The sequence below is a fragment of the Comamonas testosteroni genome, assembly GCF_000761245.1.
Lineage (GTDB): Bacteria > Pseudomonadota > Gammaproteobacteria > Burkholderiales > Burkholderiaceae_C > Comamonas > Comamonas testosteroni_C.
Genome location: NZ_AWOR01000026.1, coordinates 57,672 through 113,717, shown reverse-complemented (window position 1 = coordinate 113,717; position 56,046 = coordinate 57,672). Strand labels below are relative to the sequence as shown.

The following is a 56,046-nucleotide window of genomic DNA, read 5'->3' as shown; positions in this document are numbered from 1 at the left end:
TGCCGGATGTCGTGGCCTTGCAGCCCGAGATCCTGTCGCTGCTGCAATCGCCGGGCGACGAAAGACTGCAGTCTCGCGCCAATCTCTATCTGGAGGAGCTGAGCCGTCGTGCGGGCACCCTCAGCGTCTACATGCTCGATCACGACGGTCATGTGCTGGCTGCCAGCAATTGGCGCCGCGCCGACAGTTTTATGGGCGAGAATCTCGGTTTCAGGCCCTATGTCCAGCAGGCATTGCGAGAAGGGCGCGGGCGCTACTTCGGCGTGGGCACCACGCGCGGCGAGCCCGGCTATTACCTGACCACTACCTTGGGGCAGGGCGAGATGCATGGCGTGGTGGTGGTCAAGGTCGGGCTGGCGCAGCTCGAACAATCCTGGGCCAGTGCGGAGTCTCCGGTGCTGGTCAGCGATGAAAATACCGTGGTCATTCTCAGCAACATGCCCGCCTGGCGCTTTGCCACCTTGCTGCCGCTGGATGAGGCAAGGCGTGCCGAGCTGGAAGCTTCGCAGAAATACAACCGTCTGAACCTGCGGCCTCTGGGCTGGCGTGGCATGAGCAGCGTCACGGGCGTCAGGCAGGTGAGCATTCCCGATGTCAAGGACGCTGCGGCAGACCAGAGCGCTGGCCGCTTTCTGGCCCAGTCCAGACCTATGGCCGGCACGCCATGGCAGATTACCGTGCTTTCCCCCTTGAGCGTTGCATTGCAGTTGGCGGCCAGTCGCGCCTGGGTGACGGGGGCGTTGATTGCGTTGATGCTTTTGCTGGGAGCTTTGCTGTATCAGCGGCGCAAACATGTGCGTGAGCAACTGGCGGCCCAGCAAGCTCTGAAACAGGCCAACGAGGTGCTGGAAAACAAGGTGCAGCAGCGCACAGCCGATCTGCAGAGTGCCAATGTGGCGCTGCAGCAGGAGGTGATGGAGCGCATGCAGGCCGAGACCACGCTGCGCGCGGCGCAGGACGAGTTGGTACAGGCAGGCAAACTGGCCGTCATCGGTCAGCTCTCCACGGAAGTGGCCCATGAGCTGAATCAGCCCCTGGCGGCCTTGCGGGCGCTGGCCGGCAACAGTCAGCGCTTTTTGGAGCGCGGTCAGAGCGAGATGGTTCAAAGCAATCTGCAGCGCATGGCCGAGCTGACCGAGCGCATGGGGCGTATTACCGGGCAGTTGCGCAACTTTGCCCGAAAGTCCGCCGGCCAGCCCGAGCCGGTTGAACTGGCCAAGGTGGTCGATGGCGCTCTGTCCCTCATGGAGCCGCGCATTGCCCAAAGCGGCGTCATGATCGTGCGACAGCCCTCGGATCTCGAGCTGAGCGCCTGGTGCGATGCCAATCGCGTACAGCAGGTGTTGATCAATCTGTTGAGCAATGCGCTGGACGCCGTGCAGGGCGGCAATACGCGGTGCGTGGAGATTGCCTGCAACCGTTGTGGTGCCTGGGCGCAGATCACGGTGCGCGATCACGGTCCTGGACTCAGCGATCAGGCGCAAGCGCGACTGTTCGAGCCTTTTTTCACAACCAAGCCCGAGGGGCTGGGTTTGGGCCTGGGCCTGCCGCTGTCGGCCGAGATCGCCCAGGCCGAAGGCGGCAGCCTGACGGGCGGCAACCATCCGGAAGGCGGGGCCATCTTCACGCTGAGCCTGCCCTTGGTGGATACTCGGCCGCTGTCCTGATTGCCTGCAGCCCATGAACCCTTCCCTCAAAGTCCTGATCGTTGAAGACGATGCCGATGTCGCCATGGCCTGCGAGCAGACCATGCGCCTCGAGGGTCTGGACTGCATCTGCGTGAGCAGTGCCGAGCAGGCGCAAAAGCACCTGTCCCCGGATTTTGCCGGCATCGTGGTCAGCGACATCCGCTTGCCGCAGATGAGCGGCCTTGGGCTGCTGGCCTCCGTGCGCGTGCTGGACGCCGAGCTGCCCGTGATTCTCATCACCGGGCATGGCGATATCTCCATGGCCGTGCAAGCCATGAAGGATGGCGCTGCCGATTTTCTGGAAAAGCCGTTTGCGCCCGAACGCCTGGTGGATGCCGTGCGCCGTGCGCTGGAGCGCCGTCGCCTGGTGCTGGAGGTGCGCAGCCTGCGCCAGCAGCTACAAAGCCGGGATGTATTGCAGCACCAGTTGCTGGGGCGTTCGCTGCCCATGCAGCAGTTGCGCAGCACATTGCAAAGCCTGGCGGCCAGCGAGGCCGATGTGCTGATCTGGGGGGAAACGGGCACCGGCAAGGAAAGAGTCGCGCGCAGCCTGCATGAATCGAGCCGGCGCAAGAGCGGCAATTTTGTCGCCGTCAACTGCGGCGGTCTGCCGGAGACGCTGTTTGACAGCGAAATGTTCGGCAGCGAGGCCGGGGCCTTTACCGGCGCGGGCAAAAAGCGCATCGGCAAGATCGAACATGCCAGCGGCGGCACCTTGTTTCTCGACGAGATCGAAAGCATGCCCCTGGCCATGCAGGCCAAGCTGCTGCGCGTGCTGCAGGAAAGAGTGCTGGAGCGTCTGGGCTCGAACACGCTCATTGCCGTCGACTGCCGTGTGATTGCTGCAACCAAGGTCGATTTGCTGGAGCTCAGCCGTCAGGGCCTGTTTCGCTCCGATCTTTACTACCGTCTCAATGTGGTGACCGTGAACCTGCCCCCGCTGCGCGAGCGCCGCGAGGATGTTGCGCTGCTGTTCGAGCATTTCGCGTTGCAGGCCGCCGCCCGCCACCAGCGGCCCGTGGCCGAGCTGACGCCGCAGCGGCTGCAGGCGCTGCTTGCCCACGACTGGCCAGGCAATGTGCGCGAGCTGCGCAACACGGCCGAGCGCATCACGCTGGGGCTGGATGCCGGCCTGTCCCCGTCCGGTGCGGCGCCCGATGCTGCGGCTTCGCTGGCGGCAACCATGGAGTCCATAGAGCGCTCCCTGATTTCCGAAGCCCTGCGCAATAACGAAGGCAGCTTGACGCGCACGGCCCAGGCGCTGCACACCCCCAAGACCACGCTGCACGACAAGATTCGCAAGTACGGTCTGTGATCGGACTGTGATCGGACTGTGATCGGGTTGTGACAGGGCTGTGACCGAGCCAGGAACGCGGCTGAGCAGGCTCGCCGTTGCGGGGCTTGCGCTCAGGAGCGAAACCGCGTCCCGCTACACTGAGGCATGCGCGAATTGAAGGTCATGGTCGTCGGTGCTTACGGCTTCTTCGGCAGCCGGCTGGTTGCCAGGCTTGCCAGGCAACGCGGTTTGCACATCGTGGTGGCAGGGCGCTCGGCCTCTGCGGCGCAGGCGCTGGTTGAAAGTCTGGCCCCGGACGCTTGCTCAAGCCTGAGCCACGCGGTGGTGGACGTGATGGCGCCGGGTCTGGAGGACAGACTCAAGGCGCTGGAGGTGGATGCACTCATTCACACTTCGGGCCCGTTTCAGGGGCAGGACTACCGCGTGGCCCGAGCCTGTGCCCATGCCGGCGTCCACTATGTGGATCTGGCCGATGGGCGTGACTTTGTCTGCGGCATCGATGTGCTCGATCCGCAGGCCAAAGCTGCGGGCGTGTTGCTGCTCAGCGGCGCCAGCTCGGTGCCAGCTCTGTCCTCGGCGGTCGTCGATGCGCTGGCTTCGGGCATGGCTCGCGTCAGCGATATCGACATAGGCATCAGCCCGGGCAACCGTACGGATAGAGGCCTGTCCACCGTCGCTGCCATCCTCAGCTATTGTGGCAAGCCGCTGCCTGGCTCCGGGCAGCAAGCCTTGATTGGCTGGCTGCGCAGCTATGGGCACGACTATCCGGCTCCTGTTGGGCGGCGGCTGCTGTCGGCCTGCGATATACCGGATCTCGCGCTGCTACCGCTTCGCTATGAAGGGGCTCCTTCCATCAGATTCGGTGCTGGGCTTGAGCTGTCGTTCTTGCAGCGCGGGATGAATGCCATGGCCTGGCTGGCTCACAGAGGGCTGGTGCAGGACTGGTCTGCACATGCCCGCACACTCAAGCGCATGGCGGACTGGTTCAAGAACTGGGGCAGCGATGCAGGGGCCATGCATGTCACGGTCAGTGGCCTGTGGATGCAAAGGGACAAGCCTGCCAGCGCGGCTGGGTGCTTATGGCAGGTTCGGGCGACGGGCCTTATGTTCCCACGCTGGCCGCCTGTGCGCTGGTACGCAAGCTGGCTGCAGCTGCACCGCTGGAGCCGGGCGCCAGGCCTTGCATGGGGCTGCTGACGCTGCAGGACTTTGTGGCCGAAGCGCAGGGACTGGATATTCAGATCAGGGAGCTTGCTCGATGATGCACAGCGCTTCTTTGTTTCAGCAGGCCATGGGCGATGAGTTCAGCAAGCTCGATGCCGCCCTGCAGCGCTTTCACGGCCTGCAGGGAGAGCATGAACTTCAGGGCAGGGTGCAGACCGGCGCTCCCCGGACTGTGGCGGCCAAGCTGCTGGCGCTGGCTCTGGGCACGCCACGCGCCGCTAGCGAGGGGACGATTCATTTCGAACTGCAGGCAAGTCCCAAGGCGGAAACCTGGATTCGCATCTTCCCCTCGCAGCTCATGCGCTCAACCATGCAGTTGCACAATGGCCACCTGATCGAGCGCCTTGGCCTGGCGCGACTGTGCTTTGCCTTGCAGGCGGTGGATGGACGGCTTGTAATGCGACTGCAGCGCCTGTATTTTCTGGGCCTCCCATGCCCGGGCTGGCTTGCACCGCGCATCGTGGCCGAAGAAACCGGTGCCGGGGAGCATATGCAATTTCATGTCGAAGCGGCCGTCCCCCTGATTGGCGTGGTGGCCAGTTATCGTGGCTATCTTTTGCTGCCCGAGGAAAAAGCATGATTGTGGTCTTTGATGGGCAATGTCTGTTGTGCAATGGCTGGGTACAGTTCTTGCTCAAGCACGACAAGCAGGGCATTTTTCAGTTCGCCGCCATACAGGGCGAGGTCGGCGGCAAGCTGTTGGCTGATGCAGGCTTGCGCATGGAAGGTCTGCAGACCCTGCTGCTGGTGGACGGCCAGCGCTCCTGGCAGCACACGGACGCCATCCTGCGCGTGCTGCAGGCACTGGGCTGGCCCTGGCGACTGGCAGCGGTGATCAGGTTGATACCCGCTGCATTGCGCGATGCGCTCTACCGCATGATTGCCAGAAACCGCTATCACTGGTTTGGCAAAAGCGAGCAGTGCATGATGCCGGACCCTGCTGTGGCTGCCCGATTTCTGGATTGAATTTCGGATGAAAAGCGGTATCGCTCAGCAAATATGGAGATCAACGCGATTGATGGATACGCAATCAGGCATGCTCTGGCGGCATGGGCGGAATATTCAATAGGGCTTGGTACTTTTTCTGCAGATCGCCAAAGCGTTGCAGCGTCGGCAGCACAGCTTGCATATTCAACGCCTTGTGCAGCAGCGGCAGCTGCTGCATGCCGAGATTGTTCAATGACTGGCTTGCCTCGTGAAAGCAGGCTTCGCCTTTTTCATCTTCGTAGTACAACTGTTCCAGTTCGCGCCAGCCCACGTAGTAGCCGTAGTCAAAGAACTCCTGAAAGTTCTCGGCAATCACCCAGCTCAATTCGTTCACGCAGGGCAGTGTCATGACGATGGGGCTGACGCTATCGGGCAGGCGCTCATCGACCAGATAGCTGTAATGAACGCTGTCGCAGCCCGTGGTCGCAAACGTCATCACATTGCGCGGCGTGCACCAATCGATGTAACTGGGTATGGGGGGTATCTCCAGCCGCAGGCCGCAGTCCCCCAAAACGGCTTCGGGCGACAGGCCGAACTGCGGGCCTATGGCTGCAGCCGCGTCATACAAAGTCTGCAGTGGTGCGGGAATCTGAAATGAGCGAATTGCATTGCGCATTGCAGCATATTAGCAACGCCGGATAGGCGGCCCGGCGCTGACTCATTACAATACGCCCCTTATCAGTCCTTCTTGATGCTGCTGCTCGAAGGTGCGTTGCATCTCCCAGATTCGGAGATGCGCTGTTGCGTACCTGTTTTTCTCAGCATCATGCCGCACTCTTCCGGGAAGCTTTCCCGACTGCAAAAAGCTCTGTCACGTCAGGGCATCCAGGTCTCCTACCGAGACAATATCTATCAAATCCATAACGAGCAGGCAGCAGCCACCATTTTGTTGCCCGACAGCCTGCCGCTGGAGCACAAAGCCGTTAGTCAACTGCTGGACTTCGCTTCGGTTGCCGACCCGAAAGGCCATGGCGCGGTCTGCAAAGCCTGTGCCACGCCGGACTTTCACCCCGGCAGCATTGCGCCCGTAGGGGCGGTGGTGGCCACGTCGCCAGACTTCGTGATTCCTGCGGCCATCGGCACGGACATCAATTGCGGCATACGCCTGCTGAGCACGGGCCTGACGCAGGCACAGGCCGAGCTGCACAAAAACACCATCGTGCAGCGACTGACCCGCGTCATCTTGCAGAACGGACGCGACGTACCCGTGCGCAGCGCAGGCTTCAAGGCGCTGTTTGATGAGGGCCCCCAGGCCTTTATTGAACAGTTGCCTGACGTGGGTCTATGGCAAGGCGTGAACCGCGACCGCCTGCAAGCCGAACTGGCCGAGTGCGTGGGCCTGCAAGGCTTTGCGGGACAAAGTCGCTACGCGCCCGAAGCCCTGTTGCAGGCGCGCGAGCTGCTGCGCCCGCCGTCTGCCGCGGACCTGGGAAGCGGTAACCACTTTCTGGAGTTCTGCGTGGTCGAGGAAGTCTACGACCGGCATGCCGCCTATGCCGCGGGGCTCAAGAAGGGTGATGTCACGGTGATGATCCACACTGGCTCGCGCGATGTCGGCTTCTATGTCGGCCGCCGCTGGATGGAGCTGGCCAGGCAGCAATGGCCGCAAGGCATCAAGCACCCTCAGCATGGTCTGTATGGCCTGAGCGGCGCGCTGGCGCAGGATTATCTGCAAGCCATGGGCGTGGCTGCGCGCTACGCGTGGTTCAACCGCATGGCGCTGGCGGAGTTGGTGCGCAAAGAGCTGGCGGGCATTGCCGCGCCCGATGCATCACGCCTGATTGTGGATGTGCCCCATAACGTGGTGATGACCGAGGGTGAGTTCAACGTGCACCGCAAGGGCTCCACTCCCGCGCATGACGGCCAGTGGGCGCTGATTCCGGGCTCGATGGGCGACTACTCCTTCCTCGTCAAAGGTCTGGGCCATGAAGACTGGCTACGGTCCTGCAGCCACGGCGCGGGTCGCCAGGTGCGCAGACAGGACACGCGGCGCATGAAGCAGCCGCTGGTCGAGTCCGTCTGGCAATGCATCACCTTGCGTGAAGAGCGACTGATCGAAGAGGCTCCCAGCGCCTACAAACCCGTAGGGCCGGTGCTGCAGGCGCAGGAAGAGGCGGGGCTGATTCGTGCGAGTGTGCGGCTGAAGCCCTGGTTGACTTTCAAGGCTTGAGGTTGAAGTTGCTGCCAGCGCCTGATGGCCAAGTGCTGGTAGCAAGGCTGTTTGACTGTTCGGGCGTTCGAGGAAGATGGAGCGCAATCGATACCTGAAAGACAATCAGACCAATGCTTCAAGCCCGTCACGCCATGGACATGGCTGTCTCGATTTGCTGCAATTTCACATCTTGCGGCTGCATGGGTTGTGCTTGTATCGCATGCACAGCTCTGGTCGCACCCTGTAATGCCCGGTGCACCGGCTTATGGTGCTGCAACAGTGCTGGTAAAAGTGCCGGTTACGGTTACGGTGCCGCTGCCGGTAGCGAATTCGTTCATGAACCAGAGCCAGCGACCGTGTCAGATGCAGCAGTCACCTTTCGATCAATACTCGCTGCTACCGCTCGCCCATACCTGTGGCCGCATGAGCAAACCATGAATATGACCGCCAGCTTTACTCTCGCTCCCGCCGACTTCGTTCGCCTGCAGAAAATGGTTTCGCGCCGCTGGCATCAGAAGGCAGGGGTGCTTTCCTGGCCATTCCTCTTGCGGGTTGTGGTGTGGCTCTGCATTGGCTTCGCTGGTGCAGCCTACGCACGACTGATGCGTGAGTTTCCTGAGATCTCCGGCCCGCTGGGGGTGGTTGCCTGCCTTCTGGTCCTTGCTTTGATCGCTGTCGTGGCAATGCCTTACCTGTCACAGGCATCCATGCGCAAGCTCATGCTTCTGCCGGATGGAGCGTTTCTGTCGCCACAAACGGTCACGCTCTCGTCGGACGCCATCAGGGTAGCCTCGGTTCGGGGAGACACGATACTGCCGTGGTCAGGAGTGCTGGCGCTTGCCGAAGATGACGTGAACTACTATCTGTTCATCGACGCGATGCAGGCTCTGATACTGCCCAGGGCAGCCATTGTCCCCATGGCTGCAGAGTTCGAGCAGTTCACGCGCCATCTCAGGGCCTCTGCGATTTAAGTCTTTCCTCCTGCAGATGCTTGTGCAGTCATGACGGCAACCCGAGGCACAGGAGCCAGGCTTGCATGCGTCCAACACCGCCCCGTGCGGCATGCAGAGTCAGCCGCAACTGAAGTGAAGCGGCTGCCCACCTGATCTTTGTAACGGCCTGCTGCTAGTTTTCTGGTATCTGCTCTTGCTCTTGAAGCGTCAAAGCCTCGCGTCGCTGGATTTCGTCCACCAGTGCCCTGAACTGGCGTTTCAGCAACTGGCGCAGTACCGGTTTGCCGACCAGCGGCGGGATGGCGAAAGCGGGGACCAGGCGAGCGCTGTAGGCCAAGCGTACCCGGCCGTCGGCCTGGGTTTCCAGGGTATAGCTGCCGTTCATCTGCTTGAGATTGCCGCCGACCGCATGCGCGGCGATGCGCTGCTGCGGCCATTCGGTCACAGCCAGTCTGACCTCGATTGCCTGGCGAAAGAACAGAAACCCCAGATTGCCTTTTTGCTCCAGCAGCACCTGATTGCCGTCGCGTTGGAGCACGCGCGAACTTTGCATATCCGGCACAAAGTCGGCCAGATGGTCGTAGTCGGAGATCACGCTCCAGGCCGTGGCCAACCTGACTTGCATGACGGCTGAGGCATTCACCGTCAATGCCTCATTGTGCTCGGCAGTCTCTATGTGCAGCTCTTGTGCCGAGACCTGCACACCGCCGCAGAGCATGACCAGAGCTGCGCCGCAGGCTCCAACAAGCGCTGTTGTCATGACCGGGATTCCTGCTTCAGAGGCGGTCCGGCGCGAACTTCGAAGTTCAACTCGAGCCTGTCGCGGACCTGGATTGCACCGCCAAGGATGGACAAAGGCGTGATGCCAAAACTCGATTGATCGATGCTCAGCGAGCCGCTGATATGGAATTCGCCTGGCGTCCTCCTGATCAGGGCCGGTACGCTCAGGCTGCGTGTGACGCCGTGAAGAGTGAGTTCCAGGGTCAGCAATACATCGCCGTCTGCTTCGGGGGGCGCATGTGCCTGGACCAGTGCAAACGGATGGATCGAGGTTTGCAGCAGCTTGTTCAGCATATTGGCACGAGTCGCTTCAATATCGGCAGCGCTGGGCTGGGTGTCCAGAGCCGCCTTGGCGCGCAGAGCGGATTCGTCAACCGATAGTCTGTCCAGCGCCACGTAAAGATCGGCGCGGCCAAGCTGGGGGGCCACATAGCCTTGCAGTTCATGGCTGGCAATCACATGGTCGTGCCCCAGTCTGGCCAAAGCGCCAGCGCGTCGAACGGTGATTGAGACCAGAGAATGCGAGGAATCAATCTGAAGCACCGACTGGCCCCGTGCAGCAGCATCGGCATAGAAGGCCGCAGGAAAGTCCGCAGGCCTTGCCGTCGGGCCGGCAGGCTGCGCTGGCTCGATGCCTAGTTGCGAGCAGCCCGTGATCAGAGCCAACAGGACTGCAATCAGCTGTCTGCGCAATGTCATGGCAACTCGCGCAGCTGGACGCGAAATTTCACTGTCACGGCGTCTCCCACGGCATTGCTGCTCTTCCACTCTCCTGTGCCGATATCAAATATCGAGCGGCGGGTAACGAATTCACCTTCCAGGCGGCGTTCCTCGGGCTTCCAACTGAATGGCAGCACAAGCGGCTGCCTGCTGCCTTTCAGCACCAGGGTTCCGCGTGCCAGGTAACGGGTTTCGCCGGTGGTGCCGAGAATCTCGCTGGCATCAAAGACAGCCTCGGGATAACGCACAAAGTCAAACCAGTCCTTGCCGGCAATGGCCTGGTTGATGTCCGGATTGGCCATGTCGGCGCTGCTGATACGAATGCTGACATTCAGCCTGTTGCTGCCTGGCTTTTGAGGGTCGAAATCAAAGCGGACCCGGAAGTCCTTGAACACGCCGGTGACCGGCGTTTGCTCAAAAGTGGCGGTGAATTCCAGTCTGTTGTCGCCACCGGGCTTGAGCTCCCACGAGGTGGCATGAGCCGCAGTGGCGCAGAGCGTTGTGAGCAAGGCGGCGAGGCAGCAAACGGTATTGCGCATCTAGATGACCTCCGGCAAACAGCGTTTTGCCAGGTTGGCCGCTGCTCTGCGAAGGATGATGCGTCATTGCGATGCAAGTTGCATCGATTGCCCCCCGCGAGTTACTGCTTGTTGCTTCAGGCTTTTTTCTCGCGCGGCACCCGGCCCATCAGATAGAACTCTGGATTGGGCTGCATGCCCGCGAAGCTGGCCATCCGGTTGGACAGTCCGAAGAAGGCGGTAATGGCCGCAATGTCCCAGATATCCTCGTCGTCAAAACCGTGAGGGTACAAGGCTTCGTAGTCGGCATCGTCGATTTCGGCGCTGTGCAGACAGACCTTCATGGCAAAGTCCAGCATGGCCCGCTCGCGCGGGCTGATGTCGGCCTTGCGGTAATTGACCGCCACCTGGTCGGCAATCAGCGGCTTTTTCTCATAGATGCGCAAGATGGCGCCATGAGCCACCACGCAATACAGGCACTGATTGGCAGCGCTGGTGGCGGTGACGATCATTTCGCGCTCGCCCTTGCTGAGACTGCCGTCCTCCTTGAGCATCAGCGCATCGTGGTAGGCAAAGAAAGCGCGCCACTCGGCCGGCCGGCGAGCAAAGGCCAGAAAAACATTGGGAATAAAGCCCGACTTTTGCTGTACCTCGGCGATGCGTTGCCTGATGTCTTCAGGCAGGCTGTTCAGATCGGGAAAGGGGTAGCGGCTTTTCATGGTGCTTGTCTCCTTTGGTGTTTTGCTGACTGTACCAACCGTGACAAGCATGGCACGGGTGGATGTGCCAAAGCTGTCGTTTGCGTTGCAGATGCTGCTATTGCGGCCATTGGACTGGCGAGGCTTTTCATGTCAGATGCTGACATTCATCAGATTCGACGTAGCCGGTGTCCCGCTGGCGATCAGCAGCAGGCCCAGGACAAGCAGCACGCAGCCCAGACTGCAATCTACCCATGGGCGTATGGCTTGCACCTTGGGCTGGAGCACCGGGGCCGAGAAAAAACAGGCTACCAGCGCAAACCACAGCACGTGGGCCATGGCGACGAAAAGGCCGTAGGCCAACTGGGTGGGCATGGGCACGGCAGGGCCGATGATTTGCATGAACAGGCTGAGGATGAACAGCGCTGTCTTGGGGTTGAGTGCATTGGTCAGAAAGCCCAGGACGAAAAGCGAGCGGCCTAGCGCATGGCCTTTGAGTGCATTGCGCTGGCCTGGTCCGGCACTGGACCGGGACTGTGGCCGATCGCCATTTGCATGGCTGGCGCCGCGCCACAGAGAAATTCCGAGCCATACCAGATAGGCTGCGCCCGCATATTTGAGCAGATTGAAAAGCCAGGGCAGGCGTTGCAGGACCATGCCCAGTCCCAGCAGGGTGTAGGCCACATGGATCAGAACGCCACAGCCGATGCCCAGAGCCACCCAGAGACCCGCACGGCGCGATTCCATCAGGCTGGTGCGGGTGACCATGGCGAAATCGGCGCCGGGGCTGATGACGGCGAGAGAGGTAACGAGAATCACGGTGGGCCAGGCGTTCATACAGTGTATTGGGTGAGTTCAAATATCTGTTTGTGAGATGGCTCTGTTGCACGAGAATGGCAAGCAGTGCTCTACAGCTGTGAACTCTAGGGCGATCAAAGTTTTTTGAATAACGATGATTTCTCAAGAAAATAGTGATTCAGACTCACATATTTCTGCCGGCGGCCCACAACGAATGCCTTCGCTGGTCGCTTTGCGCTGTTTTGAAGCGGCAGCGCGGCTGGAGAGCTTCAGCCGCGCTGCCGATGAGCTGCACCTGACCCATGGGGCCATCAGTCGCGCGGTGCGCTCGGTGGAGGAGGAGTTGGGGGTGCAGCTGTTTGAGCGCCGCAATCGCCGTGTGTTTCTCAATGCCGCAGGCCGCTTGTTGTTCGATGGCGTCCATGCCGGGCTGACGCAGATGGCGCGCGCGGCAGAAGCGGTGCGTCGGCAGGCGGCTGGCAGGCCGTTGCTGCTGTCGTGCGAGCCCACGCTGCTGATGCGCTGGCTGATTCCGCGTTGGGGCGACTTCCAGGCGCGCTACCCGCAGCACACCGTGCATCTGGTTGCGGGCGGCGGTGCCGTGGAATGGGGGCGAGGCATCGATCTGGCCATTCGGCGCAACGACTTTGACTGGGGGCGCAATGTCCAAATGCAGCCCTTGTGCGCAGAGCGCATGGGGCCGGTCTGCCATCCGGACCGTCTGGCGCAGTTCTTTGCGTCGCAGTCCGATGGCGGTTTGGCGCTTCGTGGCGATGCAACGCTCTTGCACAGCAAGACACGACCCAAGGCCTGGGAGGATTGGTGGAAAACCCGGCCAAATCAGCCTCCCACCCAGATCCGGCAGGCGCAAGCAGGAGATGCTCTGGTGCTTGAGCATTTCTACCTGAGCTTGCAGGCGGCAGCAGCGGGCCTGGGTGTGGCCATGGGTCCGCAACTGCTGGTGCAGGACGATATCGCTGCCGGCCGGCTGGTGGCGCCGTTGGGCTTTGTACCCGATGGCTCGCAATACTGTCTGCTGTCCGTGCAGAGTTGGGGTGCGGGCTCGGTGCAGCAGCTTCTGGCCGACTGGATCGAGCAACAGATGAAGAGCTGAACGCAGGCCGACGGGGCATAGGGCTCCAGGCCCGGGCATGCCCGCTTCTTGCCTGACAATGCGGTCTGTTGAAAAGCAATGGATACGCGATGAGCAACGACGCACAAACCACCGACTGGGCCGCCTGGAGCCGTGAGGCCGTTGAAATGATGCAGGCCCGCAATGCACAATGGCCCCTGGAATTTGGCTTGCAGGGCAGCCCCAGCTACCGCTGGGATCTCGACCGCGCCCTGCTGGCGCTTGAAGCTCCGCTGCACGAGGTGATTGCTACGGTCTGCCTGGTAGGCACCAGCAGCGAGCAGGACGGCAGCTTTGTCTGGAGCTGGGCCAACGAAGCCATTCCCAAGCAGCATGGCCAGGCGCTGGAGGTCGTGCATGAGTTCGGCCGCCAAAACCAGCTGGCACTGCTGACCACGGCCCGGATTCCCGGCGGCCGTCCCGAGGCCATGGAGTGCATGTGCATTGCTGCCCGCCTGCAGCGCGCCGTAGGTACCTTCATCGACCAGCAGGGCGACGTGACCCTGTATTTCACCTTGCTGCACATGCAGGTGGCGGTCGAGCAGCAGCAGCCGGCCAATTGAGAGCCTGAGAGCCGCGAAAAGATTGTTGACAGAATGCCGGCGGGATCGCCTATAGACTGGTACCCCGGAAAATCAGAAAAGGCTCAACCCATGAAAACCATGCTTGCGCTGGCTGCGACCCTGTGGGTGCTCAGCGGCTGCGCGGTCTACGATGGCCGCGGCGGGTATTACGACGATGGCTACAAAAAGCCTCATCCCCATGGATGCCCACCGGGCCAGGCCAAAAAAGGCAATTGCTGAAATGGCCGCGAAGAAACCCGCTCAGGCGGGTTTTTTTGCGTCTTGAAGTTCGTCGGGCTTGAGCCAGCCAATGCGGCCCTGGCCGCTTTCATTGAGGGCACTGACGAACTGGGCGGCATCGGCCTCGGGCATCTGCAGCGTGAAGCGCACCAGAGAGCCGTGATCGACCTCCAGCAATACAACGCCTGCAGTATCGGCCATGCGCCGCACCAGACCTTCCAGCGGATAGGGGACCGTGCACTGCAAGGTCTGCATGCGCTGAATGGCGACTTTTTCGGCCTGCAGCAAGGCCTGTGCCACGGCGTCGGTGTAGGCGCGCACCAGTCCGCCGGCACCGAGCTTGACCCCGCCAAAGTAGCGCACCACGGTGGCCAGCACGCCTTCCAGATCCTGGTGGCGCAGCACATCCAGCATGGGGCGACCGGCCGTGCCGCTGGGCTCGCCGTCATCCACGGCAGCCGATTGACCGCCGGCCAGCAAGGCCCAGCAGACATGGGCTGCGCCCGGGTGCTCGCGCCACAGTGCATCCACCACGGCCTGCGCACTGGAGCGGTCCGTCATCGGCTGCACGCAGCCGATGAAGCGGCTTTTCTTGATGATGAGTTCACTGGAGACGGGAGCGCGAAGGGTCTGAGGCATAGCCGCGGCAGCATAACCGCAAAGTCCGGGCCGGGCAGCGTTGCGGTACATGGGCCGGGTGGGACATATCCATGACATGACGACGCGGCTTGTGGGGGTTGCTCGACAGTGTCCTTAAGCCAATTCCTACAAGTTCGGCAAGCCTCGAGCCTTAAGCTTTGCGCAAAGGAGGCCATCATGAACAATCCGCAACCACAGTCCCTGAGCGAACATACTTTTGGCCGCGAGCATTTCACGCCGCCTCCGCTGGCGCAGGAGCTGGCAGAGCCTCAGGCCCTGCACGCTGCGGCGCCCGAAGATGAATGGGAGCTGCTGCAGCGCATACGCAACGTGGGTGAGTGGTAGGGCCCAGGGCCCGAGCGCATTTGCTGCCTCAAGCCGGACCGGCCACTCCTGAAAGGGAGAGCCGGTTTTTCCTGTCCGAGGCCGCGCTGCAGCGGCGAGAATCGCAGCCCATGACTGCTTGCTCTGCGCCGTTTCCCGATTCCTCTCACTGGATGCTGCTGCCGGCTGCCGCGCAGGCAGCGCAGCTACCCGTGGCCCTGGCCGATGTGACTGCCATGATGGAAAGAGTGGGGCGCAGCAGCAGCGACGCGGTGGCCGAGCAGATCCTGCAGCTGCTGGGGCGCCATGTGCCGCTGGCCCAGTGCACGATCTTCTCCTTCCAGGGCATGGCAAGGCCGCGCGTGGTGGGCATGGGAGACAGGGCGCGCACGGGGGCGCTGCCCATGATCTCCCAGGATTACAGCGAGCGCTTCTATCCGCTGGACGGTTCGCAGCGCGTGATGCAGGCCGAGCTGGCACGTCTTGCCAGGGATCCGCATGCCAGGCCGCGCGTCTGGCTGCATCGCCAGGGCCCGCGCGATGTGCAGCATCCCGAATACCGTCATGTCTGCTATGAGCTGCCGCGCATTGCCGAGCGGCTGTCGCTGCTGATGCTGCAGGAAAACGCGCGCTGGCTTTCCGTGAACCTGTACCGCGGGGAGGAGCATGGCTGCTTCGACGCTGCAGCCATTGGCCGCATCGAGGCTTTCGCGCCCCTGGTCATGCAGGCCATGCGTCTGCATTACGCGGGGCAGACGCTGCAGGACGACCTGGTCGGTCTGGTGCTGGCGCGCCTGGCACGGCGCTTTGAGCAGCTGACGCCGCGCGACCTCGATGTGGTGCGGGCACTGGCCCAGGGCCTGGATGCCGAAGCGCTGGCGCAGCGCCTGGGCATTACCGTCAGCAGCGCGCGCACCTATGTCAAACGCGTCTGCGCCAAGCTGGGCGTGCAGGGCCAGCGTGAGCTGTTTGCTCTGCTGATGGAGCCCGCTGAAGGTGTCGATGGTCAACTTTGATAGCTGCTTGCGTCTGATTTGCATGGGCTCAAGGCTGATTCGACTTGAATCTCGGTTGCTGGTTGGTGTTGTCTCCAGTTGGTGACATTGGACGCAAGCTGCTTTTCTACACTGCATCTCAAGCCAGACCGCAAGGGGATGGAAGCGCAACGGTTTGATCACGACAGCGCCCCCAGGAGACAAGAACATGCATCAGCCATATGCCGAGCCACGCAGCTCCATCTACTACCAGTACCAGGTGCACCAGCCCTGGCTTGCCTGCCGGCATCCAGGTGAGCAACACCACCCCATCGTCATCGTCGGCACCGGCCCCGTGGGTCTGACCACGGCGCTGGAGATTGCTCGCCACGGTCAGCGCTGCGTGGTGCTCGAGTCCGAGCTGCAGGTGTCCGAAGGCAGCCGCGCCATTGTGTTCACGCGCCGCTCCATGGAAATCCTGCAGCAGGTGGGCGTGGCCCAGCGCGTGACGGAGACCGGATTGCCCTGGTGCTACGGCAACAGCATCTACCGCGGTCAGCGTGTGTTTCGCATGGAAAACGCGCGTGCCGACGACGACCGCTTCTTTCCCATGATCAATCTGCAGCAGCAGTACCTGGAGGAATACCTGGTCGATGCAGTGCAGGCCAACCCGTTGATCGAGCTGCGCTGGGGTAACCGTGTGAACAAGGTCGAGCAAAAGGGCGAGCAGGCATGGGTGGAGGTGGACACCCCTGAAGGCAGCTACGAGCTGCGGGCGGACTGGCTGGTGGCCTGCGACGGCGCGCGCTCGGGGATTCGCACGGCCATGAATCTGCTGATGGAAGGCGCTTCCTACGAAGGCCGCTTCGTGATCGCCGATATCCGCATCGACCTGCCTCTGCCCACCGAGCGTCTTGCATTCTTCGATCCCACATGGAACCCGGGCAACACCATCCTCATGCACCGCGAGCCGCATGGCATCTGGCGCGTGGACTACCAGCTGCCTGCCGGCGAAGACCCCGAGGATGCGCTCAGGCCCGAGTCGCTGAAGGCGCGCATCGATGCGCAGCTGGAGATGATCGGCTTTGGCGGCACGCCCTGGGAGATGGACTGGAGCTCCGTCTACTCGGCCCGTGCGCTGACCCTGCCCGAGTATGTGCATGGCCGTGTGATCTTTGCGGGCGATGCCGCCCATATGCTGCCCATTTTCGGGGTGCGCGGCGCCAACACCGGTTTTCAGGATGCTCAGGGTCTGGGCTGGCGTCTGGCGCTCGTCGCCAAGGGTGTGGCCAGCGCCGCGCTGCTGCAAAGCTACAGCAGCGAGCGCGTGGGCGCGGCCCGCGAGATTGTGGAGGAGGCCGGCAAGAGCACGCGTTTCATGGCACCCCCCAGCAGAGGCTTCAGGTTGCTGCGCGATGCCGTGCTGTCCCTGTCGCTGAGCCAGCCCTTTGTCGGCCCGCTCTACCACTGGCGCACCTCGCGCCCGCATGAGTACGGCAGCTCGCCGCTCAACAGCATGGGCGACGACAATCTGCTGTTCAAGGCCGGCCCCGCCCATGGCGCGCCGCCTCTCAACGTGCGCTTTGCGCCGGACAGCTATCTGCTCGACCATCTGGGTGGCGGCTTCGATCTGCTGTATTTCACGAGCGGCAAGGCGATTGCTGCCGAACTGCAGGCGGTCGTGGCCGGGGTCAGAGCCCGCGGCGTTGCAGTGCGCCTGATCGCCGTCAGCAGCCACGTTGCAGGCGCTATCGAAGGTGCCGACCTGGTACTAGATGACAGCGAAGGCCGATGCCGCGCCCGTTATGGCGTGATGGCCGATGGCGCTGCCTATCTGCTGCGCCCCGATCAGCATGTCTGCGCGCGCTGGATGGCGCTGGACGCCAATCGCCTGCAGGCGGCATTCAAGGCAGCCTTGCCTGCATGAGGAGAGATTGAAATGACCCAAACCACTCTTGATATCGCAGGTCTTGAGACCGTGTACGACCTGCTAGCTGGCGCCATTGATGCCGTGGGCGCTGAAAAGTCAGAGCTGCTGCTGGTCAAGCTGGCGCTGCTGGCGGCCAATCAGCTCGGTGATGCCCGCCAGTTTGGCGAAATGATTGCGGCGGCCCAGCAAGATCTGTAAGTAAAAGGCCAGTCCGTGGCAGTCATCCCGGCCCGCCCGGGCCTGGTTCTGGCGGGTTTTCTGCGTGCTGATTCACGGATTTCATAGCGGATAATCTTTGCCTATCAATAGTTCGGGATGGATTTTCTGCAAGTCGATATGGCTTGATATCCGACAAGGCTGCGCCACGGAATCGAGGCAGACTGGAGCCATTGCCACCGTAGGAGGATTGGTCCATGAGATTTCGTCCCAGCACCTTGGTGCTATCTGCTGCCCTGAGCCTGAGTGGATTGAGTGCGGCTCCGGTTCTGGCCAAGTCGGCTGCCGAATGGCTGGCCCTGACAGGCGCCGTGCAGGTCGGCTTGAACCAGGCCGTCGAAAGAGCCCAGGCTGTTGCTCCCGGAAAAGCGATCGATGTCGAGCTGGAAGAGGGTAAGAAAGGCGCTGCGCCTTATTACTCGGTCACCCTGATCTCCCCCGCGAATGAGGAAATCAAGCTGCGCGTGAATGCCAGCACGGGCGATGCAGCGGTGCAGGAGAACAAGGGCCGGGCCGAGGGCAAGCATGCCAAGCGTCTGGCCGATGCCCGGATCACGCTGGTGCAGGCCGTCGATGCAGCTATTGCTGCCTTGCCCGGCAAGCCGCTGGAGGCCCAGCTGGATTCGGACTGGGGCAAGACCAGCTACAAGGTCAAGATGCTGCGCGCCGATCAGACGGTCATGAAGCTCAGGCTGGACCCCGCCACTGGCGCTGTGACGAGGCAGGAAAAAGACTGAGTCGTCCCACTATCTGGATTCTGGTGCTATGAAGAAATGAGTATCTAGCGCTTGTCCTTAATAGGTTTAAGACATGTTTGATGTTGAAATCCTTTTATGGAAGGCGCTAGGTGCTATGAGTTTCAGAGTTCCAGCCATGTTTTCGCAAGACCTTGCACGTGCAAGGCTGAGGGCGGAAAAGTACACTGGCCGGTTCTTTCTCCGCATAGGCCATGAGGCCATATAAAGCCCATCCACATGAACGCCCCGGTTGATGTTTCCTTTTTCCATCGCGATGCCAAACCGCTGACCAGCTACAAGCCGTACTGGGCCAAGCGCTTCGGCCCGGCGCCGTTCCTGCCCATGAGCCGTGCGGAGATGGATCAGCTCGGCTGGGACAGTTGTGACATCATTCTGGTCACGGGCGACGCCTATGTGGATCACCCCAGCTTCGGCATGGCCGTCATCGGCCGCGTGCTGGAGGCGCAAGGCTTTCGCGTGGGCATCATCGCCCAGCCCGACTGGACCAGCGCCGAGGCCTTCAAGGCCCTGGGCAAGCCCAATCTGTTCTGGGGCGTGACGGCCGGCAACATGGACTCGATGATCAACCGTTACACGGCTGATCGCAAGATTCGCAGTGACGACGCCTATACCCCCGGCGATGTGGCCGGCAAGCGTCCCGATCGCGCGGCCATCGTCTACAGCCAGCGCTGCCGCGAGGCCTACAAGGACGTGCCCATCGTGCTGGGCGGCATCGAGGGTTCGCTGCGTCGCATTGCCCACTACGACTACTGGAGCGACAAGGTGCGCCGCTCCATCGTGGTGGACAGCAAGTGCGACATCCTGCTCTACGGCAATGCCGAACGCGCCCTGGTCGAGGTGGCGCACCGCATCGCGGCGCGCGAGCCGGTGGAGCAGATCACCGATGTGCGCGGCACTTCGTTCTTTCGCCGTGCTTCGGAGGAAGGCTGGTTCGAGGTCGATTCCACCACGGTGGACGAGCCCGGCGAGGTCGAGCCTCATATCAACCCCTATATGACGACCAGCGAGCAGGCCGAGGCCCAGGGCCAGAGCTGCTCCAAGGAAGATGCTGCGAAATCAGGCGCCGACAGCACAGCCGCGGCCTGTGGCAGCGGCGCAAACGATGCCAAATCCGTGGCGTCGGTGCAGCCGATTGCGGCCCAGCCCATCCAGTTCGTGCCCAATCTCTCGCTGCGCAGCAAGTCCAGGCTGCCTGCGCGCGAGCGCACCGTGCTGCGCCTGCCTAGCTACGAAGAGGTCAAGAGCGATCCGATTCTCTATGCCCACGCCAATCGCGTGCTGCACCTGGAAACCAATCCCGGCAATGCCCGCGCGCTGGTGCAGGCTCACGGAGAGGGGACCACGGCCCGCGATGTGTGGATGAATCCGCCGCCCATTCCTCTCACAACGGCCGAAATGGACTGGGTCTTCGGCCTGCCGTATGCTCGCAGCCCGCACCCTGCCTATGCCGACGAAAGCGGCAGCCATGAGGGCGCCACCAAGATTCCTGCCTGGGAGATGATTCGCACCTCGGTGAACATCATGCGAGGCTGTTTCGGCGGCTGCACCTTCTGCTCCATCACCGAGCACGAGGGCCGCATCATCCAGAGCCGTTCCGAAGACTCCATCATCCAGGAGCTCGAAGAGATCCGCGACAAGGTCAAGGGCTTTACCGGCACCATCTCCGACCTGGGCGGACCCACGGCCAATATGTACCGCCTGGGCTGCAAGAGCCCGCAGATCGAAGCGGCCTGCCGCAAGCCCAGCTGTGTCTTCCCCGGCATCTGCCAGAACCTGCACACCGACCACGGTCCGCTGATCAAGATCTACCGCCGCGCGCGCAAGCTGCCCGGCATCAAGAAGATTCTGATCGGCTCCGGCCTGCGCTACGACCTGGCCGTCAAGTCGCCCGAGTATGTCAAGGAGCTGGTTCAGCACCATGTGGGCGGCTATCTCAAGATCGCCCCCGAGCATACCGAGCAAGGCCCGCTGACCAAGATGATGAAGCCGGGCATCGGCAGCTATGACAAGTTCAAGCAGCTGTTCGAGAAGTTCAGCGAGGAAGCCGGCAAGAAGCAGTTTCTGATTCCCTACTTCATTGCCGCCCACCCTGGCACCAGCGATGAAGACATGATGAATCTGGCCATCTGGCTCAAGAAGAACGGCTTCCGTGCCGATCAGGTGCAGACCTTCTACCCCAGCCCCATGGCCACGGCCACTGCCATGTACCACAGTGGTCGCAACACGCTGACCAAGGTGCGCCGCCAGATGCGAGACGAGGCCGAAGAGCGCGTAGATATCGTGCGCGGTGAAAAGCGCCGCCGTCTGCACAAGGCTTTCCTGCGCTATCACGATCCGAACAACTGGCCGCTGCTGCGCGAGGCGCTCAAGACCATGGGTCGCGCCGATCTGATCGGCAACGGCAAGCAGCACCTGATCCCGACCTTCCAGCCACTGGTCGACGGCAGCTATCAAAGTGCACGAAAGAAGAACAGTACCTCGTCCACAGCGGGTGGCGGCATTGGTTACACCACCAACAAGGATGGCAAGGCCGTGGCCGTGCGACGCCGCAGCGAAGAGGCGAGCCTGGAGCCCAAGGGCGATGTGCGCTTTCGCAGCAGCCAGCCCCAACCGGGCAAGCTGCTGACCCAGCACACCGGCCTGCCGCCGCGCGCGGGTGTGACTGGCAAGGCCAAGCCAGGTTTCAAAACTGCGGCGAGGCCCGCCAAGCCAGCGGGCCAGGGTTCGCGCAAGTCCCGTTGATGCCGTCAGTCTGATTGCAGCCAAAAAAACGACGCTTGATGCGTCGTTTTTTTGTGTGGATACGCGAGCTTTTTAGCCCATGGCCAGCGAGGCGCACCACTGCGGCAACTGGTTTTCCTGCGTGGGGGCAAAGTATTCGGGGGTCATGGGTTTGGGGCGGGCGATAGCGTAGCCCTGCACATAATCCACGCCCATGGTCATGAGTTCCTCAGCGATCTCGCGGCTCTCGACGAACTCTGCAATGGTCTTTTTGCCCAGGGTCTGACCGATGCGATTGATCATCTCTACCATGGCATGGTCTCCCTTGTCCTTGAGCATGTCGCGCACAAAGCCGCCGTCGATCTTGAGATAGTCGACGGGCAACTGCTTCAGATAGGTCAGCGACGACATGCCGACGCCGAAGTCGTCCAGGGCAAAACGGCAACCCAGGGCGCGCAGCGACTGAATCAGCCGTGTGGCATTGCTGAGATTGCCAATGGCGCTGGTTTCGGTGATTTCGAAACATAGCTTTTGCGGCGCAATTGCGTGCTGCTGCAACTGCTCCTTCACAAACTCCAGCAGGCCGTCGTCGTCCAGGCTGGGACCGGAGAGATTGATGGCGCAGGTTTCCACCAGCTTGGCGTGTCCAGGCTGCTGCGCCAGTGTCTGCAGGGCCCGGGAGATCACCCAGCGGTCAAGCGATGGCATCAAACCGTAGCGCTCGGCGGCGGGTATGAAATGTCCGGGGGCCAGGATCTGGCCGTTTTCATCGCGCAGGCGCAGCAGGACTTCGAAGTGCATGCCGCTGTGGCGGCTGTTCTTGCGGGCCTGCAGCGGTGCAATGCTCTGGGCATAGAGGCAGAAGCGGTCTTCGTCCAATGCGCTACGAATGCGTGTGGCCCATTCCATCTCGCTGACATAGCGGCTGTAGATTCCGTCCTCGGCCTTGTAGAAAAAGACCTTGTTGCGCCCGCGCTCCTTGGCCTGATAGCAGGCCATATCGACCATGCGCAGCAGATCGGAGGCATTGACCGCATCACCGGGGACATGCACGGCGCCGATCGAAAAACCGGTGCGCAATACCTTCTCTCCCCAGGTGGTTTGCAGTTGCTGGGCTGCCAGGCGCAGCTTCTCGGCAATGCTTGCGACGTTGGAAGGAGGGCAGTTCTCCAGCAGCACGGCAAACTCGTCACCGCCCATGCGCGCCAGACAATCGGTTTCGCGCAGATTGGCCTGCAACATGCGAGAGACTTCACACAGCACTTCGTCACCGGCGGCATGGCCACTGGTTTCGTTGATGAGCTTGAACTGGTCCAGGTCGATGTAGAGCAGGGCATAGGGCTTGACCTGATGCAGGCCCTGGGTCAGCATTTTTTGCAGTCTGCGCTCGAACTCGCCGCGGTTTTCCAGTCCTGTCAGCGTGTCGTGGCGTGCGTTCCAGGAGATCTGATCCATGTATTGCTGCTCGCGCGATACGTCGCGCAGCACGAAGACGGCGCCCGATGTCTGGCCCTCACGCTGCATGGCGGAGCCCAGTACCTTGACCGGCACGATGCTGTGGTCGGTGCGGCGCACCCAGTGCGTTTGTTCATCACGCACGACGGTGCTTTCCTTGGTTTCGCTGACCAGCTGGGCGAGCAGGCCTTCGCTGGTGATGGAGGCGTCCATGGTGTAGAACTGCAGCACCTGCTTGATGGGCTTGTCCAGATAGCTTTGCTTTTGCAGACCCAGCAGGCCTATGGCGGCCGGGTTGACGTAGTTGATCAGGCCTTTGGCATTGGTGGTGATGACCGCATCGCTGAGCGCTGCGAGAGTGGTCTCCGCGCGCTCTTTTTCACTGTTCAGGCCGTCTTGCACCTGCTCTCGCAGCAGGATCAGCCGCCAGGTGTTCCAGATCCACAGGCTCACCAGTCCGATGGCCAGGGCACCGTTGAGCGCGAGCAGCAGCCAGACGATGTTGCGCGAGCTTTGGCCCAGAGAGTCGCTGAATGCCCTGGTTAATGCCGTCACGCCCTGGTTGATCAGGTCGATCTCGCGCTTCCAGGTGGCAATGTTTTCGCGGCTGATGTTGCCGACTTCGTATCCATGCCGGATTTCTTGGGCCAATGTATCGAGCTGGTTCAGGTATTCGTCACCCATCTTCCAGTACGCCACGGGCTCCTGCACCCAGCTGAAGTAGCGGAATGTGCGCAGCAGCCAGATGAGGGAGCTGACATCGTCGGGGTGGTTCTGGCCTTGCTCTATGCCTTTGCGTGCCAGGTCCAGGCGCAGAGGCTTGTCGTAGAGAGCAATACGTGCATCAGCATCGCCACGCGGCACCTGCAAGGCCCGCTGATAGTGGGCGAAGTCCACTGGATTGCCTTCGTCGGCATAGCGGGACAGTGAGTAGATCGCGTCCTTCTGGGCCTTGGACCAGAGGCTTTCTCCGTTGACGAAGGCGCGCACGGCCGAGAGCAGGTACAGGCTGCAGCTGGCACTGAGCATCAGAATCAGTGCCAGCAGCGCAAAAGCCCAGACGCGCTGCAGCAATTGTTGAGACTTCAGTGTGGGGCTCAAAGATGCCTTCATGACGCCTCATCGAGTAAATAGACTGTAGATGCATGAGTTAGGGCATCCACAAGACGCACGGGTACGAAACAGCCAGCAGACGCCGCCCTGCTGGCGATCAGAAGTCCGTCGCGATGCCCGCTCTTGTGCTCGACCTTTCACAGCATTGCGTAGGAGGTATGTCAGATCACACGCAATTTGTATTTATTGGTAATTTTTGGCCTGTAGAAGTGAGCCCGGCGTCGGACAACTTCCTCTGTCTTCCCAAGACAGAGCGGTGATTCATGTGAGAAAGTGGGTAGCCAGTCTGGCAGCTCAGAGCAGGTCTATGCAGTGCACCTGCGGCTGCTCCAGCACGCCGGCCCTGCGGTCGGCAAAGAAGCGCTCCAGGGTGACCTTGACGGTGCGAAACGCGATTTCTTCCCAGGGGATGTCTGCCTCGGCAAACAACTGGGCCTCCATGGTCTCTGGGCCGGGGTAGAACTGCGTGCTTCTGAGGCGTGCCAGATAGAAGAGATGGACCTGTCCCACCTGGGGCACGTTGATGAGACTGAACAGCCTGCCCAGCTCGATGTCGGCTCCGGCTTCCTCGTCGGTTTCGCGCTGGGCCCCGCGGCTGGTGGTCTCGGCCAGCTCCATGAAGCCTGCAGGCAGCGTCCATTTGCCGCGGCGCGGCTCGATATTGCGCTTGCAAAGCAGCACGCGTCCGTCGTCCGTCACGGGCAGGGTGCCGACCACATTGAGCGGGTTTTCATAGTGGATGGTGTGGCAGGCCGGGCAAACGGCACGCTCGCGAGTATCCCCATCGTCAGGAACGCGGTAGGTGACTGCGGTGCCGCAATTGCGGCAGAACTTGATGGGGCTGCGAAAAATCATTCCGCAACTATAAGCAAATCAGGCTGCTAGCGCAGGTACAACATGCGCAAACAGCTATGAAAAAGGGAGTCGCACCTTGATTATGGTGTGACTCCCCGAGTACCTGGTCGGCGCTAACTGCCTGTGCGCCAAGGATTTTCAGGCGATCTGGATCTTGATGGATTCAAGTCCGCTGACTGCGCCCTCCAGCACATCGCCCTTGACCACGGCGGCCACACCCTCGGGGGTGCCGGTCATGATCAGATCGCCGGGCTCCAGCTCCCAGGCGCTGGAGAGATGCTCAATGGTTTCGGCGATATTCCAGATCAGCTTGTGGATGTGGCTGCGCTGGCGATAGTCACCATTGACCTGCAGCGAAATCTCGGCGTTGACGATGTCTCCCGCCTGATCGGCCGGCGTGATGGGGCCTATGGGGGCCGATTGCTCGAAAGCCTTGCCGATACACCAGGGGCGGCCTTGCTTCTTCATGTCGTTTTGCAGGTCGCGACGTGTCATGTCCAGACCGACGGCATAGCCGTAGATGTACTGCAGTGCGTCGGCTGCCTTGATGTTCTTGCCGGCCTTGCCGATGGCGACGACCAGCTCGATCTCATGGTGCAGATTCTGAGTCAGCGTGGGATAGGCCACTGTGGTGGTGCTGCCAGCTTCCACTGCCACGGTCGCGTCCGCAGGCTTCATGAAGAAGAACGGCGGTTCGCGGCCGGTAAAGCCCATTTCCTTGGCGTGATCCTCATAGTTGCGGCCCACGCAGTAGATGCGGTGAATGGGAAAGCGCTCGCCGCGGCCCACAACAGGCAGGCTGGCAACGGCAGGGGGGTTGAACACGTAACTCATGAAGTCCTCGGCAGGAACACGCGCTGAAATCAGCAATGGTTGATGTGGCAAGCAGTGTGCCACGATGCTGGTCCGCAGACGGCATGGCGCATGACGGCTTTTACGTATTCCGGCCCTAGGGAAAATGCCAATCTGTTCGGCTCGCGCTATGCTGCTCGCATCATGAAGCTGCATACCTATTTCCGCTCTTCGGCCTCTTACCGTGTGCGCATTGCGCTGCAACTCAAGGGGCTGTCCTACGACTCCGTGCCCGTGCATCTTGTGCGCGGCGAACAAAAGGCTGCGGCCTATGCCTCCCATGTGGGCGATACGCTGGTGCCCGCGCTGGTGACGGATGAGGGGCACTGGCTCACGCAGTCCATGGCCATCATCGAATATCTCGATGAGACCCATGCTCAAACACCATTGCTGCCCGGGGATGCACTGGGCCGTGCCCATGTACGCGCATTGGCGCAGATGGTGGCTTGCGAGATCCATCCGCTCAACAACCTGCGCGTGCTCAAGTACCTCGTGCATGAAATAGGCGCCAGCGACGAGGCCAAGAACGGCTGGTACGCGCACTGGGTACGCTCCGGCCTCGAAGCCTTCGAGCGTCAGCTGGCGCTGCTGGATGCCGAACGCAAGGCCTCAGGCCTGTCGCCTTCGACGTTTTGCTGGGGCGACACACCCACGCTGGCCGAATGCTGCCTGATCCCGCAGATCTACAACGCCCAGCGTTTCAATGTGAATCTCGATGCGCTGCCGCGACTGATGGGCGTGGCGGGGCGCTGCAACGCATTGCCGGCTTTCCAGCAGGCCCATCCTTCGGCCTGTCCGGATGCAGAGTGAAGAGGGTGCCATGAGCGAGACCTATCGGCCGGCTCCACCGGACCTCTGGCCCGACTCCTGGCTGGTCCCGGACTGGCCGGCTCTGCCCGGCGTGCATGCCATCTGCACCTCGCGCGAGGGCGGCGTCAGTCAGGCACCCTGGGGCAGCATGAACCTGGGCGACCACGTGAGCGACAACCCCGCTCACGTGCGCCGCAACCGTGAACTGTTCAACGCGGCGCTGCAGGCCTGCACCCCCGGTGCCTGCACGGCGTTCTTGCAGCAGGTGCATGGTGTGGACGTGCTGGAGCTGGATGCAGGCAATGTGGTCGAGTCCAATGGTGCAGCCTTCGATGCGTGTGTGACCGGCGATGCAGGCGTGGTCTGCACCATCATGGTGGCGGACTGTCTGCCCGTGTTGCTGGCCCATGATTCGGGGCTGGTCGTGGGGGCGGCCCATGCGGGCTGGCGCGGTCTGGCCGGCATGCCGCCCAGCAGGCAGCAGTCTGAGGGGCCGTTGTCCGGCGGTGTGCTGGAGATGCTTTTCGAGTCTTTTGCCCGGAAAGTTCAGGCGCAGCAATCGCTCTCAGCGGCCGACATGAAGCCGTCCCGCATTGCCGCTCGCACCCAGGCCTGGCTGGGCCCGTGCATAGGTCCCGAGTCCTTTGAAGTGGGGGCCGAGGTGCGCGATATCTTCGTGGCGCATGACGCCGATGCGGCACGACACTTTGTGCCTGTAGCGGGCAGCAGCACCAAATATTTGGCCGATCTGGCGCAGCTGGCACGCCAGCGGCTTGCTGCATTGGGCATTGCTGCAATCTTCGGCAACGATGGCAGCCTGCCCTGGTGCACGGTCAGCAATGCATCACGTTTCTTCTCGCACCGGCGCGACGCCGCCCGTCTGGGCGGCAGCGGGCGGCTGGCTGCCAGCATCTGGCGCGACGCCTGAATCGGGGCTGGGGGGCGCGTGTTTTGCAGCTAGTGCTTCCTGTTCCTGTCGGGCTTTGAGGCGGCGCTTTCTGGCCGGCGTGCCCAGTATGTAGAGCACGATGGAAAGCGGCAGCAGACCATAGAGCACAAAGGTGAAAAATGCACCCAGCAGGGTGCCGCCGGGGCTGGCAGCCTCGGCGATCGTCATCATCACGACAACGTATATCCAGGCGATGGCAACAAGGTACATGGTGTTTCTGTAATGAGCCAGAAAGCATGCTGGCTCCGGGTTGTTTTGTGTCAAAACAGCTTCATAACGGCGAAATGAAGCCGCTTCTTGTCAGAACTGCCTGGCACATAGGTGACAATGCCGCCGTGTGAGCCGTATTGCAGATTCCGCAAGCGTCCCCAGACCCTGAGATCGCCGGTCGCTTGCCTTGACTAGGATGTAAGCATGAATTTTGACCCGAGCTGGGGCCAGGCTGGCCAATCCATTCAACAATTCTGGCAGGAGCAGTGGAGCAAAAGCCTCCAGACGCTTCAGCAGATGCAGTCCGGTGCTCCCATGGGGCTCAGCGCCATGCCGGGTCTGGGCGCTGCACCCAACCCCTGGGCTTCCGTCATGGAGGCCATGCAATCGGCCATGCCCCAGGTGGCGGCCGGCTCGGCTCAGACGGTTCAGTTCGATGCTCCCAAACTGCAGGGGTTGCAGCAGGAATACCTGCAGTCCGTGCAGTCGCTGGCGGATGCCAAGCAGGTTCAGGACCTGCTGGCCAAGGACAAGCGCTTCGCCAAGCCCGAATGGAGCGCCAATCCCGTTGCATCGATGGCTGCCGCCAACTACCTGCTGGGCAGTCGCATGCTGACCGGTATGGCCGAAGCGGTGCAGGGCGATGAGAAAACACGCAATCGCGTGCGTTTTGCGGTCGAGCAATGGGTGGCAGCCATGGCGCCCAGCAATTTTCTGGCGCTGAACGCCGATGCGCTCAACAAGGTTGTTGAAACCAAGGGTGAAAGCCTGGCTCAGGGCATTGCCAATCTGCTGGCCGACATGCGTCAAGGTCATGTCTCCATGACCGACGAGAGCCTGTTCACCGTGGGCAAGAACGTGGCGACCACCGAAGGTGCGGTGGTTTTCGAGAACGAGCTGTTCCAGCTCATCGAATACAAGCCGCTGACTGCCAAGGTATTCGAGAAGCCTTTTCTGATGGTGCCGCCCTGCATCAACAAGTTCTACATTCTGGACTTGCAGCCGGACAACTCCGTCATTCGCTATGCCGTCAGTCAGGGGCATCGCACCTTTGTGGTCAGTTGGCGCAATCCAGACGAAAGCCAGGCTCACAAGAGCTGGGATGACTACATCGAAGATGGCGTACTCAAGGCAGTGAGCACGGTTCAGGATATCTGCGAGGCGCCGCAGATCAATGTGCTGGGTTTCTGTGTGGGCGGCACCATGCTCTCCACTGCCATGGCGGTGCTGGCAGCACGCCATGCCCGCGAGCATGGGCAGCCGCAAGCGGCCAAGCCCCGCAGCCGCGCTGCGGCAGCAAAGACAGGCAGCAAAACTGCTGCGGCCAAGGTGGAGGCCCATGTTTTTCCCGTCGCCAGCATGACGCTGCTGACCACGTTGATCGACTTTCGCGATACAGGCATTTTGGACATCTTCATCGATGAAAACATGGTGCGCCTGCGTGAGATGCAAATGGGCAAAGGCGGGCTGATGAAGGGCCAGGACATGGCATCCACCTTCAGCTTTCTGCGCCCGAACGATCTGGTCTGGAACTATGTGGTGGGTAACTACCTCAAGGGCGAGACGCCGCCGCCATTCGATCTGCTTTACTGGAACAGCGACTCCACCAATCTGCCCGGCCCGTTCTACGCCTGGTATCTGCGCAATCTCTACCTGGAGAACAATCTGATCAAGCCCGGCGTGTTGACCGTGTGCGGCGAGAAGATCGACATGAGCCAGCTCAAGATGCCGGTCTATATCTACGGCTCGCGCGAGGACCATATCGTCCCTGTTGCGGCGGCCTATGCCTCGTCGCAGGTACTGAGCGGTGAGCGTCGTTTCGTGATGGGTGCGTCCGGCCATATCGCCGGCGTCATCAATCCGCCGGCCAAGAACAAGCGCAGTCACTGGCTGCGCGAGGATGGCCAGTTTCCTGAGGCATTCAACGACTGGCTGGCCGAGGCCACGGAGTATCCGGGCAGTTGGTGGATGGACTGGAGTGCCTGGCTTGGCAGCCATGCAGGCAAGCAGATCGCGGCTCCCAAGAGCTACGGCCGTGCACGTGCCTATGAAGCCATCGAAGATGCTCCGGGTCGCTACGTTCTGTCAAAAGCCTGAGCGAGGCCTGGGGCACAATCAGTTCCATATTGCGGTGCAGCAAACAAGGCTTGGACCGTGATAGGAAGCGGCGGGTGGCACGATGAACAGGATGCAACCCGCACGCATGCATCACTTGTAAGAAACCTAGAAAGGTTCGTCAGCAATGGAAGACATCGTTATCGTTTCCGCCGTTCGTACGGCGGTGGGCAAGTTCGGCGGCTCTCTGGCCAAGATTCCTGCAACCCAGCTGGGTGCGACCGTGATTTCCGAGGCTCTGGCCCGCGCCAAGGTGGGCAAGGATCAGGTCGGTGAAGTCATCATGGGTCAGGTGCTGACGGCGGCGGCCGGGCAGAATCCTGCGCGTCAGGCCATGATGGCGGCCGGCATTGCCAAGGAGACACCTGCGCTGACGATCAATGCCGTCTGCGGCTCCGGCCTGAAGGCCGTGATGCTGGCGGCTCAGGCCGTGGCAACCGGAGACAGCGAAATCGTGGTCGCCGGCGGCCAGGAAAACATGAGCCTGTCGCCCCATGCAGTGCCCAATTCGCGTGACGGCCAGCGCATGGGTGACTGGAAGATGGTGGACACCATGATCGTGGACGGTCTGTGGGATGTCTATAACCAATACCACATGGGCATCACTGCCGAGAACGTGGCCAAGGAAAAGAACGTCAGCCGCGCGCAGCAGGATGCGCTGGCGCTGGCCAGCCAGCAAAAGGCTGCGGCTGCGCAGGACGCGGGCAAGTTCAAGGATGAAATCGTTCCCGTGAGCATTCCCCAGCGCAAGGGGGACCCCATCGTGTTCGACAGTGACGAATACGTCAACCGCAAGACCAATGCCGATGTGCTTGCAACCCTCAAGCCCGCTTTCGACAAGGCCGGTTCTGTGACGGCCGGCAATGCCTCGGGTCTGAACGATGGCGCCGCCGCAGTGGTGGTGATGACGGCGGCCAAGGCCAAGGCACTGGGCCTCAAGCCTCTGGCCAAGATCGTGTCTTACGCCACCAGCGGCCTGGCTCCAGAGGTCATGGGCCTGGGCCCGGTCTACGCCACGCGCAAGGCGCTGGATCGCGCCGGCTGGAAGGCTGCCGATGTGGACCTGTTCGAACTCAACGAAGCCTTTGCCGCACAGGCCTGCGCGGTGAATCTGGATCTGGGCATTGACACTGCCAAGGTCAACGTCAACGGCGGTGCCATCGCCATCGGTCACCCCATTGGTGCATCGGGCTGCCGCATTCTGGTGACGCTGCTGCATGAAATGCAGCGCAGCGGTGCCAAGAAGGGCCTGGCCGGCCTGTGCATCGGCGGTGGCATGGGTGTTGCTATGGCTGTGGAAGCCTGCTGAGGCTTCAGGATTGCAGACTGCTCCGGTGCTCCTGAAGACCGGCGCAGTCTGAGAAGCCCGCTGATGCCAGCCTCCAATCGACCCTAGGGAAGATCACGAGGTAAACCACGGCGAAAGCGGGTTCATTCGGACCTACTCGATTGCATACTGGCATGGCCAGCGTGCAGGGTGTGTGGCGTTCAAAACGATAAGCAATTCCTAAGAATTTTTATCGTTGATAGTGTGATCGTGAAATAACCATTGATTGACAGGAGAGATGAATGGGTCAGAAAGTAGCGTACGTCACGGGGGGCATGGGCGGTATCGGTACCGCAATCTGCCAGCGTTTGCATAAGGATGGCTTCAAGGTGATCGCGGGTTGTGGACCATCGCGCGACTATCGCAAGTGGCTGGACGAGCAGGCGCAATTGGGTTACACGTTTTTTGCCTCGGTCGGCAATGTGGGGGACTGGGAATCCACCGTCGAAGCCTTCAACCAGACCAAGGCAGAGCACGGCAGCATCGATGTGCTGGTCAACAACGCGGGTATCACCCGCGACCGCATGTTTATCAAGATGACGCCCGACGACTGGAAGTCGGTCATCGAGACCAACCTCAACTCCATGTTCAACGTCACCAAGCAGGTGGTGGCAGACATGGTTGAAAAGGGCTGGGGTCGCATCATCAATATCAGCTCGGTCAACGGCGCCAAGGGCCAGGCCGGTCAGACCAACTACTCGGCTGCCAAGGCGGGTATGCATGGCTTTACCATGGCTCTGGCGCAAGAGATGGCCGCCAAGGGCGTGACCGTGAATACGGTCAGCCCAGGCTATATCGGCACTGATATGGTCAAGGCCATTCGTCCCGATGTGCTCGAAAAGATCGTGTCGGGCGTGCCCGTCAAGCGTCTGGGCGAGCCTGCGGAGATTGCCTCCATCATCTCCTGGCTGGCTTCGGAAGAGGGCAGCTATTCCACCGGCGCAGACTTTGCGGTCAACGGCGGCCTGCATATGCACTAAGCCTTTTCAGGCATTCGGCAAAAAGGAGCTTCGGCTCCTTTTTTCATGTCGGTGCTGCTTTTCTCTGCAAGCCTGTGGGCAAAGAGCAGGACGAGGCTCAAATGACAAAACCCGCAGAGATCATTCATGCGGGTCTTGAGTTTCTGTGCCGCTTCGCAAAGCGGCTGGTGGGGCGTGGGGCAGTAAGGCTTGTAGGTTCTTTGGCCTATCAGTGCCGACTGCCCGGGCACCTGGCTGCAACGCACTGCGCTTTGGTCTGCACAGTGCTGCACGGCAAACGCTTAGCGCTTGCGATCGCGTTCGTCTTCGGGCCAGATGGACATGATGTTCGTGGTTTGCATGGGGAATCTCTCCTGTATGTCTGTTCAACGTCTGACAGATTCAGCTCGTTGACAGCTTTTTGGAAAATTTTTACCTGTTCGTTTATCCAGTGATCATCAGGCTGCGAATGCAGGGGCGCGCTTGCGATCGCGTTCGTCCCAGGGCCAAGCCATCAGAGACATAGCTGCTGCGGCCTTTGCAGGCTGGGCTTTGGCGGTGTCGGTAACAGTGGTGGTCATTGCAGTTCACTCCTTTGCGTGTTCAACGCCTGGCCTGAGCTGCAGGTTGACAAGAAGCTGAATCAACAGCGCAAGAAAATGCAACTCACGTTTGCTGATGTTGTCAGCAGGCGCTGTGCATCTTCAAAATGAATAGCGCCCTGCCTATGTGTATCAAGGGCAGGGCTCTTGCTGGGGCTTAGCAGGTTTCGGTCGTCAGGGCTTCGATCTGCTCGGAAAGCTCCAGCCAGCGCTCCTCCAATTGATCGATTTCAGCGTTGACGGCACTGAGCTGCTTGCCGGCTTCCACGATATCGCCGCCCGACAGGCCGGGCGTGGCCAGCTTGGCTTCCAGCGTGCTGCGCTCTGCATTGAGCTTGGGCAATGTCTTGTCGATCTGCTCCAGCTCCTTCTTGAAGGGCTTGGTCTTCTCGGCCAGTTGCTGGCGAGCTGCAGCGGCGAGGCGGCGGGCCTCCTTGGGGTCGGCCACGGTGTCGCTGGATGCTTCCGCTTTAGGAGCATCTGGCGCTTTTTGCGCAAGGGATTCAGGCAGATTGGGCTTGATTTCTTCCAGAGTTTGCACCTTTGGCGTGCTAGCGGCCTGCTGTTCGGCATTGCGTGCTTCTTCACGCAGGCGCTTGGACTCTTCGAGCAGATAGCGCTGGTAGTCGTCCAGGTCGCCATCGAAGGGGCCGACAACGCCGCGGCCAACCATCCAGAAGTCTTCACATACAGCTCGCAGCAGGTGGCGGTCGTGGGAGACCAGCATCACGGTGCCGTCAAAGTCATTGAGCGCCATGGCCAGGGCTTCGCGCGTAGCCAGGTCCAGGTGGTTGGTGGGCTCGTCCAGCAGCAGCAGATTGGGGCGTTGCCAGACGATCATGGCCAGCACCAGACGGGCTTTTTCGCCACCGCTCATGCTGCCCACAGACTGTTTGACCATGTCGCCGCTGAAGTTGAAAGTGCCCAGCCAGTTGCGCAAGTCCTGCTCGCGGCTGGCTGCAGGTGCGGCAGCGCCGAGTTCCTTTGCCAGGCGGATCATATGCTCCAGCGGGTTCTCGCCGGGACGCAGCACGTCTAGTTCCTGCTGGGCAAAGTAGCCGATATTGAGGCCCTTGCCTTCAGTGACGGTACCGGCCAGTGCCTTCATTTCGCGGGCGATGGTCTTGACCAGGGTCGATTTGCCCTGGCCGTTGGCACCCAGAATACCGATGCGCTGGCCTGCCAGCACGGAGCGGTTGACGCCCCGCAAGATGGTGGTCTGCTTGCCGTCTTCGTCTTCATAGCCGAAGCTGGCATCGGTAATCGCCAGCATCGGGTTGGGCAGATTGGCGGGTTCCTTGAATTCAAAGGTGAACTCTGCTTCGGCCAGCACCGGTCCGATCTTTTCCATGCGCTCGAGCTGCTTGACCCGGCTTTGTGCCTGCTTGGCCTTGCTGGCCTTGGCCTTGAAGCGGTCAATGAACTTCTGCAGGTGAGCCATTTTTTCCTGCTGCTTGGCAAAGCTGGCCGCCTGCAGCTCCAGCTGCTGGGCGCGCAGCTCTTCAAAGCGCGAGTAATTGCCGCCGTAGCGGTTGATCTGCCCACCCTGGATCTGCAGTGTGACGTTGGTGATGGCGTCCAGAAATTCGCGGTCATGGCTGATGACGATCATCGTGCCGCTGTAGCGCTTGAGCCAGGCCTCCAGCCAGACAAGGGCATCCAGGTCCAAGTGGTTGGTGGGTTCGTCCAGCAGCAGAAGATCGCTGGGGGCCATCAGTGCACGGGCCAGCTGCAGGCGCATGCGCCAGCCGCCCGAGAAGCTGTTGACGGGGTGATCCAGCTCGGAGACCTTGAAGCCCAGGCCCAGAATCAGGGCTTGTGCGCGCGATTCCGCATCATGTGCACCGGCATCGGCCAGATCCACATAGGCTTGGGCGATTTCCATACCATCGCCGGAGGCTTCGGCGGCAGCCAGCTGGGCGTTCAGTTCGGCCAGACGCGTGTCGCCATCCAGTACGAACTGGGTGGCAGATTCGTCGGTTTCCGGCATGTGCTGGGCTACCTGTGCCATGCGCCATTGAGGAGGGATGAAAAAATCACCGCCGTCTTCGCTGATGCTGCCGTTGAGCAGGGCGAACAGGCTGGACTTGCCAGCACCGTTGCGGCCGACAAGGCCGACGGACTCTCCCGGATTGATGGTGGTGCTGACTTGGTCGAGCAGGACTTTGGTGCCGCGGCGCAGCGTGATGTTCTTGAGACTGATCATGACTGGGGCCGATTATCCGCGAATGCCCGCAGACCCAGGAGCTTGCGGGATTGAGCAGACGGCAGCGGTGCACCGGTCATGGCGGCTCTGTCTGAGTCTTCATACCGCTTGAAGGCCTATGCGCTTCATCATGGTTTCGGTGAATTTCAGCTCGTGCTCGAACGCCTGGGTGTAGGCGGCGGAGTCCAGAACTTGCACCTTGCCGCCATCCATCTCCAGCATCTGGCGTACCTTGGGCTGGCTCAGCACCGCATCCATGGCATTGCGCAGCCTGGTGGTGACGGCTTCCGGCGTGTCCCTGGGCACTGACAGGCCGCCCCAGGAGCTCAGATGCAGGTTCTTCACGCCGGTTTCCTCCAGCGTGGGGACCTGGGGAAGCTTTTCATTGCGTTGCTCGCCGGCGACTGCCAGAGGGATCAGCCTGCCGGCCTGCACATGGGGGTAGGCGACGGAAAAGATAGGAGCCGCAAACACCACCTGCTGGCCCTGCACTGCATTGACCAGATCGGATGCCCCCTTGTAAGGCACATGCGTGGCCTTGATCTGCAGTGCCGAGAGCAGCAACTCCACCCCTAGGTGCGACGGCGTGCCCACGCCGCCAGAGGCGTAGTCGATATCGCGGGATTGGCTGGCGGCGACTAGGTCGGCCAAGCTGCGCAGTCCTGAGCCGGGGTGGACCACGAGCAGAATGTCCGAGCGGGACATGCCCATCACATGCCGGAAATCCTTGAACACCTCAAAGCCCGGGTTTTTGTACATGCGCATCGCGGCTGCCATGGGCGAGCCTGAATACAGCAGCGTGTAGCCGTCTGCGGCAGCGCGGGCGACCTGGCGCGCACCGATGTTGCCGCCTGCGCCGGGGCGGTTTTCGATCACCACAGGCTGGCCCAGTTGCTGACTCAGCGCTTCTGAGACGATGCGCGCGGCATTGTCCGGACCGGTACCTGCCATATAGGGAACCACCCATTTGATGGGGCGGCTTGGCCAGCTCTGGGCCTGGGCGGACAGACCGACAGCGCCCAGGCCTGCGGCGCCCAGATGGGCGCCAGCGATTCGCAGCCACTGGCGGCGCTCGCTGTTGCTGACAGAGAGGTTCAAGGGTTGCGTGCTCATTTTGTCTCCTGTTTTTATAGCTGATTGGTTATGTCTCGTTAGGGCGTAAGCAGTTCCTTGGCGATGGTGTTGCGCTGGATCTCGCTGGTGCCGGTGAGCACGCGGTACATGCGAAGCATGCGGAACAGAAATTCGACGCGACGGCCCTGGACAATGCCTTCACCACCGTGGATCTGCACGGCGCGATCGGCGATGGCAAAAGCTTTTTCCGAGCAAAACAGCTTGCTCATTGAGGCCTGGGCGCGTGCATCAATGCCCGCATCCAGCGCGCGGGCGGTCTGAACCATCAGCGCGCGGGCGGCCATCCAGTCGGTGGCCATATCGGCCAGCATGTGCTGTATGGACTGGAACTGGGCAATGCTGCGGCCGAACTGCTGGCGGCCCAGCGCATAGTCGCGAGCATCGCGCAGTGCGCACTGAGCCAGGCCCAGCATGGCGGGACAGTGCAGCAGGCGGTTGACGGTAATGCGCCCCAGGGCCAGGCCCAGGCCGCGACCCGGCTCGCCAATCAGCTGCGCCTCGGGCACGCGCACGGCGTTCAGATGAATATCGCCGGTGTGCGACTGCCCGGCCATGGTCTTGTAGCCGCTGACCACTTCCACGCCGGGTGCGGCCAGGTCCACAAAGAAGGCGCTGATCTCCCGTTCGGCGCTGTTCTGCGGGGCCGTGGAAGCCATGAGCACGGCAAAGTCGGCAAACGGCGATCCCGAGATAAAGCGCTTGCGTCCGGTCAGCACATAGTGCTGGCCTTCGCGCACAGCCCTGGTTTGCAGAGCGCCAGCGTCTGATCCGGCCTGGGCTTCGGTCAGTGCAAAGCAGATGGCTTTTTCGGCGCGCGCCACGGGCAAAATGAACTGTTCCATCTGAAAAGGCGTGGCCTTGCGCACCAGAGAGCCGATGCGCGGCGGGCCGCTGAGTTCGCCCAGCACATGAGGCGCGAACGGCGAGCCGCTGGCATAGATGGCTTCCTTGATCAGCACCTGGTCCAGCACCGAGAGTTCTTCGCCGCCCATGGCGGCAGGCAGCGTCATGCCGTAAAAGCCCAGCTCGCGCGAACGCTTCCAGACCTGTTGCAGCAAGTCCTTGCTGGCGCTGTTGTCATGGTCGATACCGTGCCTGCGTGCCAGCTCTGCCAGCTCACCCTGCAGGAAATCCTGCAGGGCTGCAATCAGCTCGGCGGCGTGCGGCGAGCCCTCAAACGGCATGGCGAGCAAAGCAGAGCTCGGGGATGCGGCTTGCATGGGGTCTTTGGCATTCATTTCAGTTCACCTTTCGGCTGTGATTGGCCCAGTAGGGCGCTTGCACGGTCTTGCGCATGACCTTGCCATTCGGGTTCTTGGGCAGTTGTGGCACGAACTCGATATGACGCGGGCGCTTGAAACCGCCCAGGCGCTCGGCGCAGAAGCGGTCGATGGCCTCGTTGATGCCCTCGTCACTGGGTGTCTGCCCGTGCTTGAGCACGATGTGGGCAGCCACGGCTTCGCCCCATTTGTCGTCGGGGATGGCAAACACACAGGCGTCTTGCACCGCCGCGTGCTCATGGAGCACAGCCTCCACTTCGGACGGGTAGACATTGAAGCCGCCTGAAATCACCATGTCTTTCTTGCGGTCCACGATGTAGACAAAGCCTTGCTCGTCCACACGGGCCAGGTCGCCGGTGTGATAGCGGCCGTTCTTCAGCACGTCGGCCGTCAGCTCGGGCGCACGCCAGTAACCGGCAAACACATCGGCGCCGCTGACCACGATCTCGCCCACCTCACCCAGGGGCAGGGGCCGGCCTTCGTCATCCACTACTTCCACGCAGGACTCGAGAAAGGGCCGACCGCAGGAGGCCAGCAACTCAGGCCTGGCGGCGCGGGCATAAAGATGGTCCTGCACGGTGAGTGCGCAGACGCCCGAGGTGGTTTCGCCCGCACCATAGCCCTGGCTGAGCACGGGGCCGAACACATCCATGGCTTGCAGAATGCGCGCCGGCGCCATGGGGGCTGCGCCATAGCCCAGGCGCAGCAGATCAGGCAGGGGACGGTAGCGGCCTGCGGTTTCTGCCAGCAGCATATTGATCATGGTCGGCACCATGAAGGTGTGGGTCACGCGCAGGCTGCGCATGTCTTGCAGAAAGCGCGCGGGCTCGAAGCTGCTGAACAGATGGATGGTGGCGCCTGTGCACAGGGCCGGCATCAGCTGCATGCCCGAGGCATGAGTGACAGGGCCAACCAGACCCAGGGTATGGCCAGCCTGCATGCCCTCGCCGCGCATCAGGAACTTGCGCAACTGGGCCAGGCGGTTGCCGAAGGTCTGCATGGCGGCCTTGAGCGTGCCCGAAGAGCCAGAGGTGTAGTGCAGCACGGCCACTTCGTGCTCATGTACGGATACCGCTGAAAACTGATCTGAGGCCTTTTGTAGTAAGCGCTCATAGCTATTATTTTCATTGTCTCCCAACAGCATCAGCCTAATCTGCGGGTTGCGTAGCTGGGCGCTAAAGCTCTCGGCACGCTCCGCCGTGGTGACGATGAGGGCTGCATCGCTGTTGTCGGCTATCTCGATCACTTCACGGGGTGACAGGCGGGCGTTGAACGGCGCCTTGACCAGACCGGCCTTGTAGCAGGCCAGCTCGATTTCGACGATTTCGGTGCAGTTGGGCAGGTAGATGCCCACGCGGTCGCCACGTTGCAGACCCTGAGCTAGCAAGGCATTGGCCAGGCGGTTGCTGCGCTGCTCCAGCGCGGCGTAGCTCAGGTTTTTGCTGGCGCTGGTCACCGCAAGGTGGCCCCCATACAGGCGGCAGCAGCGCGCAACGAGTGCGCCGACATTGGATATCGGGGCGCCCAGCACAGGGGAGCCCGGCACAGAGGCGGTAGGGGCGCCGGGCATATGGGCCGCGGGCAAAACAGTGGTCATGGGAAAGTCCTTGTTGAAGCCACGCCGCACTCATGTGCGGCAACTGTTTGGACTGTCCCAAAACGGAATGGATCAAGGAAATACCGTTTGCTTATCCATGGTCATCAGTATTTTTGATGGCTCTGAAAATCAATGACTTGCACCCGCCATGCCGGGTTTCAGGGTGCCGCGCTGCGGGTTTGTCCCGTTCCTGTGGGCGGCTGGCAGCTGTGTTCATCGTGCTTGGCTGTGCTCTACGCCGGTGCGTAGTCCCAGCGGGCTGGCCAGCGGCCCTCGCCGATCATGGCCTGGACCTGTAGCAGCAGGGCGTCCTGAACCACCTGTACCGCAGCATCTTGGGCGCGGCCGGGCTGGCGCGCCAGATAGTAGCGTCGTTGCAGATCGGGATTGCAGACTCTGGCCACGATCCAGGCGCTGTCAGCGTTCTGGGGCTGTGGGCTCTCTGCCACCGAGCAGGCGGGGCTGAAGGTAAAGCCCCCGCCGCATTGATAAAGCGAGCGAATGACGCGGGCCGAGTCATGCTCGTGCACGATGTTCAGACCGAGCTGCAGATCGCTGGCAGCCTGTTCCACTGTCTGGCGTATGGAAAAGCGCCGAGACTGCAGCACCAGTGGCTGTGCCGCAGCATGGGCAAAGTCCAGGCAGGGCGTGTTTTGCGCCGCGCTGTGTCGATAAAGCAGGGGGGCGACTTCGCCCTGTGCGTCATGGCCGCAGAAATAAATGGGCTCGGTGGCCATGGGCTGCACCTGCAGGCCCTGCAGACTGGCGGTGTCGACCAGAACGCCCAGATCGGCGCGACGCTCCAGCATGGCTTTTTGCACCATCAGGCTTGAGTCATCGAGCACAAACACCCGTATGCGCGGGTGGCTCAGGCGCAAGCTGGCAATCACCGGCCCCATGAGCAGGCCGGTCAGCAAGAACGGCATGGCAATGCTGACCGAGCCTTCCGGCCCCATTGGCAGGCGCTGCAGACGTTCGCACATGGCGTCGGCATCGGAGAGCAGGCGGCGCGCATCCTCGTACAACCGGCTACCAGCGGGCGTGGCCGTGACTCCCGCATAGGTTCGCTCCAGCAACTGGACGCCGAGCTCGGACTCCAGCTTTTTGATCTGCGCCGTCAGTGCCGGCTGGGCCACATAGAGCGAATGAGCTGCCCGTGAGATCGAGCCTGCCTCCAGCACGGTGATGAAATAGCGAAGCCCGCGAAGATCCATGGTTGCAACTCGAAAAAATCAGCTTGAAGGCCGGTGTGAAAGCCTGTAGAAGGCTATTTGAAGAATTGTTAGTCTCCTGTAATGTCGGCGTAATCTGACATGGCGTAAGGCCCAAATGTCGACAAGATGGCATATCTCTAAGTCTGAAGCCCGACAGATTCAGTATGTCGGTCCTACAACTGATGCAGCAAAACGTGTCCTTCTCATCACCTTCAACCACCCCGAGCAGAAACGGCTCTGCCCACTGGCGCATTGAAGACATTGACTTCTCTGCCATTGATCGCAGCGCCATAGAGCGCAATCAGGACCTGTTCTTCTTGCTGATGAGCGCCTCGTTCATCGAGACCGGCTCGGATACCTACGCGGCCAACCTAGCCGAGCATTACGCGGCCTGGCCCGAGATCGCGATCTGGCTCAAAGATCAGTGGGAGAGCGAAGAACTGCAGCACGGACGCGCGCTGCGGGCCTATGTGGAAGCCGTGTGGCCGGAGTTTCCCTGGCAAAAAGCCTACGACAGTTTTTTCGCCGAATATTCGCAGCTGTGCACCATGGAGGAGCTTTACCCGGACCCGCGCCTGGAAATGGTGGCGCGCTGCGTGGTGGAGACCGGCACCACAGCCTACTATCACACCTTGCGCGAACTCAGCGATGAGCCGGTTCTTAGTGAGTTGCTAGGCAATATCCGCAACGACGAGGTCAACCACTTCAAGCATTTCCTCAAGTACTTCAAGGAGCTGCAGAAGCAGTCGCCTGTGGGCCGCACGCGCATTGCCAAGGCACTGTACGGCCGCCTCAAGGAGTTGCGAGAGAGCGATTCGGATATCGCGCTGCGTCATGTCTGGGCGCACAAGGGCTCTTATTTCGCCGATAGCAGCACTCGTTTCGAAGACATGGCCCAGCGCATTTACGAGCTGGTCAGCCGCCGCTTGCCTGCCGACCTGGCCGTGCGCATGCTGCTCAAGCCCATGCTGCTGCCAGCACGCGTGGAGGGTATGGTGCGCACACCCATCTCGAAGCTGGCGACACGCATGATGTCGTACTGAGTCTTGCTGCAGCAAACAAGCCCGACCGTCGAGGCTTGACCCTCACGCTACGTCAGGCCTGAAGCTGTGCTCTTTGTTGAACAAGCAAGGAGTTTCGCGATGACTACGATTGTTTGCCCCAGCCCCTCGGCCCTGCGTGTTGCCATGGCACGCGCCATGGAGCAGCCTGTGCTGTGGATGCGGGACAAGGAACTTACAGCTGCAAGGCGGCGGTATTGCCCTCGGACCAGTGGCGCAGCGCCTCTTCGGTAATCAGCAGCACCTGCTCGTCACCGGAGCTGGTGTCGAGCCAGAACACGGGCAGATCGGGGAAAGCTGCCTCGAAGTACGGCTTTTCATTGCCGATCTCCAGCACCACCACGGCGTCCTTGTTCAGGCGCGCTGGCAAGTCCTCTAGCAGTTGGCGGATGAAGTCCATGCCGTCGGCGCCGCCGGCCAGGGCCAGCTCGGGCTCGGCCTGGTATTCGGCAGGCAGCTTGCCCATGCTGTCGGAGTTCACGTAGGGCGGGTTGCACAGTACCAGATCCCAGGGGCCGGGAACCTGGCTCATGCCGTTGCTTTCCAGCAGCGTCACGCGATCCTGCAGCCCGTGCTTGTCCACATTGATGCGGGCGACAGCCAAGGCATCGGTCGAGATATCGGCACCGGTCACCCGGACTTCGGGATAGGCCATGGCGGCCAGGCAGGCCAGAGACCCGTTGCCGGTGCATAGGTCGAGCACCTGCACGGTCTTGTCGGACAGCCAGCCGTCAATGCTGCCATCGGCCAGCAGCTCGGCGATGAAGCTGCGCGGCACGATGGAGCGTTCGTCAATGTAGAAGGGAACACCTACCAGCCAGGCCTCGTTCGTCAGATAGGCGGCGGGCTTGCGGCTGCGGATACGTTCTTCAAAAAGAGTAGCTATCTGCGCTTGTATATCAAGGGATACAGGCTGATTTTCCACGGATTCCGGAGCGCCAGGAGTGAGCTCGCTGTCCAGGGGCAGGCCCAGCTTCCAGAGCACCAGCCAAGCCGCTTCGTCTTCAGCCGTGGCCGTGCCATGGCCAAAAGCCACGCCGGCTGCTGTGAGAGCCTGAGCGCCGCTGGCAATCAGTTCGGCAATGGTGTTGCCTGAAATCGGGGGGATGCTGGTGTTGCTCATGCGGTCTGGGGTGCGGTCTGCTGGCGCTGGAGTTGTTCCAGAGTCTTGCGGTAGATGTTTTTCAGTGGCTCGATATCGGCCACTGCGATGTGTTCGTCGATCTTGTGGATGCTGGCGTTGGGCGGGCCCATCTCGATGACCTGAGGGCATATCTGGGCGATGAAGCGGCCATCGCTGGTGCCGCCTGTGGTGGACAGCTCGGTATCGAGTCCGGTTTCATCCTTGATGGCGGCTTGCACGGCCTGCACCAGGGTGCCCGGCGTGGTCAGAAAGGGCTGCCCGCCCACGGTCCAGACCAGCGAGTATTCGACGCCATGACGGTCCAGGACCTCATGCACGCGTTTTTGCAGGGAGTCGGAGCTGGACTCGGTGCAGAAACGGAAATTGAAGTCGATCACTACATGGCCGGGAATGACGTTGCTGGCGCCCGTGCCGCCATGGATATTGCTGATCTGCCAGCTGGTGGGTGGGAAGAACGCATTGCCGCGGTCCCAGACCGTGGCCGCGAGCTCGGCAAGTGCAGGCAGGGCCTCGTGAATGGGGTTGCGTGCCAGTTGCGGATAGGCGATATGGCCTTGCACGCCGTTGACGGTGAGCTTGCCGCTCATGGTGCCGCGGCGGCCGTTCTTGATCATGTCGCCGGTCTGTTTGACCGAGGTAGGTTCGCCCACAATGCACCAGTCCAGGCGCTCGCCGCGTTGGCGCAGCTCTTCGACCACCACCTTGGTGCCGTCAATCGAGGGGCCTTCCTCATCGCTGGTCAGCAGCAGGGCTATGTCGAAGGCGGGTTCGGGCGTGGTCTGCAGAAACTCTTCCAGTGCCACGACAAAGGCGGCGATGGAGGTCTTCATATCGCTGGCCCCGCGGCCATAGAGCTTGCCGTCGCGGTGCATGGGCACGAAAGGCGGACTGGTCCATTCCTTGAGCGGGCCCGGCGGCACCACATCGGTATGGCCGGCAAAGACCAGCACAGGCCTATCAGAACTGATAGCGTCTTGTGCAGATTGATTCTGCGCTGGATAGCGCTTTGCCCACAGGTTTTGTACGCGGAAGTCTGCGGGGCCGCTATCCAGGCGCTCGCAGGTAAAACCCATGGGTGTCAGGGCATCGGCGAGCAGCTCAAGGCAGCCAGCATCTTCGGGGGTGACGGAGGGCAGGCTGATGAGCTGCTCGGTCAGTTGCAGTGTCCGGGACATGGAGGGGCTTCAAACTAAAACAATGCCTAGGCCGCCTTGGCTGGCGGCTTCAGGCGGTTCTGACATCCAGGGTGATTTCCGTGAAGGACGGCATATCGTCATCGCCGGGCAGAATCACATCGGTGACGGCCGAGGCGTTGGCAGCAGTGGCCGCGTGGCTGGCGTCATTATCCATGCGCCACATCAGATTGGTGGGCGAGTCGGCATATGCCAGCGCTTCACTGCGCTCAATTGTGCCACTGCGCACCAGGGCTGCCAGTGCGTCCTCGAAGGTCTGCGAGCCTTCGGCCATGGATTTTTCCATGGCCTCCTTCACGCCACCGAAGTCACCCTTGACGATCATGTCGCTGATGAGCTTGGTATTGAGCATCACCTCCACGGCCGGCACGCGCGTGCCGCCGACGGTGCGGACCAGGCGCTGGGAGATCACCGCCTTGAGCGAGGCAGCCAGCTCGCCCAACATGCTGGGGCGCACTTCCTCGGGGAAAAAGGACAGGATGCGGTTGAGCGTGTGATAGCTGTTGTTGGCGTGCAGAGTGGCCAGGCAAAGGTGACCGGACTGGGCATAGGCCAGCGCGGCCGACATGGTTTCGCGGTCGCGGATTTCGCCGATCAGAATGACATCGGGTGCCTGGCGTAGCGCATTCTTGAGTGCGGTCGCGAGGGTACTGGTATCGGTGCCGATCTCACGCTGGTTGACAATCGATTTCTTGTTGCGAAACTGGTATTCGATGGGGTCTTCCACCGTGAGGATATGGCCGGTGAGCTTTTCGTTGCGTTCTTCGATCATGGTCGCCAGCGTCGTGCTCTTGCCCGAGCCCGTTGCACCAACCACCAGCACCAGGCCGCGCTTTTCCATGACCAGTTCGCTGACGATGGCGGGCAGATTCAGTTCATTGCGCGACGGAATCTGATACGAGATAAAGCGTACGACCACCGCATAGGAGCCACGCTGGCGCATGGCGCTGATACGAAAACGTCCTATGCCGCTCATGGGAATGGCCATGTTCAGCTCGCCGGTCTGCTTGAGCTCTTCGATGGCTTCGGGCTTGACGACTTCGGAGAGCAAGGCCAGCGGAGCTTCGACCGGCAACTCCTGATTGTTGATGGGGATGCAGATGCCGTTGATCTTGATCAGCGCCGGCGCACGGGCGGAGAGATACACGTCCGAGGCCTTTTTTTCGGACATCAGACGCAGAATTTTTTCCATGGTGCTCATTTTTTCTTCATCCTTTTTCCCTCAGCGCTCTTTAAGCGCGCATGTTAGCGCGTGTCAACTCGGCGCAGACCGCGCTTGATGCGCAAAGCTGATCTCCGGCATGAAAAAAGCCTGCACGCTCGAGAGCGGGCAGGCTTGTGAGCGGGGGCGGCCACGGCAGTGTCTGCATCAAGGCAGAGCAAGCATGGCCAGGGGCTCATCAGTCGCGCAGCAGGTCGTTGATGCTGGTCTTGGAACGGGTCTGTGCATCCACACGCTTGACGATGATGGCGGCATACATGGAGTAGTCCTTGCCATCCTTGGTCTGCTTGGGAATGTTGCCGCTGACCACCACCGAACCGCTGGGCACGCGGCCGTAGGTGATTTCGCCGGTTTCGCGGTTGAACAGAGGGGTGGACTGGCCGATATACACGCCCATGCCCAGAACGGAATTCTCTTCCACGATCACGCCTTCGACCACTTCGGAGCGGGCGCCGATGAAGCAGTTGTCTTCGATGATGGTGGGGTTGGCTTGCAGGGGCTCAAGCACGCCGCCCAGGCCCACGCCGCCCGACAGGTGCACGTTCTTGCCCACTTGAGCGCAGGAGCCCACGGTGGCCCAGGTGTCGACCATGGTGCCTTCGTCCACATAGGCGCCGATGTTCACATAGGAAGGCATCAGGATGGCGCCCTTGGCGATGAAGGAGCCGCGACGGGCCACGGCAGGAGGAACGACGCGCACGCCGGTGGCGGCGATCTCGGCTTCGCTCATGCCTTCGAACTTGGTGGGCACCTTGTCGAAGAAGTTCAGGGCGCCGCCGTTGATCAGGGCATTGTCCTTGAGACGGAAGGACAGCAGCACGGCCTTCTTGATCCACTGGTGCACCGTCCATTGACCCACACCTTCGCGGGTGGCCACGCGCAGCTTGCCGTCGTTGAGTTCGGCAATCACGTGCTCCACGGCATCCACCACTTCCTTGGGGGCGGCGGAAGGCGAGATATTGGCACGGTTGTCCCAGGCGTTGTCGATGATGGATTGCAGTTGTTGCGTCATGATGTTTTCGGTCAAGGATCGAAAGTTGAGGTGAATCGTTGAGTCATGAAAGGCCTGCACTTAGCAGGCCTTGGATGTGGATCAGCGGGTACGGGATTCGATGAATTGTGCAATACGCTGGGCGGCTTCAAGGCATTCCGCCGTTTCGGCCACCAGAGCCATGCGAATGCGATTGGCGCCGGGGTTGAACCCCTGAGCCAATCGCGCAAGGTAGCTGCCTGGTAAAACCGTCACGCCTGTATGAATATACAGCTCTTTGGCAAATTGTGCATCATCCATGCCCAACTCCGGTGGAATGCCGGCCCAGAGATAGAAGCTGGCATCGGGCAGCTTCACATCCATGACTTTGGAGAGCACGGGTGTGACCTGCGCAAACTTCTCGCGATAAAGGCGGCGGTTTTGCTGCACATGGGCTTCGTCGCCCCAGGCAGCAATCGATGCCGTCTGCACCACGGGGCTCATGGCGCCGCCGTGATAGGTGCGATAGAGCAAGAAGGACTTGAGCAAAGCAGCATCACCCGCTACAAAGCCGCTGCGCAGTCCGGGCACATTGCTGCGCTTGGACAGGCTGGTGAACATCACCAAATTCTTGAAGTCATGGCGGCCCAGCTTTTGGGCGGCTTCCAGGCCGCCCAGCGGGGCTTCTTCCTGGAAGTAGATCTCGCTGTAGCACTCGTCGCTGGCAATCACGAAGCCATGCTTGTCGGACAGGGCAAACAGCTTCTCCCATTCGCCGAGCGGCATCACGGCGCCGGTGGGGTTGCCGGGCGAACACACAAAAATCAGCTGTGTGTGTTGCCATACCTCCTCGGGCACTGCATCCCAGTTGACGGCAAAGTTACGCTCGGCATCGCTGGCGGCGTAATAGGGGGTGGCTCCGGCCAGCAGAGTCGCGCCTTCGTAGATTTGATAGAAGGGGTTGGGGCAGATGACGCGCGCACCAGCCTTGGTGTTGTCCACCACGACCTGGGTGAAGGCAAACAGTGCCTCACGCGAGCCATTGACGGGTAGAACCTGAGTTGCAGCATCCAGCTCGATGCCGTAGCGCTGGTTGGCCCATTTCGCACAGGCCTGGCGCAAGGCCGGCAGGCCGGCGGTGGCAGGGTAAACGGACAAGCCCTGCAGTTCGCTGCTCAATGCTTTTTCAATGAACTCCGGCGTGGCATGACGTGGCTCTCCAATACCCAGACTGATGGGGCGCAGCCCCTCAGGTGGCTGAGCCGAGGCAAACAGTTGGCGAAGACGTTCAAACGGATAAGGCTGTAAGCGCGAGAGCAGGGGGTTCATAGGTACATATTATGGGCTGATGCCATTTTCGCATGAGAAAACAGCGCTCATAGTTTTGAGTTTGCGGGTTTGCAAGCTCCAGAAATTGCAATTTGTTACGTAAGCTAGGCGACAGAGCAAGTGGCTACCGTAAGCAAGCTGCGAGGTCAGCAAACGAAGTCAACAACAAAAAACGAATGGAGACAGGCAATGCAAAAGCGCATCTTGCCCGACAAAAAAAACCGCGTACGAGTGAGGAATTCAGGACTGCTGTGGTCGGGGCTGCCATGGTTGCTGGCAGGGCCCGCTTTGCCTGTGCTGGGCCTGAGCGGAACATGGCAGCTGGGCTGGTTGCTGCTGTGGATCATCGGAGTGCTGGTTTGGGTTGGCGCTCTTCACAAGAGCTGGCAGCAGCAGTGGCAGGACATGCAGCTGGCGCTGGAAAGAGTCGCTCATGGGGACCTGAGTCTGGGCGCCGCCGGAGAGCCGCAACAAGGACTTTCCGCATCAAGCCTCACAAAGTCCATGGTTCATGCGCTGTCGGCCATGGTGGCCGATGTTCGCAGCAACGCGGCCCTGGTGGCCCAGGCTGGACAGAGCATGGTCAAGGACCATCAGGCCTTGTCTGAACGAACCGAGATGCAGGCGAGCAATCTCGCGCAGACGGTGGTCAGCGTCGAGCAGCTCACCGCTGCGGTTGAGCACAATGCGGAAGTGAGCAAAGCAGCACATTCCCGCGCTGACGGCGTGTGTGCCGCTGCCGATCAGGGCGCCCAAGCCATGCAGCATGCGGTGCAGTCGGTGGAGCTGATTGAGCGCAATGCCGGGCGTATGCGGGAAATCATTGGCGTGATTGACGGTATTGCCTTCCAGACCAATATTCTTGCCCTGAATGCAGCGGTGGAGGCAGCCAGAGCCGGTGAACAGGGGCGTGGCTTTGCCGTGGTGGCCAGTGAGGTGCGCACGCTGGCCCAGCGCAGCGCCGAAGCAGCCAAGGAGATTCGGCAGCTGATCGGCGAGACCGTCCAGCAGGTCACCCAGAGCACGCAGCAGCTGCGCAGTGCAGGCGAGGAGATCCAGGGCGTGACGCGGGCCATTCATGATGTGGTCGCCCATATGGGGACGCTTGCGGACACGGCCAGCAGCCAGAGCTCGGGTCTTCAGGAAATCAGCAATGCCGTGCGTCAGATTGACGAAATCACCCAGCACAACGCCCAGATGGTAGGTCAGGCGCTGCAGCAGGCGCAGGAGTTACAGCTACGCGCTCGGCATCTGTCGGATGCGGTGTCGCGCTTCAGGCTACAGCAAGGTACAGCCGAGGAGGCGGTAGCTCTGGTGGATGCAGCCATGCGGCAAGCCAGAAGCTCATCCAATATTGCCAACCTGCTGCAGACCGTCACGGATCCTTTGCAACCGTTCCACGACCGCGACATGTATGTGTTTGCCCTGTCTTCCGAGGGTGAGTACCGGGCCTTCGGCGGTAATCCGGCCAAAGTGGGGCTGCGCGTTCAGGATGTGCCCGGAATCGACGGTGACAGCCTGATGGCCGACATCATGGCCCAGGCCGAGCTTCGTCCAGGCTGGGTGGAATACGACTACATCAACCCCAGCAACCAGCAGGTACAGACCAAGATGTCCTATGTCTGCAAGCATGCAGACTTGTACTGGGGCTGCGGTGTCTACAAGAGCCTGGTCAGTGCCTAATGGGGTCCTGATTGGCACTTGTCGCCACTGATTTGTTTCTGCATTGGGTGCGCAAGCGCTTTTTTCAAGCGCCGGAGGCTAATCGGGTATCAGGACCCTGCGCGCTGGGCTTTGGCCCTGGCCAAAATGGCTGCAAGCGTGGCCTTTTTGTCTGCAGCGGGCGTTGACGGCGTGTCGGCTTGAGTGCCAGCTTCTTCAACTGGGGCTTGTGCCGTGGTGCGTACCGGCGCGTTGGCCTTGCGGCCCGTACGCAGCAAATGCTCGCCATAGCGGCTGCGGGCATGCTCGGCCTGCGCAGTACTCCAGGCGGACCAGCCTGTGGCTTCAGCGCTGGCGTTGACCAACTCTATGCAATCAACTGGGCAGACAGGAATGCACAGCTCGCAGCCCGTGCAATGCTCGGCAATCACGGTATGCATGCGCTTGTTGGCGCCCAGAATCGCATCGGTAGGGCAGGCCTTGATGCACAGCGTGCAGCCTATGCACCAGGCCTCGTCTATCACGGCCAGGGTCCGCGGTGCTTCCAGGCCGTTTTCGGCGTTGAGCGGCAACTCCAGCTTGCCAGTGATGGTCGCAAGACGGCGCACGCCTTCCTGGCCGCCTGGCGGGCATTGATTGATGGGGGCTTCTCCGCTGGCAATGGCCTCGGCATAGGACGCGCAGTCGGGGTAGCCGCAGCGCGTGCACTGTGTCTGGGGCAGGGCTGCATCAATGCTCGCAGCCAGTGCTTGAAGCGAAGAGGCTGCGGACATGGATGAGTTCATTCTGGTCTGGTGAGCCTTTACGCCCTGGCGCGGTGGGAGTCGCGTCCTTTCTGGGCAGGGGCGCTATTTTGACCTGTTTTTACCGCCTTGGCAGACTTGTCTGCATGGGCCTCGCTGCTTTCCAGCTCGGGGCCGTCGTCGCTGACGCTGCTCAGATGGCCAGCGGCGCTGGCGGCCGTGGCACTTTCTGGCTGATGTGCCAGGATGAAGTCGCGCACTTGCGGGTACACGGTCTTGCGCCAGCGGCTGCCACTGAAGATGCCGTAATGGCCTGCGCCTTGCACTTCGATATGGCGGCGCGCCTCGGCAGCGATGCCGGTGCATAGATCATGGGCGGCGCGGGTCTGGCCGGCGCCCGAGATATCGTCCAGCTCGCCTTCCACCGTCAGCAAGGCGGTGTTCTTGATGTCCTGCGGGCGCACCAGTTCGGCCTTGCCTTGCTCGTTCCTGACTTCCCAGGTGCCCTTGACCAGCTTGTACTCTTGGAACACTGTGGCGATGGTTTCCAGGTAGTAGTCGGCGTCCATGTCCAGTACGGCGTTGTACTCGTCATAGAACTTGCGGTGATGCTCGGCGCTGGCTTCGTCACCCTTGATCAGATCCTTGAAATAGTCGTAATGGCTGTTGGCGTGGCGGTCGGGATTCATGGCCACAAAGCCCGAGTACTGCAAAAAGCCGGGGTAGACGCGGCGGCCGGCACCGGGGTAATTGTTCGGCACTTCGTAAATGACGTTGTTCTCGAACCACTCGTAGCTGCGGGTTTCGGCCAGGTTGTTCACGGCCGTCGGCGAGCGGCGCGCATCGATGGGGCCGCCCATCATGGTCATGGACAGCGGTGTGACTTCGCCACGGCTAGCCATCAGAGAGACCGCCGCCAGCACCGGCACCGTGGGCTGGCAGACGCTGACTACATGGCACTGGCCATAGCGCCCTTGCAGATAGCGAATGAACTCCTGTACGTAGTTCACATAGTCGTCCAGGTGGAATTCACCCTCGGACAGCGGCACGATGCGGGCATTTTTCCAGTCGGTGATATAGACCTTGTGGTCTCCCAGCATGCTTTGCACGGTGTCGCGCAGCAAGGTAGCGTAGTGGCCGGAGAGTGGGGCCACGATCAGCACCACAGGCTGGCTGAGCATGAGATCCAGCGTTTCTGGGTCGTCGGAAAAACGCTTGAAGCGGCGCAGCTCGCAAAACGGTTTGTCGACCTCCACGCGCTCGCGGATGGTGACATCCACGCCGTTGACTTCGACGTTATGCAGATCGAACTCGGGCTTTTCGTAGTCTTTGCCCAGGCGATACATGAGGTTGAAGCCCGCTGCCATGCGCTGGGCCATAGGCACCTGGCTGAAGACCGAGTGAGGGTTGTTGTAGAACTTGGAGGCGGCCTGGGCAAAGTCTGCAAATGGCTCGACCATTGCGCGTTGCATTTCGTAGATCTGATAGAGCATGGGACGCACTTTTGCGGGTTATGTTGCAGTGCAATATAACAGCAGAGTTTGACATGCGAAGTAGTGAATTCCCTTCAAACTCCGGATCTGCGGGGATTGCACAACGAAGGCCGGACTTCGCAGCGTTTGTAAGTAAAAAAGCTGACCGAAGTCAGCTTTTTCATGAGTGCTCAAAGTATCTGCTCGGCGGGTTCCCGTTGAAACTCGTCCGGCTTGGTGCGGGCCAGTTTCATGACCTCGTGAGGCGGCTGGGTCTTGAGGCGGTGGTCGCTCCAGACCTGGCGCCAGCGGCGCGCACCGGCGAGGCCATTGCGCAGCCCCAGCATATGTCGGGCAATCGAATACCAGTGCGTGCCATGCTCGCGCGCTTCGCGCTCCATATACAGAACCATCTGCTCTTCAATATGCTCTCGTGTGCGTTCCCTGCTCCCGTCCTGATAGTAAAGAGCATCCCAGGACGACATCCACCAGGGGTTGTGATAGGCCTCGCGGCCCACCATGACTCCATCGACCTGCTTCAGCTGCTGCTGCACTACGTCGTCGGTCTTGATGCCGCCGTTGACGGCGATTGTCAGGCCCGGAAAGTCACGCTTGAGCTGTGCCACGACCTCGTAGCGCAGCGGCGGGATTTCACGGTTTTCCTTGGGGGAGAGGCCTTTGAGCCAGGCGTTGCGAGCATGAACCACAAACACCTGGCAACCTGCGTCGGCAACGGTTCCGACGAAGTCACGCACAAAGTCGTAGCTTTCGATTTTGTCGATGCCGATCCGGTGCTTGACGGTGACCGGCACGGACACTACATCTGCCATGGCCTTGACGCAATCGGCCACCAGTGCGGCCTCGTTCATCAGACATGCGCCAAAAGCGCCACGCTGCACGCGTTCGCTAGGGCAGCCGCAGTTGAGATTGATCTCGTCATAGCCCCATTGCTCGCCCAGACGTGCGCTGTGCGCCAGATCGGCCGGCTCCGAACCACCCAATTGCAATGCCACAGGGTGTTCTTCGGCCTCAAACCGCAAATGGCGAGCCACATCGCCATGCACCAGAGCTCCGGTTGTCACCATTTCGGTGTAGAGCAGGGTGTGCTGGCTTAGCAGGCGGTGGAAGTAGCGGCAATGCTTGTCTGTCCAGTCCATCATAGGGGCCACCGACATGCGCCACATGTTGCTATCTAGTTGTTTTTTAATAGTTTGTTCGGTGCTCATACTATAAAAAGTGCCTTGTAGTGCACTGAAAATTGCCGCTGTTTTGCCCCGTCTACCGGGCTTTTTGATGCTAATGCTGCATTGGTGCGCCACGATTTTCATGGAGCATTGATTGGGGCCACCACCGAGAGAAGGAAAGCCGATGGCGTCGTGTCGTTTCGGGCTCAGATCCGCCTGAAGGAGGCGGTGAACTGACTTTCTCTGAGCCCAAGACATTCACTCGGAGCGCCCTTGCGCAGGAGTGGCTGCATAGACGTGAAGCAGAAATCGGGGAGGTCCAAGCGACTGGCCTGCCTGTTCAAGGTCTCGCCGTCCTCAAGCAGATACTGCAGGATTATGTCAGCGATACAAAAGGCATCGTGGCATGAGGGCGAGCCAAGATGGCCGACATCATCCGTTTGCTGAAGTGCGTATTCCGGTCGAACTGACCGCCTGTGTCGGTTGTAGCTGACCAGGCTGCTGGTCGTGACCGACTGAGTTCGGCCAGAAGCGGAAGTTCAGCAGCCTGCAATTAAATTGGGCTAGTCTTGAAAAGAGTGTGTGTAATCATCGAATCTCAACAAACATCACTCTGGTCTCATCATGGACGTCATAGAGGCACATCGCCACAGCAGTCGCCATCGATCTGAAATTGAAGCAAGCGATTTATGCGGCTGCTTCTATTGTCTAGAGACTTATTCGCCATCAGCAATTACGGAGTGGATTGATGAAGGCGATGGCACAGCCTTGTGTCCAAAGTGTGGAATTGACGCTGTCCTTGGTTCTGCATCTAGTGCACAAATCAACACTCGATTTCTCCGTTCAATGCACAAGAAATGGTTTTAGCCGCTATCAACCGGTCACTCGTCAGAGCAGAACAAGCGCCTGCTTAGGGTCGCGGATCGCCTCTGGAGGCGGCCAATTCCTGTCATTCGACACTTGACCAATGGACACTGAAATCTGCCATCTCTACTCCCAAGAGCGCACACGCCGGATCGCCATCTTTAGGCGCGCAGACGGCACGTATGGCTTGGAAGAACAGTACCACTACGAGAATGCCTTGGCCAATACCGAGGGCTGGGCGCAACTGCCTGCAAAAGCTTCTCGCTTCCATGATCTGGAGGCGGCAAAAAGGGAGGCCGCTGTTGGCTTACCTTGGGTCGCTGATAGCCGAGGTTTCATCGATGTCGCCGAGTCACGCTAACCCTCGCAGAGCGTCGTGTTTCGGAGTTTCGCTACTTCCGCTTTGGGTCGCCTGCAGTCGTTGGTGAGAGGCTGCAAACGACCCATTGCAGCCTTTCGCAGGCTGTCGCCCTAGGTCTGCTTTGCTGTGTGGATTCAACCGATCGATGCAACGCATTCGTTAAACATCTCAGCCGGAGTTCTGTACCCCAAGGTCTTTCTGGGTCGCTCGTTTAATTTTCTCGCAATCGCATCCAACTCCTCCTGCGAGTAGCCCGAGATGTCAATGCCCTTGGGCAGGTACTGCCTGAGTAGCCCGTTGGTGTTCTCGTTCGTTCCGCGCTGCCATGGGTTCTGCGGATCGCAGAAGTAGACTTGGATGTCGGTGGCCACGGTGAATCGCTTGTGTCCCGCCATCTCCGATCCCCGGTCCCAGGTCAAGGAACGGTAGAGCTCTTGCGGCAAGGTCTGTGCATGCCTGGCCAGCGCCGCAGCGACGGTGTAGGAGTCCTTGTCCACCAGTTTGACCAGCATCACGTAGCGGGTGTGTCGCTCCACCAGCGTTGCAATCTGGCTGTAGGCATCGCCGAACAACAGATCACCCTCCCAGTGCCCCGGCACTGCCCGATCCTCGATGCAGGCTGGCCGTTCGCTGATGGGCACGGCATCAACGATCCGGCCATGGATGGGGGTTTTCTGGGTGTAGTGGCGTGAGCGACGCATCCCTCGGGTGCGCCGCAAGTTCTCCAGAAGCTCCTTCTTCAAGGCCCCGCGTGTTTGGACGAAGAGCGTGCGGTAGATGGCTTCGTGAGACACCTGCAAATCCTTTTCGCCGGGGTAAGTGCGTTGGAGCCATCCCGCTATTTGCTCGGGCGACCACTGACTCTGTAATTTAACCGCCACGATGTGAGCCAATGCAGGATTGCTGGCCAACTTGCATGTCTTGGGGCGGCGTGCTCGCGTCCAGACTGCCTCATCCGCTTTGGCTGCTCGATAGCCAGTCTGACCTCCATTGCGCAGGAGCTCGCGGCTGATGGTCGACGCAGCTCGTTTTAAGCGGCTGGCAACGCAGCGGATAGATTCACCTGCAGCCAACGCCTTGGAGATTTCTTCTCGCTCGGGCATGGTCAATGCCCAGCGAGACCGACGCCTCGCTGGTGGCCGGATGCCACCCGTCGCACTCAAGATGGTGTGAATGGAGGTGTGTGGTCGGTCAAACAGCTTGCCTATCTCGTGCAAGGTATCGCCAGCTTTCCAGCGATCCCACATCAGGGCTTTCTGAGCTTCGGTGTAGTAAATCCGCGGTCTTTGCTTCATGCCAACACTCCTTGCGCCAGAGGCGGTCATTGTGTTGCATTGACCAGTTGAATCCACATGCGTAAGCGGTCGTTCCCTGATGCCAGATTCGGTGCGTCAGCGCGACAAGGCTGGGCTCCCATCCAGAGCTAAATCCCACCAAGTGGGTACCTGTGATGTCGGTGCTCAAATCACTCATATGGGTTTTCAGCTGCGTCTTGGTGACGCAGGTTGCCTCAAGGTGAGTATCTTGACGGAAAGGACTTCAAGGTGCGAGTTGTCCTGGCTCACGGCAGAGGGAACTCTCCAGACGGCAACGTAGTCGGGCCCTGAAAATGCAGAAAGGAGTGGAGCGCGCCTACCTGATGGGGCGCAGCATGGGTGGGCGCATGACAACTGGCTTCCTGGCAAACAATCCCACTGTGCCGGTTGTAGGTTTCATCGGAGTCGGATTGACTGCAGGAGGCGAGGGACCTGCTAACACCAATCTAAATCTGCGAAAAGTGAAGCTTGCGGTTGTCGATGTGTATGGTGACAACGAAATGGATGCGAGAGCGGTATCTTTTCGCAATTATTCAAGTGGAGGTTCCTCGTGCAAAGCATGATTACCGTGGCTATGAGAGGCCGGTGTCAGACTCGTCATCGAATGGCTGAAGAAGAGAGAAGGTAGGAGGATATGAAGTTAGCAATCGAATTTGGAATTGACTAGTGCATTCAATGTAACTTACATGTATTTTGCAAGGGTTCCTTAAACCCTGCATAGATCAATTACCGAGCCTTTGTCTTCCAGACGTCAATGGGCTTGCCGTACATCTGTTCGATAGCGTCTTTGTAGTGGGCCATCAAGTTCTTTCGCTTGAGCTTGAGGGTAGGGGTCATCAGGCCGTTGTCAATGTTCCAACTATCCCTGACCAGGTGGATGGCTCTGGGCACTGCATAACGGGCAAAGCTGCGTGTCTGCTTTTCGATTCGGGTAAGCGCTTCTCTCTCTGCCGCTGCATGGTGCAGACTGGATCCGTCGTTCGGGTTCAGCCCAACACTCCTGGCGAGCATTTCCCATTCCATTTGACTAACAACCGCAATACAGGCAATGAACGGACGATCCTCGCCAACTACAAACACTTGCTCAAACAGGGGATCAACGAGAATGGCCTGTTCCACATCATTGGGAGGCACTTTCTCACCCGTCGATGTAACAATGATTTCCTTGATGCGACCTTTGATTCGGATCCGACCATTTTCGATTGACGCCTGGTCGCCGGTTCTCAGCCAGCCATCGGCAGTAAAGGCTTTGGCTGTGTCTTCCGGACGGTTCCAATAACCGCGCATCACTACCGGGCCAGACACCTGCAACTCCTGGTCCTCGCCAATTCGAACCTCAATTCCTGGCAGTGCGCGGCCAACGGTATCAGGCCAGTTATCGTCGAGTCCGTTGGCGCTGACGACAGGAGCGGTTTCGGTCATGCCATAGCCTTGAACCATGGGGAGGCCCAGACCCAGAAAAGTGCGAGCAATTGTCGGAGACAGTGGGGCTCCGCCACTCACAGCCACGCGCAGCCGGCCTCCAAACTGTGCAA

At 60.8% G+C, this 56,046-nt stretch carries 52 protein-coding genes and 1 pseudogene (2 of these 53 running past the window's edge); 26 read left to right on the top strand and 27 right to left on the bottom strand.

Annotated elements, in window-relative coordinates:
• The 5 genes and pseudogenes from P353_RS06350 to P353_RS06330 form a co-directional block, all read left to right on the top strand.
• A protein-coding gene (locus tag P353_RS06350) for a sensor histidine kinase (protein WP_232776299.1) crosses the window boundary here: on the top strand, positions 1-1,667 show its 3' portion. Its footprint begins 196 nt before the window's first position; only the last 1,667 of its 1,863 coding nucleotides appear in the window; its start codon lies beyond the left edge, outside the window; the stop codon is at positions 1,665-1,667.
• Between the two features lie 13 nt (positions 1,668-1,680).
• A complete protein-coding gene (locus tag P353_RS06345) occupies positions 1,681-3,003 on the top strand; it encodes a sigma-54-dependent transcriptional regulator (RefSeq protein WP_034366877.1) in 1,323 nt (440 codons plus the stop codon).
• A gap of 126 nt (positions 3,004-3,129) precedes the next feature.
• Positions 3,130-4,247 (top strand): annotated as a pseudogene (locus P353_RS06340) (saccharopine dehydrogenase NADP-binding domain-containing protein).
• Entirely contained in the window at positions 4,244-4,789 is a 546-nt protein-coding gene (locus P353_RS06335; RefSeq protein WP_034366876.1) for a DUF4166 domain-containing protein, read from the top strand. Before P353_RS06340 ends, P353_RS06335 begins: the two are co-directional and overlap by 4 nt.
• On the top strand, positions 4,786-5,175 hold the full coding sequence (locus P353_RS06330) for a thiol-disulfide oxidoreductase DCC family protein (RefSeq protein ID WP_034366874.1): 390 nt from the start codon (positions 4,786-4,788) through the stop codon (positions 5,173-5,175). Before P353_RS06335 ends, P353_RS06330 begins: the two co-directional genes overlap by 4 nt.
• Before the next feature lie 64 nt (positions 5,176-5,239).
• Here P353_RS06330 and P353_RS06325 read toward each other — a convergent pair whose 3' ends face one another.
• Entirely contained in the window at positions 5,240-5,812 is a 573-nt protein-coding gene (locus P353_RS06325; protein ID WP_034366871.1) for a hypothetical protein, read from the bottom strand.
• 75 nt (positions 5,813-5,887) lie between these two features.
• Between P353_RS06325 and P353_RS06320 the strand changes: the two genes are divergently transcribed.
• Both P353_RS06320 and P353_RS06315 read left to right on the top strand, forming a co-directional pair.
• Positions 5,888-7,366: an RtcB family protein gene (locus P353_RS06320; RefSeq protein ID WP_034366868.1), complete on the top strand. Its 1,479-nt coding sequence runs from the start codon at positions 5,888-5,890 to the stop codon at positions 7,364-7,366.
• 416 nt (positions 7,367-7,782) lie between these two features.
• Positions 7,783-8,319, top strand: a complete 537-nt coding sequence (locus P353_RS06315) for a YcxB family protein (RefSeq protein ID WP_034366865.1) — start codon at positions 7,783-7,785, stop codon at positions 8,317-8,319.
• A gap of 154 nt (positions 8,320-8,473) precedes the next feature.
• On the opposite strand, the gene P353_RS06310 is transcribed toward P353_RS06315, so the two are convergent.
• The 5 genes from P353_RS06310 to P353_RS06290 form a co-directional block, all read right to left on the bottom strand.
• The gene (locus tag P353_RS06310; RefSeq protein WP_034366862.1) at positions 8,474-9,061 is read right to left on the bottom strand and encodes an SRPBCC family protein; all 588 of its coding nucleotides are present in this window, start codon (positions 9,059-9,061) and stop codon (positions 8,474-8,476) included.
• Complete coding sequence (locus tag P353_RS06305) at positions 9,058-9,780, bottom strand: YceI family protein (RefSeq protein WP_034366859.1); 723 nt, start codon at positions 9,778-9,780, stop codon at positions 9,058-9,060. The genes P353_RS06310 and P353_RS06305 overlap by 4 nt, the downstream gene beginning before the upstream one ends.
• A complete protein-coding gene (locus tag P353_RS06300; RefSeq protein WP_034366856.1) occupies positions 9,777-10,340 on the bottom strand; it encodes a YceI family protein in 564 nt (187 codons plus the stop codon). Before P353_RS06300 ends, P353_RS06305 begins: the two co-directional genes overlap by 4 nt.
• 116 nt (positions 10,341-10,456) lie before the next feature.
• Complete coding sequence (locus P353_RS06295; RefSeq protein WP_012838418.1) at positions 10,457-11,038, bottom strand: peroxidase-related enzyme; 582 nt, start codon at positions 11,036-11,038, stop codon at positions 10,457-10,459.
• A gap of 132 nt (positions 11,039-11,170) precedes the next feature.
• A complete protein-coding gene (locus P353_RS06290; RefSeq protein ID WP_034366853.1) occupies positions 11,171-11,854 on the bottom strand; it encodes a LysE family translocator in 684 nt (227 codons plus the stop codon).
• A gap of 175 nt (positions 11,855-12,029) precedes the next feature.
• Here P353_RS06290 and P353_RS06285 point away from each other — a divergent pair, with 175 nt between their 5' ends.
• From P353_RS06285 to P353_RS29465, 3 genes are all read left to right on the top strand, one after another.
• Entirely contained in the window at positions 12,030-12,929 is a 900-nt protein-coding gene (locus P353_RS06285) for a LysR substrate-binding domain-containing protein (RefSeq protein WP_034366850.1), read from the top strand.
• Positions 12,930-13,018: 89 nt separating this feature from the next.
• Complete coding sequence (locus P353_RS06280; RefSeq protein ID WP_034366846.1) at positions 13,019-13,510, top strand: DUF6882 domain-containing protein; 492 nt, start codon at positions 13,019-13,021, stop codon at positions 13,508-13,510.
• A 90-nt stretch (positions 13,511-13,600) separates the two neighbouring features.
• On the top strand, positions 13,601-13,750 hold the full coding sequence (locus tag P353_RS29465; protein WP_034366843.1) for a hypothetical protein: 150 nt from the start codon (positions 13,601-13,603) through the stop codon (positions 13,748-13,750).
• Positions 13,751-13,771: 21 nt separating this feature from the next.
• Here P353_RS29465 and P353_RS06270 read toward each other — a convergent pair whose 3' ends face one another.
• Positions 13,772-14,389, bottom strand: a complete 618-nt coding sequence (locus P353_RS06270; RefSeq protein ID WP_034366840.1) for an IMPACT family protein — start codon at positions 14,387-14,389, stop codon at positions 13,772-13,774.
• Between the two features lie 177 nt (positions 14,390-14,566).
• Between P353_RS06270 and P353_RS29460 the strand changes: the two genes are divergently transcribed.
• The 6 genes from P353_RS29460 to P353_RS06245 all read left to right on the top strand — a co-directional run bounded on the left by P353_RS29460 (position 14,567) and on the right by P353_RS06245 (position 21,333).
• Complete coding sequence (locus P353_RS29460; RefSeq protein ID WP_198529030.1) at positions 14,567-14,734, top strand: hypothetical protein; 168 nt, start codon at positions 14,567-14,569, stop codon at positions 14,732-14,734.
• 110 nt (positions 14,735-14,844) lie between these two features.
• Entirely contained in the window at positions 14,845-15,729 is an 885-nt protein-coding gene (locus tag P353_RS06265; RefSeq protein WP_034366838.1) for a helix-turn-helix transcriptional regulator, read from the top strand.
• A gap of 187 nt (positions 15,730-15,916) precedes the next feature.
• The gene (locus P353_RS06260; RefSeq protein WP_034366835.1) at positions 15,917-17,614 is read left to right on the top strand and encodes an FAD-dependent monooxygenase; all 1,698 of its coding nucleotides are present in this window, start codon (positions 15,917-15,919) and stop codon (positions 17,612-17,614) included.
• 12 nt (positions 17,615-17,626) lie between these two features.
• Entirely contained in the window at positions 17,627-17,815 is a 189-nt protein-coding gene (locus tag P353_RS06255; protein ID WP_034366832.1) for a DUF2783 domain-containing protein, read from the top strand.
• A gap of 215 nt (positions 17,816-18,030) precedes the next feature.
• Positions 18,031-18,570 (top strand): PepSY domain-containing protein, encoded by a 540-nt coding sequence (locus P353_RS06250; RefSeq protein ID WP_034366828.1) that lies wholly within the window; start codon positions 18,031-18,033, stop codon positions 18,568-18,570.
• A gap of 237 nt (positions 18,571-18,807) precedes the next feature.
• Positions 18,808-21,333, top strand: coding sequence for a YgiQ family radical SAM protein (locus P353_RS06245; protein ID WP_034366826.1), 2,526 nt, complete (start codon positions 18,808-18,810; stop codon positions 21,331-21,333).
• A gap of 72 nt (positions 21,334-21,405) precedes the next feature.
• Here P353_RS06245 and P353_RS06240 read toward each other — a convergent pair whose 3' ends face one another.
• From P353_RS06240 to P353_RS06230, 3 genes are all read right to left on the bottom strand, one after another.
• Positions 21,406-23,880, bottom strand: coding sequence for a putative bifunctional diguanylate cyclase/phosphodiesterase (locus P353_RS06240; protein ID WP_034366823.1), 2,475 nt, complete (start codon positions 23,878-23,880; stop codon positions 21,406-21,408).
• A gap of 294 nt (positions 23,881-24,174) precedes the next feature.
• Positions 24,175-24,735 (bottom strand): NUDIX hydrolase, encoded by a 561-nt coding sequence (locus tag P353_RS06235; protein WP_034366820.1) that lies wholly within the window; start codon positions 24,733-24,735, stop codon positions 24,175-24,177.
• A 138-nt stretch (positions 24,736-24,873) separates the two neighbouring features.
• Positions 24,874-25,569, bottom strand: a complete 696-nt coding sequence (locus P353_RS06230; protein WP_034367057.1) for a fumarylacetoacetate hydrolase family protein — start codon at positions 25,567-25,569, stop codon at positions 24,874-24,876.
• A 162-nt stretch (positions 25,570-25,731) separates the two neighbouring features.
• On the opposite strand from P353_RS06230, the gene maiA reads away from it, so the two are divergent.
• Together maiA and P353_RS06220 are read left to right on the top strand one after the other, a co-directional pair.
• Positions 25,732-26,397, top strand: a complete 666-nt coding sequence (gene maiA / locus P353_RS06225) for a maleylacetoacetate isomerase (protein WP_034367054.1) — start codon at positions 25,732-25,734, stop codon at positions 26,395-26,397.
• A 10-nt stretch (positions 26,398-26,407) separates the two neighbouring features.
• On the top strand, positions 26,408-27,325 hold the full coding sequence (locus P353_RS06220; RefSeq protein ID WP_034367051.1) for a polyphenol oxidase family protein: 918 nt from the start codon (positions 26,408-26,410) through the stop codon (positions 27,323-27,325).
• On the opposite strand, the gene P353_RS06215 is transcribed toward P353_RS06220, so the two are convergent.
• Positions 27,242-27,556, bottom strand: a complete 315-nt coding sequence (locus P353_RS06215; RefSeq protein ID WP_080750457.1) for a hypothetical protein — start codon at positions 27,554-27,556, stop codon at positions 27,242-27,244. The genes P353_RS06220 and P353_RS06215 overlap by 84 nt on opposite strands.
• A 204-nt stretch (positions 27,557-27,760) precedes the next feature.
• Here P353_RS06215 and P353_RS06210 point away from each other — a divergent pair, with 204 nt between their 5' ends.
• The 4 genes from P353_RS06210 (at position 27,761) to P353_RS29015 (ending at position 32,412) form a co-directional block, all read left to right on the top strand.
• Positions 27,761-29,653 carry a PHA/PHB synthase family protein gene (locus P353_RS06210; protein WP_034366816.1) on the top strand — a complete coding sequence of 631 codons (1,893 nt, stop codon included), beginning with the start codon at positions 27,761-27,763 and terminating at the stop codon, positions 29,651-29,653.
• Between the two features lie 145 nt (positions 29,654-29,798).
• Complete coding sequence (locus P353_RS06205) at positions 29,799-30,980, top strand: acetyl-CoA C-acetyltransferase (RefSeq protein WP_034366813.1); 1,182 nt, start codon at positions 29,799-29,801, stop codon at positions 30,978-30,980.
• A 260-nt stretch (positions 30,981-31,240) separates the two neighbouring features.
• The gene (gene phbB, locus P353_RS06200; RefSeq protein WP_034366810.1) at positions 31,241-31,978 is read left to right on the top strand and encodes an acetoacetyl-CoA reductase; all 738 of its coding nucleotides are present in this window, start codon (positions 31,241-31,243) and stop codon (positions 31,976-31,978) included.
• Between the two features lie 101 nt (positions 31,979-32,079).
• A complete protein-coding gene (locus P353_RS29015; RefSeq protein WP_155643006.1) occupies positions 32,080-32,412 on the top strand; it encodes a hypothetical protein in 333 nt (110 codons plus the stop codon).
• Between the two features lie 3 nt (positions 32,413-32,415).
• Here P353_RS29015 and P353_RS30155 read toward each other — a convergent pair whose 3' ends face one another.
• From P353_RS30155 to P353_RS06175, 6 genes are all read right to left on the bottom strand, one after another.
• Positions 32,416-32,538, bottom strand: coding sequence for a hypothetical protein (locus P353_RS30155; RefSeq protein ID WP_255498844.1), 123 nt, complete (start codon positions 32,536-32,538; stop codon positions 32,416-32,418).
• A gap of 178 nt (positions 32,539-32,716) precedes the next feature.
• Positions 32,717-34,765, bottom strand: coding sequence for an ABC-F family ATP-binding cassette domain-containing protein (locus tag P353_RS06195; protein ID WP_034366807.1), 2,049 nt, complete (start codon positions 34,763-34,765; stop codon positions 32,717-32,719).
• Between the two features lie 99 nt (positions 34,766-34,864).
• Positions 34,865-35,878 (bottom strand): Bug family tripartite tricarboxylate transporter substrate binding protein, encoded by a 1,014-nt coding sequence (locus P353_RS06190; protein ID WP_034366805.1) that lies wholly within the window; start codon positions 35,876-35,878, stop codon positions 34,865-34,867.
• A 38-nt stretch (positions 35,879-35,916) separates the two neighbouring features.
• Positions 35,917-37,137, bottom strand: coding sequence for an acyl-CoA dehydrogenase family protein (locus P353_RS06185; RefSeq protein ID WP_034366803.1), 1,221 nt, complete (start codon positions 37,135-37,137; stop codon positions 35,917-35,919).
• 1 nt (position 37,138) lies between these two features.
• Complete coding sequence (locus P353_RS06180; RefSeq protein ID WP_420093372.1) at positions 37,139-38,776, bottom strand: class I adenylate-forming enzyme family protein; 1,638 nt, start codon at positions 38,774-38,776, stop codon at positions 37,139-37,141.
• Positions 38,777-39,009: 233 nt separating this feature from the next.
• Complete coding sequence (locus tag P353_RS06175) at positions 39,010-39,990, bottom strand: LysR family transcriptional regulator (protein ID WP_034366800.1); 981 nt, start codon at positions 39,988-39,990, stop codon at positions 39,010-39,012.
• 182 nt (positions 39,991-40,172) lie between these two features.
• On the opposite strand from P353_RS06175, the gene P353_RS06170 reads away from it, so the two are divergent.
• On the top strand, positions 40,173-41,033 hold the full coding sequence (locus P353_RS06170; RefSeq protein WP_034366797.1) for a ferritin-like domain-containing protein: 861 nt from the start codon (positions 40,173-40,175) through the stop codon (positions 41,031-41,033).
• Positions 41,034-41,226: 193 nt separating this feature from the next.
• Here P353_RS06170 and prmB read toward each other — a convergent pair whose 3' ends face one another.
• The 5 genes from prmB to dapC all read right to left on the bottom strand — a co-directional run bounded on the left by prmB (position 41,227) and on the right by dapC (position 46,909).
• The gene (gene prmB / locus P353_RS06165) at positions 41,227-42,174 is read right to left on the bottom strand and encodes a 50S ribosomal protein L3 N(5)-glutamine methyltransferase (protein ID WP_034366795.1); all 948 of its coding nucleotides are present in this window, start codon (positions 42,172-42,174) and stop codon (positions 41,227-41,229) included.
• Positions 42,171-43,370, bottom strand: a complete 1,200-nt coding sequence (gene dapE, locus P353_RS06160; protein WP_034366791.1) for a succinyl-diaminopimelate desuccinylase — start codon at positions 43,368-43,370, stop codon at positions 42,171-42,173. The genes prmB and dapE overlap by 4 nt, the downstream gene beginning before the upstream one ends.
• Positions 43,371-43,419: 49 nt before the next feature.
• Positions 43,420-44,589 carry a PilT/PilU family type 4a pilus ATPase gene (locus P353_RS06155; RefSeq protein ID WP_034366788.1) on the bottom strand — a complete coding sequence of 390 codons (1,170 nt, stop codon included), beginning with the start codon at positions 44,587-44,589 and terminating at the stop codon, positions 43,420-43,422.
• A gap of 199 nt (positions 44,590-44,788) precedes the next feature.
• Positions 44,789-45,622 carry a 2,3,4,5-tetrahydropyridine-2,6-dicarboxylate N-succinyltransferase gene (gene dapD, locus P353_RS06150; RefSeq protein WP_003054847.1) on the bottom strand — a complete coding sequence of 278 codons (834 nt, stop codon included), beginning with the start codon at positions 45,620-45,622 and terminating at the stop codon, positions 44,789-44,791.
• An 81-nt stretch (positions 45,623-45,703) separates the two neighbouring features.
• Positions 45,704-46,909 carry a succinyldiaminopimelate transaminase gene (dapC, locus tag P353_RS06145; protein ID WP_034366786.1) on the bottom strand — a complete coding sequence of 402 codons (1,206 nt, stop codon included), beginning with the start codon at positions 46,907-46,909 and terminating at the stop codon, positions 45,704-45,706.
• Positions 46,910-47,098: 189 nt separating this feature from the next.
• Between dapC and P353_RS06140 the strand changes: the two genes are divergently transcribed.
• Positions 47,099-48,592 (top strand): methyl-accepting chemotaxis protein, encoded by a 1,494-nt coding sequence (locus tag P353_RS06140; RefSeq protein ID WP_034366784.1) that lies wholly within the window; start codon positions 47,099-47,101, stop codon positions 48,590-48,592.
• An 89-nt stretch (positions 48,593-48,681) separates the two neighbouring features.
• On the opposite strand, the gene rsxB is transcribed toward P353_RS06140, so the two are convergent.
• The 3 genes from rsxB to dusA form a co-directional block, all read right to left on the bottom strand.
• Positions 48,682-49,344 carry an electron transport complex subunit RsxB gene (gene rsxB, locus P353_RS06135; protein WP_196354017.1) on the bottom strand — a complete coding sequence of 221 codons (663 nt, stop codon included), beginning with the start codon at positions 49,342-49,344 and terminating at the stop codon, positions 48,682-48,684.
• Positions 49,345-49,373: 29 nt separating this feature from the next.
• On the bottom strand, positions 49,374-50,807 hold the full coding sequence (locus P353_RS06130) for a polyhydroxyalkanoate depolymerase (RefSeq protein ID WP_034366778.1): 1,434 nt from the start codon (positions 50,805-50,807) through the stop codon (positions 49,374-49,376).
• 170 nt (positions 50,808-50,977) lie between these two features.
• The gene (gene dusA, locus P353_RS06125) at positions 50,978-52,012 is read right to left on the bottom strand and encodes a tRNA dihydrouridine(20/20a) synthase DusA (protein ID WP_080750452.1); all 1,035 of its coding nucleotides are present in this window, start codon (positions 52,010-52,012) and stop codon (positions 50,978-50,980) included.
• 925 nt (positions 52,013-52,937) lie between these two features.
• Between dusA and P353_RS06120 the strand changes: the two genes are divergently transcribed.
• Positions 52,938-53,195, top strand: a complete 258-nt coding sequence (locus P353_RS06120; protein ID WP_034366771.1) for a hypothetical protein — start codon at positions 52,938-52,940, stop codon at positions 53,193-53,195.
• A 134-nt stretch (positions 53,196-53,329) separates the two neighbouring features.
• Here the strand turns inward: P353_RS06120 and P353_RS06115 are convergent, their stop codons facing one another.
• Positions 53,330-54,490 (bottom strand): IS30 family transposase, encoded by a 1,161-nt coding sequence (locus tag P353_RS06115; protein ID WP_034366769.1) that lies wholly within the window; start codon positions 54,488-54,490, stop codon positions 53,330-53,332.
• A 326-nt stretch (positions 54,491-54,816) separates the two neighbouring features.
• Here P353_RS06115 and P353_RS29010 point away from each other — a divergent pair, with 326 nt between their 5' ends.
• The gene (locus P353_RS29010) at positions 54,817-55,074 is read left to right on the top strand and encodes a hypothetical protein (RefSeq protein ID WP_157839518.1); all 258 of its coding nucleotides are present in this window, start codon (positions 54,817-54,819) and stop codon (positions 55,072-55,074) included.
• A 163-nt stretch (positions 55,075-55,237) separates the two neighbouring features.
• Here the strand turns inward: P353_RS29010 and P353_RS06110 are convergent, their stop codons facing one another.
• Positions 55,238-56,046: the final stretch of an AMP-dependent synthetase/ligase gene (locus P353_RS06110; protein ID WP_052084749.1), read on the bottom strand. 1,141 nt of this gene lie beyond the right edge of the window; the window shows 809 of its 1,950 coding nt (coding positions 1,142-1,950); the start codon falls outside the window, past its right edge; the stop codon is at positions 55,238-55,240.

What these genes read in the sequence shown, in the direction of transcription:
- P353_RS06345 (WP_034366877.1), top strand. Translation starts at nt 1,681, where the DNA reads ATGAACCCTTCCCTCAAAGTCCTGATCGTTGAAGACGATGCCGATGTC.
- P353_RS06335 (WP_034366876.1), top strand. Translation starts at nt 4,244, where the DNA reads ATGATGCACAGCGCTTCTTTGTTTCAGCAGGCCATGGGCGATGAGTTC.
- P353_RS06330 (WP_034366874.1), top strand. Translation starts at nt 4,786, where the DNA reads ATGATTGTGGTCTTTGATGGGCAATGTCTGTTGTGCAATGGCTGGGTA.
- P353_RS06325 (WP_034366871.1), bottom strand. Translation starts at nt 5,812, where the DNA reads ATGCGCAATGCAATTCGCTCATTTCAGATTCCCGCACCACTGCAGACT.
- P353_RS06320 (WP_034366868.1), top strand. Translation starts at nt 5,888, where the DNA reads ATGCTGCTGCTCGAAGGTGCGTTGCATCTCCCAGATTCGGAGATGCGC.
- P353_RS06315 (WP_034366865.1), top strand. Translation starts at nt 7,783, where the DNA reads ATGAATATGACCGCCAGCTTTACTCTCGCTCCCGCCGACTTCGTTCGC.
- P353_RS06310 (WP_034366862.1), bottom strand. Translation starts at nt 9,061, where the DNA reads ATGACAACAGCGCTTGTTGGAGCCTGCGGCGCAGCTCTGGTCATGCTC.
- P353_RS06305 (WP_034366859.1), bottom strand. Translation starts at nt 9,780, where the DNA reads ATGACATTGCGCAGACAGCTGATTGCAGTCCTGTTGGCTCTGATCACG.
- P353_RS06300 (WP_034366856.1), bottom strand. Translation starts at nt 10,340, where the DNA reads ATGCGCAATACCGTTTGCTGCCTCGCCGCCTTGCTCACAACGCTCTGC.
- P353_RS06295 (WP_012838418.1), bottom strand. Translation starts at nt 11,038, where the DNA reads ATGAAAAGCCGCTACCCCTTTCCCGATCTGAACAGCCTGCCTGAAGAC.
- P353_RS06290 (WP_034366853.1), bottom strand. Translation starts at nt 11,854, where the DNA reads ATGAACGCCTGGCCCACCGTGATTCTCGTTACCTCTCTCGCCGTCATC.
- P353_RS06285 (WP_034366850.1), top strand. Translation starts at nt 12,030, where the DNA reads ATGCCTTCGCTGGTCGCTTTGCGCTGTTTTGAAGCGGCAGCGCGGCTG.
- P353_RS06280 (WP_034366846.1), top strand. Translation starts at nt 13,019, where the DNA reads ATGAGCAACGACGCACAAACCACCGACTGGGCCGCCTGGAGCCGTGAG.
- P353_RS29465 (WP_034366843.1), top strand. Translation starts at nt 13,601, where the DNA reads ATGAAAACCATGCTTGCGCTGGCTGCGACCCTGTGGGTGCTCAGCGGC.
- P353_RS06270 (WP_034366840.1), bottom strand. Translation starts at nt 14,389, where the DNA reads ATGCCTCAGACCCTTCGCGCTCCCGTCTCCAGTGAACTCATCATCAAG.
- P353_RS29460 (WP_198529030.1), top strand. Translation starts at nt 14,567, where the DNA reads ATGAACAATCCGCAACCACAGTCCCTGAGCGAACATACTTTTGGCCGC.
- P353_RS06265 (WP_034366838.1), top strand. Translation starts at nt 14,845, where the DNA reads ATGACTGCTTGCTCTGCGCCGTTTCCCGATTCCTCTCACTGGATGCTG.
- P353_RS06260 (WP_034366835.1), top strand. Translation starts at nt 15,917, where the DNA reads ATGCATCAGCCATATGCCGAGCCACGCAGCTCCATCTACTACCAGTAC.
- P353_RS06255 (WP_034366832.1), top strand. Translation starts at nt 17,627, where the DNA reads ATGACCCAAACCACTCTTGATATCGCAGGTCTTGAGACCGTGTACGAC.
- P353_RS06250 (WP_034366828.1), top strand. Translation starts at nt 18,031, where the DNA reads ATGAGATTTCGTCCCAGCACCTTGGTGCTATCTGCTGCCCTGAGCCTG.
- P353_RS06245 (WP_034366826.1), top strand. Translation starts at nt 18,808, where the DNA reads ATGAACGCCCCGGTTGATGTTTCCTTTTTCCATCGCGATGCCAAACCG.
- P353_RS06240 (WP_034366823.1), bottom strand. Translation starts at nt 23,880, where the DNA reads ATGAAGGCATCTTTGAGCCCCACACTGAAGTCTCAACAATTGCTGCAG.
- P353_RS06235 (WP_034366820.1), bottom strand. Translation starts at nt 24,735, where the DNA reads ATGATTTTTCGCAGCCCCATCAAGTTCTGCCGCAATTGCGGCACCGCA.
- P353_RS06230 (WP_034367057.1), bottom strand. Translation starts at nt 25,569, where the DNA reads ATGAGTTACGTGTTCAACCCCCCTGCCGTTGCCAGCCTGCCTGTTGTG.
- maiA (WP_034367054.1), top strand. Translation starts at nt 25,732, where the DNA reads ATGAAGCTGCATACCTATTTCCGCTCTTCGGCCTCTTACCGTGTGCGC.
- P353_RS06220 (WP_034367051.1), top strand. Translation starts at nt 26,408, where the DNA reads ATGAGCGAGACCTATCGGCCGGCTCCACCGGACCTCTGGCCCGACTCC.
- P353_RS06215 (WP_080750457.1), bottom strand. Translation starts at nt 27,556, where the DNA reads ATGTACCTTGTTGCCATCGCCTGGATATACGTTGTCGTGATGATGACG.
- P353_RS06210 (WP_034366816.1), top strand. Translation starts at nt 27,761, where the DNA reads ATGAATTTTGACCCGAGCTGGGGCCAGGCTGGCCAATCCATTCAACAA.
- P353_RS06205 (WP_034366813.1), top strand. Translation starts at nt 29,799, where the DNA reads ATGGAAGACATCGTTATCGTTTCCGCCGTTCGTACGGCGGTGGGCAAG.
- phbB (WP_034366810.1), top strand. Translation starts at nt 31,241, where the DNA reads ATGGGTCAGAAAGTAGCGTACGTCACGGGGGGCATGGGCGGTATCGGT.
- P353_RS29015 (WP_155643006.1), top strand. Translation starts at nt 32,080, where the DNA reads ATGACAAAACCCGCAGAGATCATTCATGCGGGTCTTGAGTTTCTGTGC.
- P353_RS30155 (WP_255498844.1), bottom strand. Translation starts at nt 32,538, where the DNA reads ATGACCACCACTGTTACCGACACCGCCAAAGCCCAGCCTGCAAAGGCC.
- P353_RS06195 (WP_034366807.1), bottom strand. Translation starts at nt 34,765, where the DNA reads ATGATCAGTCTCAAGAACATCACGCTGCGCCGCGGCACCAAAGTCCTG.
- P353_RS06190 (WP_034366805.1), bottom strand. Translation starts at nt 35,878, where the DNA reads ATGAGCACGCAACCCTTGAACCTCTCTGTCAGCAACAGCGAGCGCCGC.
- P353_RS06185 (WP_034366803.1), bottom strand. Translation starts at nt 37,137, where the DNA reads ATGAATGCCAAAGACCCCATGCAAGCCGCATCCCCGAGCTCTGCTTTG.
- P353_RS06180 (WP_420093372.1), bottom strand. Translation starts at nt 38,776, where the DNA reads ATGACCACTGTTTTGCCCGCGGCCCATATGCCCGGCGCCCCTACCGCC.
- P353_RS06175 (WP_034366800.1), bottom strand. Translation starts at nt 39,990, where the DNA reads ATGGATCTTCGCGGGCTTCGCTATTTCATCACCGTGCTGGAGGCAGGC.
- P353_RS06170 (WP_034366797.1), top strand. Translation starts at nt 40,173, where the DNA reads ATGCAGCAAAACGTGTCCTTCTCATCACCTTCAACCACCCCGAGCAGA.
- prmB (WP_034366795.1), bottom strand. Translation starts at nt 42,174, where the DNA reads ATGAGCAACACCAGCATCCCCCCGATTTCAGGCAACACCATTGCCGAA.
- dapE (WP_034366791.1), bottom strand. Translation starts at nt 43,370, where the DNA reads ATGTCCCGGACACTGCAACTGACCGAGCAGCTCATCAGCCTGCCCTCC.
- P353_RS06155 (WP_034366788.1), bottom strand. Translation starts at nt 44,589, where the DNA reads ATGAGCACCATGGAAAAAATTCTGCGTCTGATGTCCGAAAAAAAGGCC.
- dapD (WP_003054847.1), bottom strand. Translation starts at nt 45,622, where the DNA reads ATGACGCAACAACTGCAATCCATCATCGACAACGCCTGGGACAACCGT.
- dapC (WP_034366786.1), bottom strand. Translation starts at nt 46,909, where the DNA reads ATGAACCCCCTGCTCTCGCGCTTACAGCCTTATCCGTTTGAACGTCTT.
- P353_RS06140 (WP_034366784.1), top strand. Translation starts at nt 47,099, where the DNA reads ATGCAAAAGCGCATCTTGCCCGACAAAAAAAACCGCGTACGAGTGAGG.
- rsxB (WP_196354017.1), bottom strand. Translation starts at nt 49,344, where the DNA reads ATGTCCGCAGCCTCTTCGCTTCAAGCACTGGCTGCGAGCATTGATGCA.
- P353_RS06130 (WP_034366778.1), bottom strand. Translation starts at nt 50,807, where the DNA reads ATGCTCTATCAGATCTACGAAATGCAACGCGCAATGGTCGAGCCATTT.
- dusA (WP_080750452.1), bottom strand. Translation starts at nt 52,012, where the DNA reads ATGAGCACCGAACAAACTATTAAAAAACAACTAGATAGCAACATGTGG.
- P353_RS06120 (WP_034366771.1), top strand. Translation starts at nt 52,938, where the DNA reads ATGGACACTGAAATCTGCCATCTCTACTCCCAAGAGCGCACACGCCGG.
- P353_RS06115 (WP_034366769.1), bottom strand. Translation starts at nt 54,490, where the DNA reads ATGAAGCAAAGACCGCGGATTTACTACACCGAAGCTCAGAAAGCCCTG.